This window comes from Micromonospora sp. RP3T (assembly GCF_003027925.1).
In the GTDB taxonomy this organism is placed as follows: domain Bacteria; phylum Actinomycetota; class Actinomycetes; order Mycobacteriales; family Micromonosporaceae; genus Micromonospora.
Genome location: NZ_PYPS01000003.1, coordinates 1 through 57,671, shown reverse-complemented (window position 1 = coordinate 57,671; position 57,671 = coordinate 1). Strand labels below are relative to the sequence as shown.

38 protein-coding genes and 2 pseudogenes (1 of these 40 running past the window's edge) are annotated in these 57,671 nt (G+C 69.3%); 12 read left to right on the top strand and 28 right to left on the bottom strand.

Translation table 11 applies throughout. The features are described from left to right. Together C8054_RS03730 and C8054_RS03725 are read right to left on the bottom strand one after the other, a co-directional pair. Positions 1 to 614, bottom strand: partial view of an alpha-amylase family glycosyl hydrolase gene (locus tag C8054_RS03730; RefSeq protein WP_107155290.1) — the start only. The gene continues 1,015 nt to the left of window position 1, outside the view; the window shows 614 of its 1,629 coding nt (coding positions 1-614); it begins with the start codon at positions 612 to 614; the stop codon falls past the left edge of the window. Positions 615 to 653: 39 nt separating this feature from the next. Next, positions 654 to 1,529: a phytanoyl-CoA dioxygenase family protein gene (locus C8054_RS03725; RefSeq protein WP_107155289.1), complete on the bottom strand. Its 876-nt coding sequence runs from the start codon at positions 1,527 to 1,529 to the stop codon at positions 654 to 656. On the opposite strand from C8054_RS03725, the gene C8054_RS03720 reads away from it, so the two are divergent. Then, entirely contained in the window at positions 1,528 to 2,466 is a 939-nt protein-coding gene (locus tag C8054_RS03720) for an AraC family transcriptional regulator (protein ID WP_107155288.1), read from the top strand. The two genes, C8054_RS03725 and C8054_RS03720, sit on opposite strands and share 2 nt — an antisense overlap. A gap of 30 nt (positions 2,467 to 2,496) precedes the next feature. Here C8054_RS03720 and C8054_RS03715 read toward each other — a convergent pair whose 3' ends face one another. Next, positions 2,497 to 3,342 carry an AraC family transcriptional regulator gene (locus C8054_RS03715; protein ID WP_146179852.1) on the bottom strand — a complete coding sequence of 282 codons (846 nt, stop codon included), beginning with the start codon at positions 3,340 to 3,342 and terminating at the stop codon, positions 2,497 to 2,499. A 112-nt stretch (positions 3,343 to 3,454) separates the two neighbouring features. On the opposite strand from C8054_RS03715, the gene C8054_RS03710 reads away from it, so the two are divergent. Continuing rightward, positions 3,455 to 4,273, top strand: a complete 819-nt coding sequence (locus tag C8054_RS03710; protein ID WP_107155286.1) for a phytanoyl-CoA dioxygenase family protein — start codon at positions 3,455 to 3,457, stop codon at positions 4,271 to 4,273. 48 nt (positions 4,274 to 4,321) lie between these two features. On the opposite strand, the gene C8054_RS03705 is transcribed toward C8054_RS03710, so the two are convergent. From C8054_RS03705 to C8054_RS03675, 7 genes are all read right to left on the bottom strand, one after another. Next, positions 4,322 to 5,179 carry a carbohydrate ABC transporter permease gene (locus C8054_RS03705; RefSeq protein ID WP_107155285.1) on the bottom strand — a complete coding sequence of 286 codons (858 nt, stop codon included), beginning with the start codon at positions 5,177 to 5,179 and terminating at the stop codon, positions 4,322 to 4,324. Beyond that, positions 5,176 to 6,138: a carbohydrate ABC transporter permease gene (locus tag C8054_RS03700; RefSeq protein WP_107155284.1), complete on the bottom strand. Its 963-nt coding sequence runs from the start codon at positions 6,136 to 6,138 to the stop codon at positions 5,176 to 5,178. The genes C8054_RS03705 and C8054_RS03700 overlap by 4 nt, the downstream gene beginning before the upstream one ends. A gap of 50 nt (positions 6,139 to 6,188) precedes the next feature. Continuing rightward, entirely contained in the window at positions 6,189 to 7,436 is a 1,248-nt protein-coding gene (locus tag C8054_RS03695; RefSeq protein WP_146179851.1) for an extracellular solute-binding protein, read from the bottom strand. Between the two features lie 66 nt (positions 7,437 to 7,502). Beyond that, the gene (locus tag C8054_RS03690) at positions 7,503 to 9,953 is read right to left on the bottom strand and encodes a glycoside hydrolase family 31 protein (protein WP_107155282.1); all 2,451 of its coding nucleotides are present in this window, start codon (positions 9,951 to 9,953) and stop codon (positions 7,503 to 7,505) included. A gap of 155 nt (positions 9,954 to 10,108) precedes the next feature. Next, a complete protein-coding gene (locus tag C8054_RS03685; RefSeq protein WP_107155281.1) occupies positions 10,109 to 10,807 on the bottom strand; it encodes a GntR family transcriptional regulator in 699 nt (232 codons plus the stop codon). 119 nt (positions 10,808 to 10,926) lie between these two features. Beyond that, positions 10,927 to 12,162, bottom strand: a complete 1,236-nt coding sequence (locus C8054_RS03680) for a M20 family metallopeptidase (RefSeq protein ID WP_107155280.1) — start codon at positions 12,160 to 12,162, stop codon at positions 10,927 to 10,929. Continuing rightward, positions 12,162 to 13,625, bottom strand: coding sequence for a gamma-glutamyltransferase (locus tag C8054_RS03675; RefSeq protein WP_107155279.1), 1,464 nt, complete (start codon positions 13,623 to 13,625; stop codon positions 12,162 to 12,164). The genes C8054_RS03680 and C8054_RS03675 overlap by 1 nt, the downstream gene beginning before the upstream one ends. Before the next feature lie 125 nt (positions 13,626 to 13,750). On the opposite strand from C8054_RS03675, the gene C8054_RS03670 reads away from it, so the two are divergent. The 8 genes from C8054_RS03670 (at position 13,751) to C8054_RS03635 (ending at position 21,192) form a co-directional block, all read left to right on the top strand. Further along, positions 13,751 to 14,185: a heme-binding protein gene (locus C8054_RS03670; RefSeq protein ID WP_107155278.1), complete on the top strand. Its 435-nt coding sequence runs from the start codon at positions 13,751 to 13,753 to the stop codon at positions 14,183 to 14,185. After that, positions 14,182 to 14,928, top strand: coding sequence for an SDR family NAD(P)-dependent oxidoreductase (locus tag C8054_RS03665; protein WP_107155277.1), 747 nt, complete (start codon positions 14,182 to 14,184; stop codon positions 14,926 to 14,928). Before C8054_RS03670 ends, C8054_RS03665 begins: the two co-directional genes overlap by 4 nt. Positions 14,929 to 14,942: 14 nt before the next feature. Continuing rightward, positions 14,943 to 16,139 carry a diaminopropionate ammonia-lyase gene (locus C8054_RS03660; RefSeq protein WP_107155276.1) on the top strand — a complete coding sequence of 399 codons (1,197 nt, stop codon included), beginning with the start codon at positions 14,943 to 14,945 and terminating at the stop codon, positions 16,137 to 16,139. Next, positions 16,136 to 16,966 carry a sulfite exporter TauE/SafE family protein gene (locus tag C8054_RS03655; RefSeq protein WP_107155275.1) on the top strand — a complete coding sequence of 277 codons (831 nt, stop codon included), beginning with the start codon at positions 16,136 to 16,138 and terminating at the stop codon, positions 16,964 to 16,966. Before C8054_RS03660 ends, C8054_RS03655 begins: the two co-directional genes overlap by 4 nt. Before the next feature lie 90 nt (positions 16,967 to 17,056). After that, on the top strand, positions 17,057 to 17,905 hold the full coding sequence (locus C8054_RS03650) for an N-acyl homoserine lactonase family protein (protein ID WP_107155274.1): 849 nt from the start codon (positions 17,057 to 17,059) through the stop codon (positions 17,903 to 17,905). Continuing rightward, a complete protein-coding gene (locus tag C8054_RS03645; protein ID WP_107155273.1) occupies positions 17,902 to 18,711 on the top strand; it encodes an SDR family NAD(P)-dependent oxidoreductase in 810 nt (269 codons plus the stop codon). Before C8054_RS03650 ends, C8054_RS03645 begins: the two co-directional genes overlap by 4 nt. 37 nt (positions 18,712 to 18,748) lie before the next feature. After that, positions 18,749 to 19,711, top strand: a complete 963-nt coding sequence (locus tag C8054_RS03640; RefSeq protein ID WP_158273797.1) for an alpha/beta hydrolase — start codon at positions 18,749 to 18,751, stop codon at positions 19,709 to 19,711. Then, positions 19,705 to 21,192 (top strand): NAD(P)/FAD-dependent oxidoreductase, encoded by a 1,488-nt coding sequence (locus C8054_RS03635; RefSeq protein WP_158273796.1) that lies wholly within the window; start codon positions 19,705 to 19,707, stop codon positions 21,190 to 21,192. The genes C8054_RS03640 and C8054_RS03635 overlap by 7 nt, the downstream gene beginning before the upstream one ends. A 129-nt stretch (positions 21,193 to 21,321) precedes the next feature. Here C8054_RS03635 and C8054_RS03630 read toward each other — a convergent pair whose 3' ends face one another. Continuing rightward, positions 21,322 to 22,236, bottom strand: a complete 915-nt coding sequence (locus tag C8054_RS03630) for an SDR family oxidoreductase (RefSeq protein WP_107155270.1) — start codon at positions 22,234 to 22,236, stop codon at positions 21,322 to 21,324. 56 nt (positions 22,237 to 22,292) lie between these two features. Here C8054_RS03630 and C8054_RS03625 point away from each other — a divergent pair, with 56 nt between their 5' ends. Next, positions 22,293 to 22,631 (top strand): helix-turn-helix domain-containing protein, encoded by a 339-nt coding sequence (locus C8054_RS03625; RefSeq protein ID WP_107155269.1) that lies wholly within the window; start codon positions 22,293 to 22,295, stop codon positions 22,629 to 22,631. A 557-nt stretch (positions 22,632 to 23,188) separates the two neighbouring features. On the opposite strand, the pseudogene C8054_RS03615 reads toward C8054_RS03625, so the two are convergent. The 15 genes and pseudogenes from C8054_RS03615 to C8054_RS03550 form a co-directional block, all read right to left on the bottom strand. Beyond that, positions 23,189 to 23,672, bottom strand: a pseudogene (locus tag C8054_RS03615) (transposase family protein); the annotation flags it as partial. A gap of 51 nt (positions 23,673 to 23,723) precedes the next feature. After that, the gene (locus tag C8054_RS03610) at positions 23,724 to 24,167 is read right to left on the bottom strand and encodes a hypothetical protein (RefSeq protein WP_146179850.1); all 444 of its coding nucleotides are present in this window, start codon (positions 24,165 to 24,167) and stop codon (positions 23,724 to 23,726) included. A 99-nt stretch (positions 24,168 to 24,266) separates the two neighbouring features. Next, positions 24,267 to 24,668, bottom strand: coding sequence for a hypothetical protein (locus C8054_RS03605; protein ID WP_146179849.1), 402 nt, complete (start codon positions 24,666 to 24,668; stop codon positions 24,267 to 24,269). 146 nt (positions 24,669 to 24,814) lie between these two features. Further along, complete coding sequence (locus C8054_RS33165; protein ID WP_146179848.1) at positions 24,815 to 31,093, bottom strand: RHS repeat domain-containing protein; 6,279 nt, start codon at positions 31,091 to 31,093, stop codon at positions 24,815 to 24,817. A gap of 1,426 nt (positions 31,094 to 32,519) precedes the next feature. Beyond that, positions 32,520 to 33,083, bottom strand: coding sequence for a hypothetical protein (locus tag C8054_RS31650; protein ID WP_146179847.1), 564 nt, complete (start codon positions 33,081 to 33,083; stop codon positions 32,520 to 32,522). Positions 33,084 to 33,090: 7 nt separating this feature from the next. Further along, positions 33,091 to 42,174: an RHS repeat-associated core domain-containing protein gene (locus C8054_RS33160; RefSeq protein WP_146179846.1), complete on the bottom strand. Its 9,084-nt coding sequence runs from the start codon at positions 42,172 to 42,174 to the stop codon at positions 33,091 to 33,093. 1,112 nt (positions 42,175 to 43,286) lie between these two features. Further along, entirely contained in the window at positions 43,287 to 43,739 is a 453-nt protein-coding gene (locus C8054_RS03590; protein ID WP_107155263.1) for a Pycsar system effector family protein, read from the bottom strand. Then, a complete protein-coding gene (locus tag C8054_RS03585) occupies positions 43,736 to 44,410 on the bottom strand; it encodes a hypothetical protein (RefSeq protein WP_107155262.1) in 675 nt (224 codons plus the stop codon). The genes C8054_RS03590 and C8054_RS03585 overlap by 4 nt, the downstream gene beginning before the upstream one ends. Further along, positions 44,407 to 46,455 carry a hypothetical protein gene (locus tag C8054_RS03580; protein WP_146179845.1) on the bottom strand — a complete coding sequence of 683 codons (2,049 nt, stop codon included), beginning with the start codon at positions 46,453 to 46,455 and terminating at the stop codon, positions 44,407 to 44,409. The genes C8054_RS03585 and C8054_RS03580 overlap by 4 nt, the downstream gene beginning before the upstream one ends. Beyond that, positions 46,452 to 47,234 carry a hypothetical protein gene (locus tag C8054_RS03575; protein WP_107155260.1) on the bottom strand — a complete coding sequence of 261 codons (783 nt, stop codon included), beginning with the start codon at positions 47,232 to 47,234 and terminating at the stop codon, positions 46,452 to 46,454. Before C8054_RS03575 ends, C8054_RS03580 begins: the two co-directional genes overlap by 4 nt. Before the next feature lie 29 nt (positions 47,235 to 47,263). Continuing rightward, positions 47,264 to 47,971 carry a Crp/Fnr family transcriptional regulator gene (locus C8054_RS03570; protein ID WP_107155259.1) on the bottom strand — a complete coding sequence of 236 codons (708 nt, stop codon included), beginning with the start codon at positions 47,969 to 47,971 and terminating at the stop codon, positions 47,264 to 47,266. Between the two features lie 396 nt (positions 47,972 to 48,367). After that, a complete protein-coding gene (locus tag C8054_RS03565; protein ID WP_107155258.1) occupies positions 48,368 to 51,250 on the bottom strand; it encodes a tetratricopeptide repeat protein in 2,883 nt (960 codons plus the stop codon). 17 nt (positions 51,251 to 51,267) lie between these two features. Then, positions 51,268 to 51,642 (bottom strand): hypothetical protein, encoded by a 375-nt coding sequence (locus C8054_RS03560; protein ID WP_199199517.1) that lies wholly within the window; start codon positions 51,640 to 51,642, stop codon positions 51,268 to 51,270. A 175-nt stretch (positions 51,643 to 51,817) separates the two neighbouring features. Further along, on the bottom strand, positions 51,818 to 52,132 hold the full coding sequence (locus C8054_RS03555) for a hypothetical protein (protein WP_107155257.1): 315 nt from the start codon (positions 52,130 to 52,132) through the stop codon (positions 51,818 to 51,820). 649 nt (positions 52,133 to 52,781) lie between these two features. Next, entirely contained in the window at positions 52,782 to 53,024 is a 243-nt protein-coding gene (locus C8054_RS03550; protein ID WP_146179844.1) for a hypothetical protein, read from the bottom strand. A gap of 680 nt (positions 53,025 to 53,704) precedes the next feature. On the opposite strand from C8054_RS03550, the gene C8054_RS03545 reads away from it, so the two are divergent. After that, positions 53,705 to 54,778 carry an alkene reductase gene (locus C8054_RS03545; protein ID WP_107155255.1) on the top strand — a complete coding sequence of 358 codons (1,074 nt, stop codon included), beginning with the start codon at positions 53,705 to 53,707 and terminating at the stop codon, positions 54,776 to 54,778. Between the two features lie 25 nt (positions 54,779 to 54,803). Here C8054_RS03545 and C8054_RS33330 read toward each other — a convergent pair. Both C8054_RS33330 and C8054_RS32505 read right to left on the bottom strand, forming a co-directional pair. Further along, a pseudogene (locus tag C8054_RS33330) lies at positions 54,804 to 54,965 on the bottom strand (transposase); the annotation flags it as partial. Positions 54,966 to 55,013: 48 nt separating this feature from the next. Further along, complete coding sequence (locus tag C8054_RS32505) at positions 55,014 to 55,994, bottom strand: hypothetical protein (protein WP_233219478.1); 981 nt, start codon at positions 55,992 to 55,994, stop codon at positions 55,014 to 55,016. Positions 55,995 to 57,671: the final 1,677 nt, after the last annotated feature.

Below are 57,671 nucleotides of genomic sequence, written 5' to 3'. Positions count from 1 at the left end.
TCGTCGAACTCGTCGGCCACCTCGGGGCAGGACCAGTCGAAGTCCGGTTGTTCCGGGGCGAACAGGTGCAGGTACCACTCCCCCGGGCGGCCGTCCGGCCCGATGGTGCGGGTCCAGGCCGGACCGCCGAAGTCGCTCTGCCAGTTGTTCGGGGGCAGCTCGCCGTCGGGCCCCCGGCCGGGCCGGAAGACGAAGCGGCGGCGGGCCGGCGAGCCGGGCGGCGCGGCGAGTGCCTCGACGAACCACTGATGGGCGCTGGAGCAGTGGTTCGGCACCACGTCGACCATCACCCGCAGGCCCAGCCGGTGCGCCCGGTCCACGAAGGCGTCGAAGTCCGCGAGGTCGCCGAAGAGCGGGTCGACGCCACGGTAGTCGGCGACGTCGTAGCCGCCGTCGGCCATCGGGGACGGATAGAACGGGGTGAGCCAGACCGCGTCCACGCCGAGCGACGCCAGGTGGGGCAGGTGCGCGGCGGCGCCGGGCAGGTCGCCGACGCCGTCGCCGGTGCCGTCGGCGAAGCTGCGGACGTAGATCTGGTAGCAGACGGCGTCACGCCACCAGGGGCGGTCGGTCGGCGGGGTGGGCACGGAGCCGGGCGACTGCTGACTGATCATTTATAAAAGATACTAGGATGCCGGGGTATGCGGAAGCCCTCACGTCCCGACCGTCGGCCAGAGCAGCGGAGAGATCCGCGGGTCCGCGTAGTCCGGGTGGCCGTCGACGACGCGGACCAGCTCGTCGTTGCGGTGGTACGCCGGCTCCCCGGCCGGGTCCGTCGCCGCGACCCAGTGGTTGTCGGCCGGCTGGAGGTGGACGGCCATCGACCGGCGGGGCTCGGCGGCCAGGTTCGGCCCGCTGCCGTGCACCGTGCGACAGTGGTGGAACGTCACGTCCCCCCGGCGCAGCACGGGCACCACCTTGCGGGTCGGCTCGCCGGCCGGACGGAAGGACGCCTCCTGCGCGGCCAGGTCGCCGGCGAAGAAGTCCAGCCCGCGCTGCTGCGGCCAGCGGTGGCTGCCGGCCACGAACGAGACCCCGCCGACGCGCTCGTCGCAGTCGTGGAACGGCACCCAGCAGGTGAGCATCTCCACGCTGGCACAGGAGAGCCAGTACTGCCGGTCGGTGTGCCAGCCCACGTTTCCTCGCGCGTCGTCCAGCCCCGCCGGCTTGTAGAGAAGCTGGTCGTGCCAGAGCCGGATGCCGTCCGCGCCGGCCAGCGCGGCGGCGTACGCCCCGATGCCGGGAAACTCCACCAGGGCGGCCAGCTCGGACACCATCCGCGAGGTGTAGTCGTTCTTGCGCAGGCCACCGCCGTGCGCGGGCGTCCAGTCGTAGTCGTCGTAGCGGGTCCGGCCGGGGAAGGGCGCGTCCAGGTCACCGGCGTAGAAGCGGGCCATCCCGCGTTCGGCGGCGTCCAGCACACCGGACGGGATCAGGCCGCGCACCACCAGGAAGCCGTCGCGGCGGTAGGCGGCGAGGTCGTCGGCCGAGGGCAGTACCGGCGCCGGCGCGGGAGAGGAGTTCGTCATGGCTGAGACGCTAGGTCGGCGGCGGCCGGCGCAGGAGGCGGATCGTCCGGGCCTCGCGGCGGATCCGCCGCCTGGCTGGCGGCTCTGGCAACCCCCCGGCGTGGAGTCCGGCGTGCACGCCGAGACCCCCGGCGACCCGAGCGGCCTGCTGCACGTCGGGGAGAACTGGGCCACCCCGCAGCACCGGGTCGCCGAGCACCGGCACCCGGGTTGGGAGTTCTATCTGCAACTGCACGGCGGCTCGTCCTGGCGGTTCGCCGGACGCACGCTGCGGCTGGCCCCCGGCTGGCTGGTCGCCGTACCGCCCGGACTGCCGCACCGCAGCGTGCCGCGTCCGCAGGGCGGCGTCCGGCACCACTACGCGTACGCCGCGGTGGACCTTCGGGTGGTCACCGCCCGCCGGCCGGAGCTCACCGCCGCCTGGGCCGACACCGGGGTACGGGTCTGCGTCGACGCCCGCGCGGTCGCGCCCGCGCTGCGCGCGGTGGTCCGTGAGGTGGTCGAGGAGATGCCGTTCGGGGCGGCCGCCCGCGCCGCCGCCGTGGAACTGCTGGTCATCGAGGTGGCCCGGCTGCTCGGCGCTCCCGCCGAGACCCGCCCCCGGACGCCGCGCCATCCCGCGGTCGCCCGCGCCCGGCGGTTGCTCGACGAGCAGTACGCCGGCGCCTGGCGGCTGGCCGACCTGGCGGCGGCGTGCGCGGTGTCCCGGACCCGGCTGGCCCAGCTCTTCACCGACGAGGTGGGCCAACCGCCGTACGCGTACCTATTGGAGCGCCGGGTGGACCGGGCGGCGGAGCTGCTGGCCACCACCGGGCAGAGCGTGGCCCGGATCGCCGCCGAGGTGGGCTTCTCCTCGCACACCCAACTGGCCCGGGCGTTCCGCCGACAGCACGGCTGCTCCCCCACCCGGTGGCGACGCGACACCTGCCGACGCTGACCGGCGACGTCACGCCGAACGTGGCGCGGCTCAGCCGAGCCCGCGCCGGAACTCGCCGGTGCCCAGGCCGGTGACCCGCCGGAACTGCTTGGCCAGGTGGTGCTCGTCGGTGAAGCCGAGGCTCGCCGCGATGTCCCGGTTGGTCAGCGAGGTACGGCGCAGCAGCTCGCCGGCCGCCTCGACCCGCCGCCGCTGGCGGTAACGGGCCGGCGGCTCCCCGGTCGCGGCCTGGAACCGCTTGCGCCACGTCTCGTAGGACATGCCCACGGACTGCGCCACCGCCCGCAGGTCCAGCGGGTCGGCCAGGTCGTGGCCGAGGCGTACCCGGGACTCGACCAGCCACTGCGGCGGGCCGGCCGGCGCGCGGTCGGTGGGACCGGGCCCGGTGTCCCGGGCGGCTATCTCCACCAGCAGCCGCAGCACCTCGCAGGCCTCGTCGTCGGCCCCGGCCGGGCTGCGCGGCGGGCGGGCGGTGCGGAACCGGTCGAGCCGCTCGCGCCAGTGGTCGACCGGGGTCAGCCGCCGCACCGGCCGGGCCGGGTCGACCAGCCCTTGCCGGACGACCAGGTCGAACGCCGGGCCGGAGAAGACCAGGTGCACCTCGTTCCAGGTGCCGGCGCCGGTGACGCCGTACCAGTGCGCGTGCCCGGGCAGCACGTGCACCAGGTCCCCCGGACCGAGCGGCACGTCGTGCCGGGCGTCGCGGTAGCGCCCGTGGCCGCCCCAGACGTACATGAGGGCGTGGCTGTGGAACCGGCGCGGCGGCCCGGTCGGCACGCCGCGCCCGCCCTGCACCCGGCCCGCCGAGTGCACCCGGCCCAGCCGCCCGGACGGTCCGTTCCGGTAGGCCACCAGGGCCGGCGGAGATGTGCTCACCCGAGCGATTCAACCAGCGGATACCCGAACGGCCAACGGATACCCCGGGCCGACCCCTGTTCGCGCCTACCGTCGGCGCAGTCCACGTCCCAACCGGTACCAGGAGGACCGCATGACGACCACCACGCAGACGCCCACGCTCGATTCCCCGTACCCGCTCGACGACGCCCTGGTCGACGCCTACCGCGCCACCGGTCACGTGGTGGTACCCGGCCTCGCCGGCGCGGCGGAGGTCGCCGCCTACCGGCCGGTGATCTCCGCCGCCACCATGCGGTACACCACGGAGAAGCGGGCGCTGGCCGACCGGGACACCTACGGGCGGGCCTTCCTCCAGGTCACCAACCTGTGGCGGCGTGACCCGGAGGTGGCCCGGTTCGTGCTGGCCCGACGGTTCGCCGGGGTGGCCGCCCGACTGCTCGGGGTCGAGCGGGTGCGGCTCTACCACGACCAGGCGCTCTACAAGGAGGCCGGCGGCGGCCGGACGCCGTGGCACCAGGACTCGCTCTACTGGCCGTTCGACACCGACCTGACCGTCACCATGTGGATGCCGCTGGTGGACGTCACGCCGGAGACGGGTGGGTTGGAGTTCGCCGACGGGTCGCACACGGGTCGGGCGTTGAGTGACGTGGCGATCTCCGACGCCGCCGACGAGCACTTCGGCCGGGTGATCGCCGAGCGCGGGTTCCGGGTCACCGGGACCGGGCCGCTGACCGCCGGGGACGCCAGCTTCCACGCCGGCTGGACGGTGCACCGGGCGCTGCCCAACCGGAGTGCGGCGGTCCGCGAGGTGATGACGGTGATCTGGGTGGCCGACGGCGTGCCGGTGGCCGAGCCGCGCAACGCCGACCAGGCCGCCGACCTGGCCTGCTGGCTGCCCGGGCACGCCCCCGGCGACCCGGTCGACGGCGAGTTCAACCCGCTGCTGCCCTGAGGCGCGTGGCGCCGGGCCGACCCGCGGGCCGGCCCGGCGCCACGGGCGCTACTTCACCGCGCCGAGGGTCACCCCGTCGCGGAGCCGGCGCTGGGCGGCCAGCACCACCAGCAGCACCGGCAGGCTCGCCAGCACCGCCACGCTCATCAGCAGGTTCCACGTGTTGTTGAACCGGCCGACGGACTGGGCGATGTAGACGCTGAGCGGGTACTTGTCCTGCTCCAGCAGGAAGGTCAGCGAGTAGACCAGCTCACCCCAGGAGGAGACCAGCACGATCGCGGCGGTCACCAGCACCGTGTTGCGCAGCAGGGGCAGCGCGATGCGCACCAGGAACCGCAGTCGGCCGGCCCCGTCGATGCTGGCCGCCTCCTCCAGCGCCGGCGGCAGCGAGTTGAAGGCGGGTCGCAGGATCAGCACCGCGAACGGCACGAAGAGGGTGGCCTGCGCCAACGAGACCCCGAACTGGCTGTTCACCAGGCCGAGCTGGGCGAGCAGCCGGAACAGCGGGATGAAGGTCGCCGAGGTCGGGATGAGCTGCACCACCAGCAGCAGCACCAGCCCCGGCACGATCAGCCGGGACCGGACGCGGGACAGCCCGTAGGCCGCCGGCACCGCCAGGGCCAGCGACAGCAGCGTGGTGGTGCCGCTGATCACCACCGAGTTACGCAGCGCCGGCAGGAAGTCGGTGGCGAAGAAGGACCGGTACGCGGCCATCGTCGGGTGCGACGGCAGCCAGCCGTCGGTGGCCAGGTCACCGGCCTGCTTGAGCGAGGTGCCCACCATCCACAGCAGCGGCAGCCCGTAGGCGAGCGTGATCAGCACCAGGAACACCAGCCCCAGCCGGCGCCAGCCGCGCCCCTCGGAGTGGATGCCGCGGCCGGGCGGGGCGGATTCGGCGACGCTCACGACTGTTCCTCCTTGCGCACCTGGAGCAGGTAGGGGACGGCGAAGACCAGCGCCGTGAGTACGGAGACCACCCCGACGGCGGAGCCGAGCCCGAAGTCGAACTGGGCGAACGAGTACAGGTATGCCAGGTAGGGCACCGTGCTGGTGGAGGTGCCCGGGCCGCCCTGGGTGAGCACGAAGATGTAGTCGAACGCCTTGAAGCTGTAGATCAGCAGCAGCGTGCCGAGGATGCTCAGGGTCGGGGCGATCGACGGCAACGTCACCCACCGGAACCGGTGCCACGGGCTGCACCCGTCGACCCGGGCGGCCTCGTAGAGCTCACCGGGCACGTCCTTGAGCGCGGCGGTCAGCACGATGGCCACGAACGGCACCCCGGCCCAGGCGGTCACCATCGTGATGGCCGCCAACGCCACCCCCGGCCGGGTCAGGAACAGCACCGGCGAGTCGACCAGGCCGAGAGCGAGCAGGGCGTCGTTGACCGCGCCCTGCTCGGTGCCGTCCAGGGCGTACTTCCAGACCGCGCCGCTGACCACCGGGGGCAGCAGCCAGACGAAGTAGATCAGGAACCGGGGTACGGCGATGCCGCGGAACCGCTCGTTGAGCACCAGGGCGACGCAGAGTCCCAGAACCAGTTGCAGCGCCACGGACCCGACCAGGAAGATCAGGGTCCGCGGCACCGCCTCGCGGAAGGCCGCCTCGGCCAGCACGGTCCGGTAGTTCTCCGCGCCGACCACCGGGTTGCCGGGGTTGGCGGCACTGCCGAGCGAGACCTCCCGGACCGAGGTGTCGATCAGCAGCCCCAGTGGATAGACGAAGAAGACGATCAGGAACGCGAACGCGGGCAGGGCGAAGAGCAGCCGGCCGGACGGGACCCGCCGCCGCGCGGCGGGGCGGCCGGTGACGCGTCGCGCGTCGCCGGCCGCCAGCGGCCCGCTCCTTTCCGCGAGGGGGACGGTCATGTCCGTTGCCTCCAGAGATTTTCAGTGCCGGACGAGCGCGGACGGCGGGGTCAGTCGGCGAGCAGCGGGGGAACCTGCTTGGCGATCCGGTCGGCCGCCGCGTCGGCGTCGATCCGGCCGGCGATCAGCTCGTTCCAGGCGCCGCCGATGACGTCGGAGACCTTGCCGGTGTTCGGCACCGTCGGGGCGGCGATCGAGGCGGCGGCGATCTTCGTGAAGGCGGTGAGGTTCACGTCCTTGGTGACCACGTCCTGGCTGGCGACGTCGCTGCGCAGCGGGACGGAGCCGGCCTCGGCGGCGTCGATGCCACCCTGCGCGGACAGGAAGGTGTCCTGGATGAACTTCCAGGCCAGCGCCGGCTTCTCCGTCTTCCCGCCGATGGTCAGCGACTCGCCGCCGATGAGCGCCTTGTCGTGTCCGGCGAGCGGGGCCACGCCCCACTCGAACTTCAGGTCCTTCTTGAACGCGCCGAGCATCCAGTTGCCCTCCTGGGCGAAGGCGTACCGGCCGGTGGTGAAGTTCTTGCCGGCGTTGAAGCCGCTGGCGTCATTCGGCGAGAGCCACTTGCGGTCGCGCCAGGTCTGGATCCGCTCAAGCGTCTGCTTGCCGCTGGCCGCGTCGGCGTCGGTGTAGCTCCACCCGGCGCTGACCAGCCACGGTACGGCACTGAACTCGCCGCCGGCCCCGGTGGGCGCGGCGGTGGTGAACGGCGTGTAGCCCGCCGCGGCCGCCTTGGCCATGGCGGCTTCCAGCTCGTCGAGGTTGGTCGGCACGGAGGCGCCGATCTTGTCCAGGATGGTCTTGTTGTAGTAGACGCCCTCGATGTTGGCGAACGACTGGACGGCGTAGCGCTTGCCCTGAAGGATGCCGCCCTCCTCCACCTTCTCCGGGAAGAGTCCCTTCTCCGGAAACGCGTCCCACTTGTCACCGATCTGCTGCACCGCGCCGGCCTTGACCATCTCGGGCACCCAGGGGGCGGCGGTCATGATGACGTCGGCGGTCTTGCCGGCGGCGGCGGCGGAGATGACCTTGCTGGCCATCTGGTCGTAGGGCACGTACTCGAACTTGACGTCCACCTCGGGGTTCGCCTTCTCGAAGCGCTCCTCCCAGGTCTTGACGAAGGGCTGGAGCCCGCCGGAGCCCTCGTCGTAGTAGTGCCAGACGACGAGCTCACCGGTCATCGCGCCACCGTCCGCGCCGGCCTGCGTCGTACCGCCGCCGCCACAGCCGGTCAGGGCGAGGGACAGGGAGACAGCGGCGGCGAGTGTCGCGGCGCGGGCTGTGCGAGGGCGGAGCATGGGACCTCCCGGGAGGGAAAAAATGATTTTATATACAAGATATCTTCTACAGTGATCCGGGCCACGTCAATGACCTGGCTGAATCGTGATGTCGGTGAAATCTCCGGCCGCCACCACCAGACCACCGGGCACCCGGTCCACCGGCAGCTCCTCGTCACCGGCGACCGCCCGGGGCGCGGGACCGAGCCCGACCGCGAGCAGGACGACCTCCAGACGCACCGGCGCGCCCGCGCGGCGCAGCCGGACCACGCCGTCCCCCACCGACCAGCGCAGCTCCACCGACGAGCCGTCGGAGAGCCGGACCTCGTACTCGCCGTCCCGCTCGACCGCGGCGAGGACCACCGTCAGCCGGTCCGTCGGCACCGCCCCGACGTGCTGGGCGGCCGGGGCGAGCGGCAGCGCCGTACCGCCGCGCAGGAACAGCGGAATCCGCTCCAGCGGAGCGTCGGCCACCACCCACCGCTCCCCCTCGTGGCGCTGCCCGGTCCACCAGTCGATCCAACAGCCGGCCGGCAGGTAGACCCGGCGCGACACCGCCCCCGACTCCAGCACCGGCGCCACCAGCAGCCGGTCGCCGAGGAGGTAGGCGTCGTCCACCCGGTGCGCCACCGGGTCGTCGGGCCACTCCACGACCAGCGCCCGCACCATCGGCAGGCTGGTGCGCCCGCACCGCTCGGCCTCGGTCCACAGGTACGGCAGCAGCCGGTACCGCAGCTCCAGCAGGTCCCGGACGATCTCCTCGGCGCGCTCGCCGAACTCCCACGGCTCCCGGGGTGGCACGCCGTGCGCCCGGGCGTGCGAGGAGAAGAGCCCGAGCTGGGCCCACCGGACGTAGAGCTCGGCGTCGGGCAGGCCGGAGAAACCCCCGATGTCGTGCGAGTAGAACGGGAAGCCGGAGAGCCCGATGGACAGCGCCGCCCGCAGCACGCAGGCCAGGTCCTCGAAGCGGGCCACCCCGTCGCCCGACCAGTGGATCGGGTAGCGCTGCGAACCGGCCCAGCCGGCCCGGGCCCAGAGCACCGCCTCGCCCCGCGCGCGCTCGGTCGCCTCCCACACCGCCTTCTGGTAGAGCAGCGGGTAGAGGTTGTGCATGGCCGCGCTGGGCACCGAGGCGTAGACCGCGTCCGGCGGCGCGCCCTCCCCGTAGTCCACCTTGATCGCCGCGACGCCGAGGTCGAACAGGGCGGCGAGTTTCTCCTGGTACCAGCGCACGGCCTCGGGGTTGGAGAAGTCGACGAAGCCGGCGTCCTCGCCGTAGCCGCCCGGGTAGGTGAAGGTGTGCCCGCTGGGCCGGCGGGCCAGATAGCCGCCGGCCACCCCCTCGTCGAACAGCGGGGAGGCCACGTTGTAGTTGGGCCACTGCCACAGCGACACCCGGAAACCCAGCTCCGCGAGGCGGGCGCACATGCCCGCCGGGTCCGGGAACCGCTCGGCGGAGAAGGTCAGGTCACAGGTGTAGTCCCGGGCGAACCAGCCGGTGTCGATGTGCAGCACGTCGCAGGGGATCCGGTGCGCGCGCAGGTCGGCCGCGACCCGCTCCACCTCGTCCTGGCTGGAGTAGCTGATCCGGGACATCCAGAGGCCGAACGTCCACCGGGGCGGCACCGCCGGGCGCCCGGTGAGGGCCGTGTAACGGGGCAGGATCTCCTTGGGGCCGTGGCCGGCGATGACGAAGAGGTCCAGACTGTCGGTCTCCTCGACGGTGACCGACAGCGCCGAGTGCTCCAGGTCGCCGACGTGGTAGCCGGTGGCGTTCGCGGTGTGCACGAACATGCCGTAGCCGCGGCTGCTCAGGTGCCACGGCACCTGCTTGTACGCGGCCGGGCTGGCGTTGGAGAACGCCTCCTGCAGCCACATCCGCTGGAAGGTCCCGGCCTTGTCCAGCCGCCCGAAGCTCTCGCCGAACCCGTAGATGTGCTCGTCGTGGCGCAGCGAGAAGGAGCCGAAGGCGGCCCGCCGGTGCCCGCCGACCGTGCTGCCGAGCGGGTAGGCGTAGCGGTGCAGGAAGATCCAGCGTTGTTCCGCCGGGTTCCACTGCCGCTCGGGTCGACGGAACGAGGGCAGGTCGACCGGCGTGGTCGCCCAGAGCACCCGCCCCGACCAGTCGCGCAGCACCAGCCGCCACGGCTCGGCCACGATCTCCAGCTCCACCTCGGCGGTGCGGGCCAGGTGGCCGTGCGCGGTGCGGAGCAGCTCGACCTCGACGTCCGGGTCGGGGGCACCGACCAGCATCTCCCCCGGGGTGTCCGCCGCTTCGCCGGTCGGTTGGTATCGCATCCGCATGACGCCCGGCTGCCAGAAGTCGAGCCGGACGGTGACGTCCCGCCCGGCCGCGGGTGCGCCGAAGACGGTTTCCACGACGGTGCCGTAGTAGTCCTGCGGCATCGGCTCGTAGCGGTCGGTGCCGCAGGTGAGGACGAGGGAGGCGCCGTCGCGACGCACCCCGTGCACCCGCGCGACGATCTCCACGGGCAGTGATTCACCCAGGAAGGGTGCGAGTTCGTAGGTGCGTGGCATGCTGCCTCCGCCGGGCCGGTCCGCGCGACTCGCGGAGTTGGATAAGATATACACGACTCCCGCGTGGTCGGCCAGAGCCCGGAAGGCTACCCCGACACCGGCTCTCCGCCCAGCTCAGGGCAGCAGGCGACCCCGCGCCGGGATGCCCGCCGCGATCAGGCCGGCTCGGTGTGGGCGAGCAGGCGGGCGACGGCTTCGCCGGTCTCCACGATGTGCCGCCGGGACTCGGCCGCAGCGCCCGCGACGTCCTGCGCGGCCACCAGCGCGGCCAGCTTCTCCTGCTTCGACGCCCAGTCACCGCCCAGGTCGGCGGCGACCATGGAGAAGTAGAACCGGGCCCGCTTCTCCAGCTCCGCCGAGACCCCGGCCATCACCTCGTTGTGGGCGGCCTGGCGCAACGCCGCGTAGAACTCCGAACTGAGCGCCAGGAGCCGGGTGGGTTCCTGGCCGCCGGCCGCCCGCCGTCCCTCCTCGATGACCCGGTCCAGGCGGGCGAGGTCGTCGGTGGACCGACGCTCGGCGGCCCAGCCGGCGATCGAGGACTCGATCACGGCCCGTGTCTCGAAGAGCTCCCGCAGCTCGCGCTCGGAGCGGTCCCGGACGTAGACGCCGTAGCGGGGACGGATGTCGACCCAGCCGGCCTCGTGCAGCGACCGCAGCGCCTCCCGGACCGGAATCCGGCTGACGCCGTACTGGGCGGCGAGTTTGTCCGCGTGCATCCGGGTGCCGGGGGCGAAGACGCCCTCGATGATGGCCTGCTCCAGCAGCTCGTGGATGCGGGCCGGCAGCGAGCCGCCGAAGCCGTCCGGCAACCCGTTCTCAGCGGCGCCGGTCCTCGGCTGCACTGCGGCCATGAGCTTCCCTCCGACGGACGAGCACGGCGAGCGACGGATCGACGCCTCCCGAACCACACGATAGTTGATATCTTATTCGGCAGCATCCCCCCGCGTACACCGGGTCGTGTTTCCGGCACTCAGCGCGCGGCCCCGCCCAGGAAGCGCAGCGCCGCCAGCGCGTACAGCGACACGCAACGCACCACCTCGTCCTCCTCGGCGTGGTCGTCGATCCCGGCCGACAGGGTGGGCTGCGGTCCGTAGCAGAGCGCTGGCACCCCTTCCCGACGCCACCGGCTCGCGTCGCTGGCCGGCAGCCGGATGGCGTACCGGGGCGCCCCGGCGCCGACCTCGTGCGAGGCGGCCCGCCAGGCGCGGACCAGGTCGGTGTCCGGCCCGGTCCAGTTCGCGTCCCAGCCCTTGAGCCGGCGCACCTCGACCGTCGGGATGTCGGCCACCGCGCGGCGGACCGCCTCCTCCGCCTCGGCCAGCCCGATCCCCGGCGGCAGCCGCAGGTCGACCTCGGCCCGGGCGGTGGTGGCGATCTGACCGACGAAGGTGCCGGCGGTCATGGTGCCGACGTTCGCGCTCAGCTCCAGACCGCTGTCCAGCCCGTCCGTGCCCGCCAGCCCGGCGAGTTCCGCCGGCAGCCGGCCCACCGACCCGGTGAGCGCGTCGATGCGCCGCACCGCCTCGGCCAGCCGGGCCGAGGCCGAGGCGCCGGCCCGGACCGCCGAGGAGTGCCCGGCCTCGCCGGTCGCGGTGACCGCCAGCCAGAGCACGCCCTTCTCCCCCAGCGCCAACCGCCGGAAGCCCGGCCCCTCCCCGCACAGCAGCCCGTCGGCGACCAGCTCGGGATGGGTACGCAGCAGGAACGCCGCCCCGTTGTCACCGAAGACGACCTCGTCGCTGACCGCCGTGAAGGTGACCCGCCCGGACCAGCGCGCCCGCTCCTCGGCCAGCAGCCGGACGGCGTGCACCATGGCGGCGACCGCACCCTTCATGTTGCCCATGCCGAGCCCGTACAGGCGGCCGTCCCGCCGGGTCAGCTCCCACACCGGCACGGACCAGGCCGACTCGTCGCCCGGCGGCATGGTGTCCAGGTGCACGTTGAGCACCAGGTGCCGGCCCGGGCGGCCGGAGTCGAGCTCGGCCAGCACCGACGGCATGGCGTCGACGCACCGCTCCAGCCGGGGCGTCAGCCCGGCCGCCCGCAGCGCCCCGGCGACCACCCCGGCGACCGCGCGGGTGTCCCCGGGCGGGTTGACGCTCGGCGCGGCGACCAGATCGGCGCAGAGGTCGACCAGCTCAGCGCGTCGCCGCTGCGCCCGGACGCGCAGCGCGGCAGCCTCGTCGGGACTCGGGAATCCTGTCATCACACCACTCCTGACCAGACGAGACGCCGCCAGTCGGCGGCCGCGAAGGGGCCGGTCGCGCCGGTGCCGGCGGCCACCGCGGCGCCGAACACCTCGTCACCGGCGGACACGTCCCGCACGACGTGTCCCCGGCCGGCCAACCCGGCCCGCCCGGGGTGGTCGTCCTCGACCAGCAGTTCGCCGCCCTGACTGCGCCACCGGGGCGCGGCCACGGCCGAGGCGAGGTCGGCGCCGGCGTACCGCATCCGGGCCAGGATCTGCAGCAGCGTCTGCACCTGCCCGTCGGCGCCCGGGGTGGCCAGCGCGAGCGCCGCGCCGGGCAGCTCGACCACCGCCGGGGCGAGAGTGTGCACCGGCAACGCCCCGGGCGCGGCCGCGTTCGCGCCGCCGGTGAAGCCGCCGGCGCGGTTGTTGAGCACCAGCCCGGCCTCCGGGACGTACACCCCGGAGCCGAAGTCGTCGAAGACGCTGACCAGGGAGGAGACGACCTGGCCGGCGGCGTCGGCGGTGGCCACCCCGGCGGTGTGCAGGTAGGCCCGGGGCCCGCCCAGCCGGCGGGCCCGCTGCCGGTCCACGCTCAGCGGCTCGGCCAGCAGCGCCGCGCCGCGGGCGCAGTCGTCGCGGTGCCGGAAGGCCGCCTCGGTCACCTCGACCAGCAGGTGGTCCAGGTCCTCGCCGGGCGCGGGCGGGTGCCGGTGCAGCCAGCGGGCTGCCATCGCCAGCAGGACGCCCTGGGACGAGGGGGGCTGCACGTGCAGCCGGCCGCCGGCCCAGTCCACGGCCACCGCCGGGCCGACGGCGGTCTGGTGCCCGGCCAGGTCGGCCTCGCTCAGCTCGCCGCCGTACCGCCGGGCGGCGGCCACGACGGCGGCGGCGGTCGGCCCGGCGTGCAACGCCTCCCGGCCCCGGTCGGCGACGTCGCACAGCAGGGCCGCCAGTTCCGGTTGCCGCCACCGGTCGCCGGCGGCGAGGTCGAGCAACGGCCAGCCGGCCGCCCCGCCCCGCTCCAGGCGGTGCCGGTGCGTCGCGACCGCCCGGGCCAGTGCGGCGTCGACCGGCACCCCGTGCTCGGCGAGTTCCACGGCCGGACGCAGCACCCGGGACAGCGGCAGCCGGCCCCAGCGCCGATGCGCCCGCGCCCAGCCGTCGACCAGGCCGGGCACGGTCACCGACGCCCCGCCGTCCGCGCCGGCGCGCCGCAGGGCGCGGGGGGCCCGGCCGGCGCCGTTGACCGCGACGACCACGCCGTCTGGCTGCCGGACCAGCGCCATGAGGTCACCGCCGAGACCGCCGGCCTGCGGCATCAGCACGCAGATCACGGCCTGGGCGGCGACCGCGGCGTCGAGGGCCGAGCCGCCGTCGGCGAGCGCCCCGGTGCCGGCGGAGACCGCGAGCGGGTGGGCCGCGCTCACCGCGCCCCGCGCCCCGGTGACGACCCGGCTGTGCGCCTGTCCTGCCGTCATCGACCGCCTCCTTCGGGAGATGAACCGGGGTCGGCTCTTGACCCCGACCGTATTATGTATGAAGTATAAGGAATATCAAGGCCGCATGATCCGCCGCTCGACCGCACCGACCCCTGGAGCTGACCGTGACCCTCATCCAGCAACCCGACATGTCCTGCGAGCTGGCCCGCCGGCTCGTCGACGAGGTGCACGCCGAAGCCACCCGGCAGGGCGTCCGGCTGGCCGCCGCCGTGGTCGACCGGGGCGGCAACCTGGTCGCCGCGGCCCGAATGGACGGTGCCCAGCTCGGCGCCGTCTCCCTCGGCCTCGACAAGGCCTTCACCGCGGCCAGCTTCGGGCACCCCACCTCCGCGTGGATCGCCAGCTCCGCCCCGGGCGGCAGCGACTGGGGCCTCGCCGGCACCCTCGGCGGGCGCGCGGTCGTGTTCCCCGGCGGCGTCCCCCTCTACGTCGACGGTCAGCTCGTCGGCGGGCTCGGGGTCAGCGGCGCCGCCTCCACCGTCGACGAGGCCTGCGCGGAGAAGGCCGCCGGCAACTGCGCGCTGGAGACCCGACCGTGAGCGTGGTGCTCGTCGCCGGTGGCGCCACCGGGATCGGCGCCGCCGCGCTGCGGGCCTGGCGGGACCGCGGCCACACCGTCCTGCTCGCCGACCGCGACGCCGACCGCGGCCGGGCGCTGGTGGCCGAGGACCGGCCCGGGCCGGCCGCGTTCCACGAATGCGACCTGGGCACCGTCGACGGCCCCGCCGAGGCGGTGGCCGCCGCCGCCGACCTCGGGGACGGGAAGCTCGACGTGGTGTTCTACAACGCCGCCGTGCTCGAGGCGTACCCGCTGTCGCGCTGGACCAGCCGGGACTGGGACCGGGCCAGCGCGGTCAACCTGCGCGGACCCTTCCTCACCGTGCAGGCAGCCGAGCCCCACCTGCGGCGCTCCCCCGCCGGGCGGGTGGTGGTCACCTCCTCCACCGGGGCGCTGCGCGGCCACGCCGGCATGCCCGCCTACCACGCCACCAAGGCTGGGCTGCTCGGGTTGGTCCGGGCCCTCGCCGACGAGCTGGGGCCCGCCGGGGTCACCGTCAACGCCCTCTGCCCCGGCTGGGTGGACACCCCGTTCAACGACGGGTTCTGGGCGCACCAGAGCGACCCCGACGCGGCCCTCGCCGCGCTCACCGCCAGCATCCCGCTGCGCCGCCAAGCCCTCCCCGAGGACCTGGTCGGCACCATCCTCTTCCTGTCCTCCCCCGCCTCCGCGTACCTGACCGGCCAGGCGCTGGTGGTCGACGGCGGCTACACCGCGGTCTGAGAGGCGACCCACCGATGCGCTACGACCTGCACGTCAACCCGGCGACCGGGCCGCTCCCGGCACTGCCCACCGGCACGTCCCCGGACCACGCCGGTCCCGGCGCCTTCCACCGCAGCCTGCCCGGCTACCACCCCACCCCGCTGCGCGAGAGCGCCGAGCTGGCCCGGCTCCTGGGCGTGCGAACCGTGCTGGTCAAGGACGAGGCGGTCCGGCTGGGGCTGCCCTCCTTCAAGATCCTCGGCGCCTCCTGGGCCACCGTCACCGCGGTGCTGCGGCACTGGGTCACCGCGCCGGTCACCCCGCTCACCCTCGACCGGGTCGCCGCCGCGATCCCCCGCCCCCGGACCCGCCGGCTGGTCGCGGCCACCGACGGCAACCACGGGCGCGGCGTGGCCCGGATGGCCCGCCTGCTCGGCGTCGCCGCCACCATCCTGGTGCCCGCCGGCACCGCCGAGGCCCGCACCGCCGCCATCGCCGGCGAGGGCGCCGAGGTGGTGGTCGTCGACGGCAGCTACGACGACGCGATCGCCGCGTCGGCCGCTCTCGCCGGACCCGACACCCTGGTCGTCTCCGACACCTCCTGGCCCGGGTACGAACACACCCCGGCCGCCGTGATCGCCGGCTACGCGACCCTCTTCGCCGAGATCGACGCCGAGACCGCCCGACGTGGGCTCCCCGCCCCCACGGTGGTGGCCCTGCAGGCCGGCGTCGGAGCGTTCGCCGCCGCCGGCGTACGCCACTTCCGCGCCCCGGACCGGCCCGGCCCTCCGCCGCGCACCGTCGTGGTGGAACCCACCAGCGCGAACTGCCTGATGGCCTCGGCCCGCGCCGGCCGGCTGGCCGAGGTCCCCGGCCCGCACCGCTCCACCATGGCCGGCCTCAACTGCGGCCTGCCCTCGGTGCTGGCCTGGCCGACGGTCCGGGCCGGCACCGACGTCTTCCTGGCCGTCGACGACGACGCCGCGCACCGGGCGATGGCGGAACTCGCCCGCGCCTCGGTGGTCGCCGGCGAGTCAGGCGCGGCCGGGCTCGGCGGGCTCCTCGCGGTCGCCCTGACCGGCGACCCGGCCGACCGGGCCCGCGCCGGCCTCACCCCCGAGGCCTGCGTCCTGGTGGTCAACACCGAAGGCGCCACCGACCCGGTGAACTACCACCGCGTCGTCGGCCACCACGCCGCCACCGCCGACGACGTCCCGGCGGGTGTGGCGTGACCGCGCCGGCCGCCACCCGCGCCCCGGCCGTCCGACCCGCGCCGCCGCTGTGGAAGCTCGCCCTCATCGGCCTGGTCGCCGGGCTGCTCTCCGGCGCCTTCGGCGTCGGCGGCGGGGTGCTCATCGTCCCGGCGATCGTGCTCCTGCTCGGCTTCGACCAGCGGCTGGCACACGGCACCTCCCTCGCCGCCGTGGTGCCGATCTCCGTCTCCGGCGTGGTCGGCTACCTCCTCTTCGACGCCGTGGACCTACCGGTGGCCGGGCTGCTCGTCGCGGGCGCGGCCGGCGGCGCTGTCGTCGGCGCCCGACTGCTCGCCCGGATCCCGCAGCCGCCGCTGAGGTGGCTGTTCATCGGCTTCATGCTGCTCGCCGCGGCCCGGCTGGTGGTGGAGATCCCCGACCGGACGGCGACCCTCGACCTCACCGTCGGGGTGGCGCTCGCCCTGGTGGCCCTCGGCGTGGTCACCGGCGTGCTCTCCGGCCTGCTCGGCGTCGGCGGTGGGATCTTCATGGTCCCCGTCATGATCCTGTTCCTGGAGATGAGCGACGTGGTGGCCAAGGGCACCTCACTGCTCGCCGTCATCCCCACCGGCATCCTCGCCACCTGGACGAACCACCGTCGCGGCAACGCCGACCTGCGCGCCGCCGCCACCATGGGGCTGGCCGGGACGGCCACCTCGATCCTGGGCGCGGCGGTGGCCGTCTGGCTGCCACCGCGTACGGCCGCGGTGCTCTTCGCCGCCTTCCTCACCCTGGTCGCGCTCCGGATGGCCCTCCACGCCGTCGCCCAACGCCGTGCCGCGCGGCGGGAGCAGGCCGATGGCTGACCGCGCCCGCCGCCACCCCGCCTACGCTTGCCGGATGAATTCCCTGGTCAGCGAGCCGCAGCGACAGTCGCGCAGAGATCGGCGACCGAGATGAGCGCGGACCGGCTCTACCTGCTCCAGTACGGCGCGGAGCGGGTCAGCAAGGCGCTGTCCCTGCGCGGCGGCCCGGTCGAGCGGCTCTACTGGGAGCCGTTCGTCGGAGTGCTGGTCCGCAGCGGCGACGAGTGGATCCTCTTCGACACCGGGATGTCCCGGGCCGCGCTGGACTCCCCCGCCGTGCAGGCCGCCTACGCCGCCGCGGACACCGGTGACGACGACGCACGCTGGCACCTGACCCCCACCCCGCCGGCCGACCGCCGCTGGACGTGGGGGCTCGACGGGGATCCGCTGGCCGCGGCGCTGGCCACCGTCGGGCTGACCCCGGGTGAGCTGTCCCGGGCGGTCGTGAGCCACCTGCACGTCGACCACTCCGGCGGCATCCCCACCCTGGCCGGGCACGGGGTGCCGGTCGCCCTGCACCGCGATGAGCTGGCGTTCGTCCGCAGCGGCGCGGTCGGCGTGGACGCCGGTTTCCACCCGCCGGACTGGTCCCACCCGGACACCCGCTGGGAACTGCTCGACCGCGACACCGACCTGGCCCCCGGCGTGCGCGTGCTCAGCACCCCCGGGCACACCCCCGGCCACCTGTCGCTCCGCGTCGACCTGCCCGAGACCGGCACCTGGATCTTCGCCGCCGACGCCGCCGACCTGGGCCAGAACTTCCTCGACCGCACCCCCTGCGGCTCCTGCGCCGCCGAGCGCCCCGGCGACGAGGAGCTGGCCGAACGCTCCCTGCACCGGCTGCTGCGCGAGGCGGCCGACTCCGACGCCCGCATCGTCCCCGGGCACGACCAGATCGTGCTCAACGCCGTCCGCCACCCCCCTGGAGGCCACCGATGACCGTCCCCCACCCCGCCGGCGGCGCGCTGCTCGCCGGCCGCCGCGCCGTCGTCACCGGCGCGGTCGGCGCGATCGGCCGCAGCATCGCCGACCGGTTCGCCGCGCACGGCGCCGCGGTGGTCGTCGCCGACCTCGACGGCGCGGCCTGCACGGAGGTCGCCGCCTCGATCGCCGCCCGCCACGGCGTGCCCAGCCACGGCGTCGACGTCGACGTCACCGACCCGGACAGCGTCCGCCGGTGCGCCGCCCGGACCGCCGAGTCGATCGGCGAGTGCGACCTGCTCGTGGTCAACGCCGGTGTGCTGGTGCTCAAGTCGGTGCTGGAGATCAGCCAGGCGGAGTGGCGTCGGGTGATCGAGGTGAACCTGACCGGGGCGTTCCACACCGCGTCGGTCTTCGCCGGGCGGATGGCCGCCGCCGGCGCACCCGCCGGGATCATCTTCTCCTCGTCGCTGTTCGGCGTGCGCGGCGGCGCCGGCAACGCCGCCTACTCGGCGTCGAAGTTCGGGCTGCTCGGGTTGGCCGAGAGCATGGCCGCCGACCTGGCCCCGCACGGCATCCGGGTCAACTCGGTCTGCCCCGGCCAGGTCGGCTCGCCGATGATGGAGGAGCTGTTCCGGCGCCGGGCCGACGACAACGGCACCGACGCGGCGGCCGAACGGGCCGCGTTCACCCGCCGGATCCCGCTGGGCCACCTGGCCGACACCGACGAGATCGCCGACACCTACGTCTATCTCGCCAGCGACCTGAGCCGCTACCTGACCGGACAGCGGCTGATCGTGGATGGCGGCTGGCAGGTCGGCTGACCACCCCGTTCCGCACCCATCCCTGCCGAGGAGCGCCATGACCGCCCCCGTCGAACCCCCGTCGACCCCACCCGACCCGCTGCACCCCGACGCACGGCGCCTGATGTCGGCCCTGCTCGCCGAGCGGGCGGCTCCGCTGCGGCACACCGGGGTCGCGGCGGCCCGGGCCCGCGCCGCCACCCTCGGCCGGGTCGACGACGAGGTGCTCGCCGGCACCGTGCAGCGCCAGGTGTCCCTCTCCGGCGGGGCCCCGGCCCTGCTGACCGGTCCCGCCGGTCGGGGCGGCGCCGGCGTGCTGCTGCACCTGCACGGCGGCGGCTGGTGTCTCGGCTCGCCCGGGGAGTCCGCCCCGCTGCAACGACTGCTGGCGCACCGCTCGGGCCTGGACGTGCTGGCCGTGGCGTACCCGCTCGCGCCGGAGGCGCCCTACCCGGCCGCCGTGCGGGCGTGCGACGACCTGCTCGACCGGGTGTACGCGGAGGTCGCCGGCGAGCGGCCGGTGCTGCTGAGCGGGGACAGCGCCGGTGGGAACCTGGCGATCGTCACCGCCCTGCGGCACGCCCGCCGGGGCGGCCCGCCGCTCGCCGGCCTGGCCCTGCTCTACCCGGTCACCGACCACGACCTGGACCGACCGTCGTACCGGCGGTTCGGCACCGACGACTACTGGGTGACCACCGACGACATGCGCTTCTTCTGGGAGCAGTACGTCCCCGACGAACCGCGCCGCGCCGACCCGGACGCCGCGCCCCTGCGCGCCCCGGACCTCGCCCTGCTCCCGCCGACCCTGCTCGACCTGGCCGGCTGCGACGTCCTGCGCGACGAGGGCCTGCTCTTCGCCGACCGACTGCGCGCCGCCGGCGTGCCGGTCACCTGCCGCGTGCACGACGGCCAGGTGCACGGCTTCGCCACCAACGTCGGTGTCCCCTCCACCGACGCCGTGATCACCCGTCTCGCGCACGACCTGCGCGAGCTCGTCCGAGCCTGGAGACCGACGTGCTGACATCCCCCTCACGCCCGGCTGAGCTGCGGGTCGCCGTGATCGGCGCGGGATTCGGCGGCATCGCCGCCGCGATCGAACTGCGCCGGCGCGGCTTCTCCGACGTCACCATCTTCGAACGCTCCGACGGCCCCGGCGGCACCTGGTGGGACAACCGGTACCCGGGCGCCGAGACCGACGCCGCCTCCCACCTGTACAGCTACTCCTTCGCGCCCTACGACTGGAGCCGCACCCACGTGCGGCAGGCCGAACTCCAGCGCTACCTGGAGCACGTCGTCGACCGGTTCGGCCTGCGACCGCTGATCCGGTTCGGCACGGCGGTGCAGAACCTCACCTGGGACGCGGAACGCGCGCAGTGGCGGCTGCGCACCGCCGACGGAACGGAGCGGGACTTCCACGTGGTGGTGTCGGCGTTGGGCATGTTCGGCAAGCCGCGCTGGCCGGACTGGCCGGGGCTGGCGGAGTTCCAGGGACCGGTGCTGCACACCGCGGTCTGGGACGACCGGCACGACCTGACCGGCCGGAACGTCGCGGTGGTCGGCACCGGCTCCAGCGCCTCCCAGGTGGTGCCCACCCTGGCGCCCAGCGTGGCCCGGCTGACCCTGTTCCAGCGGCAGCCCGGCTGGTTGCTGCCCAAGAGCGACCGGGACTTCACCGCCCGGGAACGCCGGCTCTACCGCAGTCACACCCTGCAACGACTCAACCGGTTGCGGCTCTACCTGCTCCAGGAGCGCCGCGAGTGGCGCGGCGCGCTCTTCCGGCCCGGACACCGGATCAACACCCGGGCCCGGGAGCGGGCCCTGGCGTACCTGGAAAAGGTGTTCGCGGGCCGCCCGGACCTGAAGGCGGCCCTGACCCCGGACTATCCCTTCGCCGGCAAGCGCGCGGTCGTCAGCAGCGAGTTCTATCCGGCCCTGCTGCGCGACAACGTCACCGTGGTGCCGCGGGCCGTGCTGAGCTGCACCCCGGACGGCCTCGTCGACACCGCCGGGGTCCGGCACCGGTTCGACGCGATCGTGCTGGCCACCGGTTTCGAGGCGACCGAGTACCTGTCCAGCGTCGAGGTCGTCGGCCGCGACGGGCGCACACTGCGCGAGACGTGGGCCGGCGAGCCGCACGCCTACCTGGGCATGATGACCCCCAACTTCCCGAACTTCTTCATGCTGTACGGCCCGAACACCAACGGCGGCCTGATCGTCACCAACCTGGAACGCCAGTCCCGCTTCATCAGCCGGGAGCTGAGCCGGCTGGTGCGCACCCGGCGGCCGTCCGTGGAGGTGAGCGAGGCCGCGAACCAGCGGTACAACGACTGGCTGCAACGGAAGATCAACGCCACCGCGTTCGTGCAGGGCAACAACTACTTCGCGGTCAAGTCGGGGCGGGTGGTCACCCAGTGGCCGGACAACGCCACCGTCTACGGGGCCCTGCTGGTGGCGCTGCGCTGGTGGGGGCGCTGGCGGGTGCCGCAGCAGCACCGGTCCTGACGTCCCGCCGACCCGGACGGCCGGCCGTCACCTGCGGGTGGGGCCGGCCGTTCCGGTCGCCGGCGGTCAGCCCGGCAGCGCAGGCGCGAGCCGACGCCAACCGCCCCCGGGACCCGGCGGTGGCCACGATCAGTCGCCGGTGGCGACCGGCGCGGGCCAGGACTGCCGGCTCGCCCACTCGCGCAGGGTGGTGCGCCCGGTGGTGACCGCGCCGGGGTCCGGGGCGGGCCGGGCCGGCGCTCCGGACGGCGGGGCGTAGAAACCGGCGATGCCCGCCGCCGCCTCCGCGCCGATGTGCGGGGCGAGCATGCGCTCGTACTCGTGGGTCCCGATGGTCCGCCACCGCACCGGCCGGTCGAGGGCGGCCGCCAGTTCGGCCGCCGCCGCGTCGCCGGTGAGGGGCTGCGGACCCGCGATCACCCGCCGCGCCGGCGGGGCCGGCGCGGTGAGGCTCTCGGCGATGACCTCGGCGAGGTCGTCCAGGGCGACCCAGGGCATCGGGACCTCGGCGGGCAGCGGATAGACCAGTTCCCCTGCGACCACCCGCGGCGCGGACCAGGCCGCCGACAGGTTCTCCAGGTAACCCCCGGCGGGCCCGACGACGGCAGCGACGGGAACGACGTCGCCGAGCCGGGCGGCGAGGACCGCGCGGGCGTCGAGGTAGGGCACCCCGACCGGGCCCGGCAGCAACGGGCCGCCCGCGTTGAACACGGCGCGCGGCACTCCGGCGCCGCCCAGCGCGGCGAGCACCGCCTCCGCCTGCGGCACGGCCCGCTGCGGGGCGAAGACCAGCGGCAGGTGGACGACGACGGCGTCCGCGCCGGTGTAGGCCCGCCGCAACGAGTCCGGGTCGAGCAGGTCGGCCGCCACCGGCTCGACGTCGGCGGGGAACACGGCGGCGAGCCGCTGCGGGTCGCGGACGGCGGCGCGGACCCGATGCCCGGCGGCGACGAGCCGGCGTACGACGGGGGCGCCCTGGGTGCCGGTGGCGCCGTGCACCACCACGGTGAGCGGGCCGGCGGTGTCGTTCTCGCGTGAAGTCATGCGCGAACGTTAGATCCGCGTTGGCACCAGTACCCAGAACCGCGCATAGTATCCGTATGGAAACCAAGGCCCGAACAGCGGATCTGTCGACGGTGCCGGCGATCGGCTGTGGTGTGGAACGCACCCTGCGGGTCCTCGACGGCAAGTGGACCACCCTGATCGTGCGCGAGCTGCTCACCGGGCCGAAGCGCTTCGGGGAACTGCGCACCGCGCTGGGCGGACCGAGCGCCAAGACCATCACCGACCGGCTGCGCGTCCTCGAACACCAGGGCATCCTCACCCGGACCGTCCACGCGGAGGTGCCGCCGCGCGTGGTCTACGCCCTGACCGACCGGGGCCGCAGCCTGCGCAGCGTGCTGGACGCCATGCTGGTGTGGGGCGAGCGACAGGGCTGAGGGGCGACGCCGCCCCGCCCGGAGCGTCCATGGTCCGCCAGTCGGGGGATGCTCCTCCAGCGCTGCGGCGATGGCGGCGGGAACACGCCACGGTCCTCGTTCGGTCGTCGACGCGATACCTACCGTGATGGCCCTGGGGATCACCGACCTGCTCCCGGGCCACACGACGTCGTCACCGGCGGCGGCAGTGGCATCGGTAACGGCATCGCCCGGCTCTTCGCCGAGCAGGGAGCGCGGGTCAGCGTCACGGAGGTGGTGGCCGCGCGGTGGCCGGATCAGCACTTTCGTCCTGCTGCACTTCACCCGCTTCCCGACCCCGCACGGCGACGTGACCGTGTCGCTGACCGCCGTCGAGACGGACCGCGCGTTGGACGGCTCACAGCTCGACGACAGCGGGGTCTCCATTCCTCCCGCATCGTGACCAGGCCCGCACGTCAGCCGCGTACGTCGCGCGCGGCGCTCAGCGGGCGAGCACGCCGAAGCCGATTCCATGGGGACATCAACCCGTCGTTGCACGACCTGCCGAAGTCGTCGCCTTCTGGTCGATGCTCCGAGGTGCGGTAGACGATGGTGTCGTTGCGGTTGCCGGGTTGCGGATCGCCGAGGGGAGACGCGAGGCGGGTGTGGGCGTCGATGGCGACCTGCAGATTCGTGGAGTAGCGGTAGTTCTTGCTCGGGGCGGCCAGGCGGTGATCCCGGGTCGGAATGAGGGTGCCGTCGACGATGGTGATCTGGTCGACCCGACGCTGGCGTCCCGGTGCCAGTACGAGCAGGGGGCCGACGGTGTCGATGACCCGATGGGCGGAGGAGTGCGACACCCGAACAGCGAACCGATCTGGCGCGTCGTCAGGTTGGTGCGCCAGTACGCGGCGACCAGCAGCACTCGATCGGCGAGGTCGAGAGACCACTGCCGGCCTGGCCGGTCGCCGGCGATCGACCGCCACGCTCGGCGACCAGCCGGACCAGCCTGCGGAACTGGGCGGGCTGCAGCCCGGTAAATGGAAAGACCCACTCCGGGCGGGCCGCTGAGATCACCTGCACGCCGACGTGATCCACGATGGACCGCCAACCGAGTTACGAGACGTCCCTTAGTTAGGCTAGCTCTGGCTGATGTCCTCGCTCGAACGCTCGTTGCTCTGCCTCTCGCACGAGATGTGTTGCCTTGACCTCATCGCGTTGCTGGAAGTCTGCCCACGCCATCAGCGTGAAGATCATTGCCGCCGTCTTGGTTCTCACCGACAGATCGTTGATCGCAGTGTCTTCGCCTAACATATGCCGGATCAAAGCCTCCGTTTCAAGGAAGGGAACATCCGAGCCGAAGCCACGGCGCATATCCGAAACGAAAATGCCGATCTCTTCGAGATCAACACCAGGCTTGAACATCTGGCCAACCGCAATCTCAAATGACGCAATCATGACGTGCGCCGATGCAAGAGAACCGAACTCGTTGAACTCTGCCGCGAGCCGATCGCTTTCCTGTTTGTGGCGAAGCATGCTTGCCAACAGAAAGCGGCCCATCAGCGTTCGGGGTCCCACCTCAAGACCTTCCGAGTCAGCCCTATTTCGATAACGATTACGCCGGCTCCGCGCCATGTCACTTACCAACCGATCCTTCCTTTTTCCTACGCAAGGACTCTAGGATGCATTGAGGGGCCGCCAGCGCATTGCATCCCCTTTCAAGAAATTCTCCAAGTCGAGCGTTGGCTCGCCGTCACTCTCCGACACGGACACCGCCCTGTCGGACAATTCATCTGCAGCGACCACGAGGTCGTCTAGCTGCTCTTCGGAAAGGCCGAGTTCATGCGCCAGCCAGAACAGCATCGAGTACATGATCAGGGCGGTTGCTTTCTCGTCGACCAGGTCGAGCAGGTACGCCTCTCCTAGGGTGCCACGGAGCACTGCTTCCGCCTCTCGAGCTGGAATCCGGTGCTCTGGCGGCGCTGCCGAGTTGTACCGGGCGACGCAGCGGGTGACCTCACGCCGGTCCTTAACAACTGAAAACCACCGATGCAAGGCGAGAGCGAAGGCGGCGGGCATCACCCCGAACCTCCCGCCCGCCTGCCTGTTCAGGACCAGGAGTCGACGCCACTCCCGCTCATCACCGCGCAACTCAGCTCGCAGGAGCTGCGCTTGGAGACTCCAGCCCACCCCGTCCGCGCGTCGGGAGTCTGTCGGGTGCGACGTCATCGTCTCAGTATGCCAATCATCCTGCGAACCACTGCGATCAAGGCGGCAGGACCGAGCAACCACTCGACACCGAAGGCCGGCCCACCAGCGTCAGGACTGTTCCACACCGGATAGTTTCTCGGCACCCTGCTGGAACTCGAGCTGATGGTCGCAGCTTCGCCCAGGGTCTTGCCATATGTGGCCATGTCGCCCATGTCCTGCAGCCCAGTTCCGAAACCCTCCGCTACGCGATCGGCGCGTTCCGTCCCCTCGCGGGCAGCCGCCTCCGCCTCAGGCCGTTGCCTGTCGCCATCCCGGTCCTTACCCGTACGGCCGGGAGGAGTCCCTTTGCCCCTAGATGACCCCTTGCCACCCTTTCCCTTGCTGGAGCCGCCCTTGCTTTTGCCGTTACTGGAGCCGCCCTTGCCCCTGCCCTTGTTGGAGCCGCCCTTACTCCGGCTATTCTTGGTGCCCTTGCTCGTGCCTCCACCCTTACGAGAGGTCTTACCCTTGCTATTGCCCTTCGGGCCATTATGGCCACCCGATGGCTTCCGCTTGGGGGTTGACTTCGAAAGACGGTTCTTGTTCGGGTTGGCGCGAATGTGATCCTTCATCGCCCGCATTTCGCGGGCTTCTTGACGAGGGTTCATACGCGGAGTCCTGCTATAGCGAGCAGCAGCTCGTGCGCTGGTGGCGCCACCGTTGGGCCCGCGATAGGTCGGGGTGCTGGCACCTCCACGGCCTCCGCCGCCGACGGAGCCGCCTCCTCCGACATCCCGAGCAGTCCTCATCAACCCGTCCGGGTCTGAGTAGGTGATGGGGCTGTTGTTGCTGTAGGCGTACCCGTGAAGAGTCTGCGGATCGCCGTACTCGACAAGGGGATCGACCGAGAGAAATCGTCCCGTGGTCGGGTCGTACTCGCGCGCACCGAGATGGGTGTAACCGGTGGGGTCGCTGGTTCCCCCGACAAAGCCCTTGTTGTCCGGCCAAGTGCTGGGGGGCGCTCCGCGGTCCTCGCCGAACGGGGTGAGGCGTCGGCGCGTGACGGTGAGGGTGGAGCTGTCGATGGCGAGCTGATTGGTGCCGTGGTGGTTGGCGGCGGTCCAGGTGAGCCCGGCGGGGGTGCGGACGGCGTTGGGGTAGTAGCGGGTGCCGATGACCTGCCCGGTGTTGTGGTTGAGGCGGTATTCGGTGTCGTCGAGGTAGAGGGTCTTGTCTGCACCCGGGTTGTCAGCGATCAGTCGGTTGCCGTCGGCGTCGTAGAGATAGGTGTGGTTGACAGCACCGTCGGTAAGGTGGGTGAGGCTCCCTTCGGCATCGAAGGTGAGTGTCTGGTTGGGCTTACCGGTGGAGATGCGGGTCTTGAGGTAGCCGCCATTGTCGTACGTGTAGGTCGTCGTCGGTCCACCGCCATTGGTGGTGATGCTGTCCAAGCCGTGGGGGCGGCTGCTTGCCGGTGTGGGGTAGCTGTAGGTGCGGGTGGTGTCACCGCTGGCGGTGTGGCGGGTGTCGGTGGTGCGGTTTCCGGTCTTGTCGTAGGTGTAGCTGTGCCAGTAGGAGTCGGCGCCGCCGACGATGGCTTGGCCCGGGACGTTTTGGCAGGCGATTGCCGTGGTGGTCCAGGCTTCGGTGAGGCGTTGGAGGTAGTCGTAGCCGAAGCACTGATTGGCTACGACAGAGCCGGCGTTGGTCTCAGCGATGCTGGTGATGTTTCCGCCGGGATCGTAGGCGTATTGCTCGGTGAGTTTCTCGTCCCAGTTGCCGGGCGTGGTCTGGTTCTCGGTCTCGGCTAGCAGAGCGTTGAGTCGACCGGTGGCATCGTCAATGGTGCTGGTGAAGCGGGCGCGTTTGGCACCGGAACCGAGGAGTTGTTGTTTGACAGCGCCGTGCCAGTAGTACTGGGCGCTGGCGAGGTATGTGGCCAGTCCGGTGACGCTGGTGAGGTAGCCCTGGTCGGTGTAGGTGTTACTGACGGTCTCAGCTGGCAGGCCGCCCTTGGCGGGCAGATCGGTGCTGGCCAGTGATCCGTCGGTGTGGTAGCTGAAGCCGGTGGTGTATGTCCCGGCGAGGTTTCCCTGACTGGCGGGGACGACGGTGCTTTGACCGGTGGGCTGGTAGAGATCGCTGTAGCCGGTGAACTGCTGGATGTACGCACCGGATGTGTCATGGCGGGTAGCTGAGGTGAGGTATCCCTTGGCGAGGGTGTCGTAGGTCCAGCTGGCGCGGAGGTTGCCGGTGGCGGTGTCGTCGCGTAGCTCCGTGGGGCGGCCGAGTGCGTCGTAGGCGCGGTAGAGGACGTCGCCGCGGCCGTCGGTGGTGGTGGTGAGTTGGTCGGCGTCGTCGTAGGTGTAGGACGAGTTGCCGGCGTCGGGGTCGGTGCTGGCCACGAGCCGGTCGAGCCGGTCGTAGGTATGGGTCCAGGTGTTGCCGACGGCGTCGGTGATGGAGGTGAGCCGGTCGAGGCGGTCGTAGCCGTAGCTGGTTTCGTCGAAGGCGCCGGTGGGGGTGGCGCCCTGGTATTGGCGCTTGGCGGTGGTGTTGCCCTGGGCGTCCTTGATCAGGGTTACCGGGGTGCCACCGGATGGTGGGGTGACGGCCACGCTGTTGCCGTCGTAGGCGGCGAGTGTCTCCCACTTTTTGACGTTCTGCGCCCAGAGGGCATCGACGGTGGGGCGTTCGAGGCCGTCGTAGGTGTAGCGGCGTTGGGTGCTGACGTCGGTGTCGGCGAAGGTGTGCAGCGTGCCGGTGGGTGCGGAGGCGTTGTTGTAGAACGCCGACTCGGCCGCTTCGAGGCCACGCGTGTCGTAGCGGGTGTCGCTGATGACGCGTTTGCCGTCGGGCGCGGTGGTCTGGGTCTGCCGTGGGCGCAGGTGGCCGTCGTAGATTTCGTAGGAGCTGATCTGGTTGCCGTTGGGTCCGAGCGTCTTGGTCTGCACGGTGGTGGGTGCGGTCTTGGTGACGCTGTAGGCGTATTCGGTGTTCGGCGTCTGTGAGGTGGTGCGACCGGGCCGCCAGATTTTGGTGAGGCGTCCGAGGGGGTCGTACTTGGCGGTGGTGGTCTTGGTGTTCGCGTCGACCGACGAGGTGGGTTGTCCTCGAAGGTCGAGGGTGTCGGTGGTGGTGTGCCCGGCCGGGTTGGTTTCGGTCACGGCGGTCACCGGGCTGCCGGTGGCGGGCACGTAGTCGAAGGAGGTCGTGCGGTTGACGCCGTCCTTGCTGGTCTTCACCCGGCCGTGCGCGTCGTAGGTGGTGGTGTCGGTGGTGATCCAGTTCGGGGTGGTGCCGGTGTAGGTGGCCAGCTCGTCGACGCGGGTTTCCAGGCCCTTGGTGGGGGTGGCTCCGACTGTCGTGGTGCCGTCGTAGTAGGTGCGGGTTCCGGCGAGGATGTTCGCCGGGGCCGGGTTGGCGGTGCAGTCGGTGGTGGTTTCCTCAGCGGGCAGTTCGGTCAGCCAGAAGCCGGGCGTGACGTTGCGGGCGTAGGTGTAGGTGGTGCAGGTTTCGTCGCCCGTTGCTGAGGTGTCGCCGTTGTCGGTGGTGCTCAGGGTGGTGCCGTAGGTGGTGTCGAACTGGTGGAACACCTCCGAGCGGCGCCAGGTACTGGTGGCGGCGATCCACTCGTAGGTGTGGAAGACCCGCGGCTGGGCGTAGAACGCTTCGAAGGTGGTCGGCTGCGCGTATGCCGGCAGTTCGACGCGCTTGGCGGTCAGGCCGCGCCACGGTCCGTAAATCTGCCGCAGCAAGGGCTGCCCGCCGGGGCTGGCGTAGTCGATGCGCTCACGCAGCATGCCGGCGTAGGCGTTGAAGTCGGTGACCGGGAAGTTGTCCGAGGCCAGAACGGTGGCTGCCCGGGTGTTCTCCCCGGCGTCCGTGCGGTCGCCGTACATGCCGCGGAAGTACACGTACATGGACTGAGAACGAGTTTCGGTGCTGGCGCCCTTGGTCACGGTGACGATGGGCCAGCCCCGGAAGTCCGACCAGCTGCGCTTCTCCAACGGTGAGGCCCAGGCGTTGTCGTTGTGATGCCACAGCACAGTGGTCGCCGATCCCACAGTCACCGAGCCGACGGTCGCGGTGGTGGCGTAGGCATAGGAGGTGGTGACGTTCGGTGATCCGCCGACGTTGTCCCGCTCGGTCACCTCTTTGACGCGGTACTTGTTCCACCACGACCAGCCACCGACGTTGTCCGGCGGGCTGTAGTACTGCGGGAAGCACCGCTTGGTGTTCTGAGCCGGGTCCGCGGGCAGGGCAGTGATCGTGCAGTCGGAACCCTCGTAGGTCACGAGGATTTCGCCGCCGGTCTCGTCGCCGACCGCGGTGACCCGGTACTTGTTCGTGGCTGGGGCTCCGGCAGCGACGTTGAAGTCGGTGCGGTTGGCATACCGGGTACCACCGAACGTGACATCCGGCAGCGTCTCAGTGGCAGTGCCGTCCCCGCCGGTGCGGCGGATCCGCGCCAGCCACAGCGCAGGCGAGGTCAACGCCGCGTCTTCGCCCGTGGCGGGAAACTGGTGCAGTAGCTCCCACTTGTCCACGTCGACGTAGCTGGTGCCGCGTCGGACCTGCGCGGTGATGAACTGCAGCCGTCGGGCGGTCCAGAACGTCGGGCCGGAGACGGTGCACGGGGCGGTGGAACAGGTGAGGTCCCACGGGGTCTCCGGCCAGTTCGCGACCGTGGGGCTCGCCTCGGTGCCGCAGGTTCCCAGGCAGCGCGGGGCGGTGGAGAACACGACCTGCATCGGTGCCGTCGTGGGTTGCGGGAAGCCGCGCGAGCCGTACTCGATCCGCGACAATGTCGCGGCCCGGTCATAGGTGGTCAAGGCGCTGGCGTTACCCGCGCGGGTGGTGCGGTTGTACTCCTTGGAGTAGAAGTACGACATGACGTTGCCGCTGGTGTCCTCAACCAGGTCGAGGTTCCACCGGTAGCCCATCCCGCACCATGAGCCGGCGAATCCGCCGGTCTTGTAGCAGGGGTCACTAGCGTGGTTGGAGAACACGGGCACGCCTTGAACGGAGAAGGTCTCCCGGCTGTCGATCCAGTTCGCGCCGAACGTGTAGCGGGTGCCGTCCGGGGTGGTCAGCCGCCACCGCTCGTTGTTCCAGTTCCGGGTGTCGCTGGTCCCCCCCGTCAAATACTCGATCTTGGAGCCGTCGTCGTCAGCCAACCGCCACTGCTGGGTCGTGTCGTCTCGGACCAGCTCGGTCGATTTGCCGTTCAACACCAGCGTCGCGTTGTAGTCACGCCAACACAGGTCACCCGTGGCGTTGGTATAGGCCGGGGAGTTCGCCAGGTCGTCCTTGCACGTCCGGTAGGACCGCTCGATGTAACCGGGGTGGTAGTCCCAGCCCTCACCGATCCACGACGTCTGCGTGTTCTCCCCGTTGGTCTGCCCATCGACCCGGCCCGAGGAGTAGTCCAGACCGATCTCCGGATCCAACCCGCCCGCCGACTCCGGTACCTCCATGTCGTACGACCAGAAGAAATCTCCCGCCTGGCTGCCAGCGGACCAGCTCGCCGAGGCGTTCAACGGCGTCTTCAAGAACGTGCCGGTCTGCCCTGCGGGTCCCGCCACCAGAGCGACCATCGCTCCGTCCAACGGCTGAGCCTGCGGTGACTCCGGGGTCAGTGCGCTACGCGCCGGCACGTCAACCGCCGCCGACACCACCTGCGCCGCCCGATCGTGGCGCGTCGGCAACGGCGCCGCCTGCCGGCACGACAACTCACCGGCCGCACCCGTCGTACAGCCCTGCAACGACACCAGGCGTAAACCTCGTGAAGCCCACGCCGCGCCGAACAGCCCCGTCAACCCCGAGTAGTCGATCTCTACCCGGGCCCGACCGGTCACCGTGTCACGGGCTGCGACCCGCACCACCGCCGCCGCCCCCGCCTCACGCGCCTGCCCCTGATCGAAGACCTGCACGTGCACGCCGTCCGGAGCAGGCGCCGACCCATCCGCCATCACAGAAACCGGCAGGCCCCCAACCGCAGCCCGACGCTTGCCCGCAGCAGACGCCGCAGACGCAACCTCCAGGTCCGCCGAACCACCGGACGCGACACGCCCCGGCGACGGCTTCCACTGCTGCCTGGTGGACTGCGCCACCACCGGCTTGCGCGTAGCCACCCGTGAGACCGGAACCGAGCGATCCTTCGCCGCCGCACCGCCGCGAGAAGGCCCAGCGTAAGCCGGCACGAACGGCAACAGCGTCACCGCCAACAACACCGACACGGCCAACGCGCCCCGACGCAGCAACCACCGGGTTGCCGCAATAACCCGCGACGAACGAACCTCTTGGTCCACGACCGCCCCCGTCCCCACACGATCAAGAGGAGCGAAACGTAGCCACCCCACCAACCGTCAGTCAATAGAAGATCACAGATGGTTAGCGCGAAAGCGAATCCATCCCTACTAAACGGACTCCTACGGCACGTAGCGTGGTGCGTGCGCAAAGCAGCAGGCCACCTCCTGACACCTACGGACGAGCGCAGGAAGCCGCGCCGACTCTGACCTGCGAGAACATGAACTTGCAGGTCGTGGTGCGTGCAGTTGAGTGCCGTTCGATGCCGTTGGGCGGTGTTCAACTCCGTTCAGCGCACCCGCCTGCTCCCATACCGCCCGCCCCCCCAATCTCGGGCTTCGGGACCGGCGGTAGCTGATCGGCGGCGCGCTCTCGTCCGCCCCGCCTCTGGGACATCCGCGGCCTACCAGCCTTCCGCCATCCATGAGTTGACGACTACGCGCAGACCTGCCGCCCCGGTGTCCTGGTGATCATGTCGTCGTAGCGGCGGGCCGCGACCACATGACCTACAAGAGCGGCACAGGAAAGCACGCCCCTTCTGTCCGAAATCGCCTGCCGTTTAGTGATCCAGCAGCGACTAGGCCATGCCCATGCAACGCGCCTACCAGCCGGTGTACAGAGAGACAGCCCAAATGCGCTCGCCGAACTACCCGAGTCAAGGGTTCCAGCAGCGCCTTGAACGGCGTCGGATTGCGCCAGGCCAATGAAAAGAGGGCTCCCACAAGTCACTGACCTGCGGAAACCCTCTTACTGTCGGGACGGCCGGATTCGAACCGACGACCCCTTGTAACGGAAAGTAGCCGGAGTGAGCTTGTCACTGCTTGCCTGAGGTGGTGGTTGAGCTGCAAGAACGTCGCTAAGGCCTCACGGGCTCTTGTCACTCTTCGCCAACATTTGGCTTGGGTTTTCGGGGGGTAAACGGGGGGGCCATGGTTGAACGTTCGCCACGTCTGACCGTCTATCCACCGGTCCTGCCAGCTCTATAGATCCTGTACCGACCGGACTTGCGGCAGCCCGTCCTCGGTCAGCACGATCGTCACCGGGACCTCACGCGGTGGCGGCCTGTCTGTGGTCTCGCGCAACCCGCGGTGCGCGGGATTCGCAGGATGGCTGCAAGCGGGTCCGGGCACCCGACGAGGGCAAATTTCAGCTGCTGGACCTCGGCGGCGTCGACCGGCCACGACCAGTCCACGTCCCACGGCTCCTCCCAGGGCGGGTGGAAGCAATCGTGATCAAAGAGCACCAGAAGTCCAGCACCACACCCCGGCAGGCCACCACGCTGCTCCAACGGTAGTTGACCTCGTGTCCGCCATCGGCGACTACACCCACGTCGAAACCAACGAGCCCGACCAAATCCGGATTCGCCGCCGATCCCAAGATTCGCCACCCGGATTACACGTTTAAGGCTGCATGACGGAGCACTAGCGATTACAGATCGTAAGGCTGAAACCGAATCGGTAAAAGATCTTCAAAGTAGTCGAGGGAAGCGATCTCGCTACTTCCATTCAGGACCGATAACAGCAAGTCAACCATCCCGCCACCGTAAAGTTCCCAGGTTTCGGTCCGGACATCGACCACTGCACATTTCCAACTATCGCTATTCCCTAGGCCCAACTGCCAACAAAGCTCATATTCGCCATTCACCGTTCCCCACGGGAGCAGCTCACCAACGCCCAATCCGAACCTGTAGGGAGCATCGAGTGCATTCGCCGCTTCGTTCCTACGGAGCACCTGCTCACGGTAGGCTACAGGATCATTGTTGAATTGAGGTTCACACGGATGAAAGACTGCAATAAGCTCAAAAACTCCGGGCGGAAAGATCTCGGCGTACTTTCGGAAATCGCCTGGTAGCCGGAGCCCGAAAGCGTGATCGAAACTTTCCCAGTCGATTTGGCAGCCGGATACACCTTCCCATCCGGCTAGGCGAGCGAGCTCACGCGCAGCAGCCTCGCTCGCGGAAGGAGGCCCGGTTGGATCGTGATCGGGTTCCACACTCTACTCACTTTCGGGGAGGCAGGGGCAGGTAAGCGTCAGGTGAGTTTTGGATAAGGAAAGTCTCACTCGCGAATCGGTCGCCCGCGACGTACACCTTCAGGGCCGACGGAACAGGGTTACTCCCATCGTAGATCGGGGAGACCTGGAAGTAGAGCCTTTCACCGGTGGCCACCCGCTGACTCACGTAGTGCTCGATCGACCAGTACATGGCGGGATAGTTCGCATTCCTATACAACGGAACGAGGTTTTTCGGTGCATTCGGGTCGCTTTTCGCGCCCGCCCCTCCCAAGCTCTTGCCAATGAGGTGGCCTGAGTTCATGCCCTTACGGGCATCATATCCAGGAGGATAGTACGTCGCCGACGTGCCTCGCCCTGTGGACCCCTGATAACAGGCCTCGGCACCTGTAGCCCGGCCCCGCCGATCACTGATGCTGGCGTCTCCCTGATAGTAGGAGGAATCGAGTTCATAGTAGTTGACTTCTGATGCTTCTGACCCATTCAGACAGGCACTCTCAGCGGCGTATCGACGAGTGTCGTTAGGGCCGCGGTAGGCCTCGGCGAGCGGTCCGTGAACTACACCATAGTGGTCGGCCTGATCAGTCGGGAAGGTTGGGACACCATTGGGCGCTGATTCCGCACCTTGGTCACCTCGCACCTGTGGCGCCGCCTGGCCGTTCGGGTTGTTTGAGATTGAGCTGCCCGGCGGGAGCATGGGTTCCCAGCCCGGCCGGGCGCTACCCCCCGGTGCAGGGCGTTCGTCTACATCTACCAGCCAAGGAGTACGGCACAGTTCGCCACTGCCCAGCCCTGCAGCCCTTGAGGCCATTACGCAGGGAGGCACAGTCGGCGGAGCCGTGCAGTTGCGACTACACGGACCACGCCCACCTGCACCCGGCCGAGGACCGAACCCAGCAACAGATGGCGCAGGCTCGTAGTAGGAACGACACGACGCCGAGTGGCGATTCCTTTCGCAATAGTGCAGGCTGGGGAGACTGATCGACGCACCGGCGTTTCCTCGACACCATGCCGGAGCATCCGGACGGGCTCCGTTACGTCCGTAGCACGGGTCGCCTGCAGGGTCGCCCTCCCAGAATTCGTAGATCAACTCTTCGAGAAGGAGGATGCTCTCCATGGTGCAATAGATGGGATCGGGTTCTGCGCAGTGCCCATTCGGGTCAGAATTGCTGACGGGATCGCCGCCACCATATATATAGCGGTTGACAACGGATGGAGAAGTGGGAGCTAAAGTCCAGGTATCACGGCTGGAGAAGGCTCCACTTGCTGGGTCGTACCAGCGGGCATGGGCGTTGGTCTGGGTGGTTTCGGCGTCTGTCCAGCCGCCTTGATAGCCGAGTGGCAGGGTGCCGGTTGCTGCGCTGAGTTGGCCGTAAGGCTGGTAGGTGCGAGACGCGGCGAGGTCGCCGGTGGTGGGATTGGTGGCGGCGGTGAGGTCGTCGTGTACGCCGTCAGCTATCAGGTTCCGTGCAGCGACGATGCTGCCCTTATCGGACAGTGGCTGCCCGAAGGGGTCGCGGAAGATCGCGGAGTTTTGGCCGGGCGTGTCAGGGGCGCGGACGGGCTGGTTGGTCAGGTCGTTGTACAGGAAGGGCAGGGTGTTGCGTTGGGCGAGGCGGTCGAGGGAGTCGTAGGTGTAGTTGACGGTGTATCCGGTGCTGCTGGCTTGGGTGAGACGTTCGAAGGCGTCGAACATGTTGGTGTCGATAATGGCGCCGGTGGTGTGGGTGGAGAGAGTGCCCCGGGCGGTCCAGGTCCAAGATTCGGCGGCTTGGCCGGCGCCGTTGGCGGTGGAGGCGCGGTTGCGCGAGTCGTATGCGGTGGTCCGAGTGCCTGCGGGATTGGTGACGGTGGTGCGGTTGGAGGCGTTGTCGTAGCCGTAGGTGGTCTGTTGGTTGGTTGGTGATTTCCAGCTGGTGAGTCGGGCGAGGCCGTCGTAGCCGTAGGTGTTGGTGCCGGCGCCGGCGACGCCGGTGGTGGTCTTCGTGAGGACTAGGTCGTCTTTGTCGTAGGTGTAGGTGGTGGAGGCGGTGGTCGTGCCGTTGGGCCTTTTGTAGGTGTCGGTGGCGAGACGGCCGAGGCTGTCGTAGGTGTAGGCGCGGGTCGGTCCGCCAGTGCCGTAGGTGGTTTGGCCGAGTTGGCCACTGTTCTTGTAGACGTTGGTGGCGGTGACTCCGGTGAGGGGGTCCGCGACGGTGGCGAGGGCACCGGCGGTGTTGTAGGTGAAGGTCGCAGTGCCGGCGGCGTCCGTGCGGTTGGTGAGGTTGCCTTCGCCGTCGTAGGTGTAGGTGGCGTCGCCCGCAGGGCCTGTTGCGCCGGTGAGTTGGTCGCGGTCGTTCCAGGTGTAGTTGGTGGTGCCGTTGGGCCCGCCGACGCTAGTGATGCGGCCGCTCTGGTCGTAGCCGAGTTGGCGGGTGGCGGTGGTGGCTTCGGCTCCGGTTCCGGTTTCCTGGGTGAGGTTGCCGAGTTTGTCGTAGGTGAGGATTCGGCTGACGTTCCCGGGGAGTCGGTAGGTGACAGGTTGCCCGGCGGCGTCGTAGGTGGTGGTCCAGGTGCGGTCGGCGGGGTCGGGGTGTGCGGTGGTGGCGGGTTCGATGACTGAGGCGGTCTGGCCCCATGGGGTGTAGGTGTAGGTGGTGGCGTTGGTGTTGCCGTCGACCATGCGGGTGCGTTGGCCGACGAGGTCGTAGCCGAGCTCGACGGTCACGGCCGTGGCCGGATCCGTGGGGTTCACGCGTTGGGTGATGGCGGTGAGTTGACCGGCCGTGTCGTAGCCGTACTGGTTGATGCGTCCCTCGCCGCTGGTGACGGTGACCGGCTGGCTGGCGCCGTTGTACGAGGCGGTCGCATTGCGAAGGGTGGTGGCGCAGGCGCCGATCGTGGTGGTGGTGCAGTCAGTGGTGGCGGTCAGGCGGCCGGCAAGGTCGTAGGTCTGGGTGGTGACCGGGTCGACGTAGGTGGTGTCCTTGCCCTTCACCGAGGTGAGCGGCCGGCCGGTCATGTCGTAGGTGTACTGGGTGAACCGGCCGGTGGGGTCAGTGACTTTGAGTGGCTCGCCGGCAGCGTTGTATGCGGTCGTAGTGACGTAGGTGAGCGGGGTGGTGACGGTGGTGAGGTTTCCGGCGGGGTCGTAGCCGAGGTTGGTGGTCAGGTAGAGCGGGTTGCCGGTGGTGCGGTCGCTGATTGTGGAGGTGATCTGTTGGCCGAGATCGTTGTAGGTGGCCGAGGTCGATCCGCCAGTGGGGTCGGCCGCAGACAGGAGTTCGCCGACGCGGTCGTAGGTGTAGGTCCAGACGGGTGTGGTTTTGGGCCCGTCGTCGTCGGGGTCGGGCAGGGTGCGGGTGAGCGGCTGGCCGTAGGGGTTGTAGGTGTAGGCGGTGATCCGGCCGAGGGGGTCGGTGGTGTGGTCGACCAGGCCTTGGTTGTTGTAGGCGGTGTGGTGTGTGCCGGTGAGAGCGACGCCGCCTGGTGTGGTGTAGGTGGGCAGGCTGACGGTGGTGGGGCGGCCCGCCGGGTCGACGCTGGTGGTGGTGATGTTGCCGTTGGCGTCGCGGGTGTGGGTGGTGTCGCCGAAGGTGTTGTAGCCGATGGTGGTGACGGGTGCGGCGTTGGTGCTGGCACCGTTGTTCCAGACGGCGCGGGTGGCACCGGTGGTGGTGACGGGCTTGCCGAGTGGATCGTAGGTAATGGTGGTGGTGATGCCGGCCGGGTCGGTGGTCTGGGTGACGAGGCCGCGGGTGTCGCGTTGGTAGGCGGTGGTGAGGGTGGCGGGGGTGCCGCCGGTGTTGGCGACGGTTTCGGTCAGGATCCGGCCGATGTCGTCGTAGGTGTAGCTGGTGGATTCGGCTCGACCTGGTGAGGCGGCGCCGGTGCGGGTGAGGGTGGCGATGGTGCCGTCGAGGTTGCGGCTGTAGGCGACCGCGCGGTTCAGACCGGTGGGGTCGAGGTGTTCTTCCTTGATGTAGCCGGCCTTGTCATAGATCGTCGTGGTGCTGATGCCGCCCATGGCGATCTGCAGGTTGGGTTGTCCGGCGGCGTTGTAGTCGCTCTTGCTGAGCTGGGTTTCGCTGGTGATGTCGCCGCTCGCGTTGCGGCGGACTCTGCTGCTGGTGGCGGGCAGGTTGTCGCCGTAGTAGGTGTAGGCGGTTTCGCGGCCCATGGCGTCGATGACGGAGGCGAGGCGGCCGCCGGGGTCGTAGGCGCGGGAGTCGGTGACGAGGCGGGTGGCGTTGGGGTCCATCGGGTCGACACCGGCGCCGACGGCGGCAGTTTCGGTGCGGCGGTGCGCTTCGTCGTAGGTGTACTCGTAGGCCAGGCCGCTGGGTTGGGTGACCTTGGTCAGGTCTCCCCTGCTGTCGTAGTCCTGGTTGACGGTTTTGGCGTCGGGGGTGGTGGTGAGGTCGGGGCGGCCGGCGGGGTCGTAGGTCCAGGTCCAGGTGCGGTCGGGGTCGTCGCCGGTGATGTCGTCGATGACCTGTCGGGTGCGTAGGCCGAGGTCGTTGTAGGTGTAGGTCGTCTTGGCCTGGTGGATGTCACCGGTGACCGCGTTGGTGACGGGTGGGCCGGTGGTGGTGGCGACCTGGGACAGCGGGTTGTAGGTGTAGCTGGTGGTGCCGAAGGCGTTCCCGGCGGCGGGGCCGATGGTCATGGTGGTGATGCGGCCGAGTGCGTCGCGGGTGTAGGTGGTGGTCAGTCCGACCGGGTCGACGGTGCGGACCAGGTCGCCGGCGGAGTTGTAGTAGTTGTTGGTGGTCTTGCCGTTGCGGGCGGTCGCGGTCAGTTGCAGCCCGGCCGGGATGGTGCCGGTGCCGGCGGGTTCGGCGGCCTCGGTGCCGGTGGAGTAGGTGTAGGACTCCGTGGGCGGGGTGGAGTAGCCGGCGGGCGCGGGGTAGCTGACGGCGGTGATGTGTCCGATGGCGTCGAGGGTGTGGGTGACCCGGTAGGTGGTGTCGGTGGCGGAGGCGGAGCGGGCGTCTGCTGTCCAGGTCCGCACGTCGTTTCGCGGGTCGAGTGGGTTTGTGGCGTTGAGGTAGTAGCCGGCGTAGCTGGTGTTGCATTCGGTGCTGGTTCTGCAGGTGGTGCGGCCGATGACGTTGCCGCGGGTGTCGGTGTCGTAGGTGGTGGTGTTGTTGTTGGCATCGGTGTATTTGAAGACGAATCCGCGGGCGTTGTAGGTCCACTTCTGTTCGCCGAACGTGTCCTCGCGGCTGACGAGGCGACCGCCGTGGTCGATGTCGTGGCGGTAAGTGATGGGTTCGGCGTTGTCCGGTGCGAGGACGACGACGCGGTTGCCGTTGTCCGGGGTGGGATTGCCGAGGTCCCAGGTGGCGCCGTTGCGGTCGGTCAAGGTGGTGACGCGGCCGCTCGGCCCGTCGTAGCCGACGGTGAGGGCCGTGTGGCCGCCGGGATCGGTGACGGCGGTGAGCCGTTGGGTCGAGGTGCGTGCGGCCCAGTGCGCGGAGACCTGGCTGGCGCCGAGGGGGTGCTTGTAGTAGGCGGCTTCATCGATGAGGCCGGTGAAGGGGAAGTTCCCGGTGGGGGTGCCGGTCCAGCCACTGCCGCCGCGGCCGTTGCCGATGGAGGCGTGGGCCATGTCGCGGTAGTCGATCAGTTGGCCGGTCAGTTGGCCGATCTTGACGCCGTCGAGGTAGAGCTGCTGGGCGTCAACGGCGCCGGAGAGCACGACGTGGTGCCATTGTCCGTCGTCCACGCGGGCCGCGGACGTCATCTGGGTTTGGCTTTGGGTGGTGGTCCAGATCTTGGCTCGCAGGACGCCGTTGGTGTCGACGTACAGCATGGGCAGTGTCTGCGAGGGGGTGTGGCTGAGGTCGGTGTTCTGCATGCCGAACAGCACGCCGTTCTCGCCGGTGCCGGCCTTGAACCACAGTTCCACGGCCACACCCATGGAGGTGTTCGTCAGGTTTTTGGGCAATTCGACGGCGGTGGTGCTGGTGGCGCCGAAGTCGGCGGCGGTGTCCGGTGAGCCTGCCAGTGCCCCGGCCGCGCCGAGGGTGACGTCCTGGTAGGAGCCGTCGCGGTCGCCGGCTTTGGTGGCGACGACGTTGGTGGCGTCGGGGGTGTCGGTGGGCTCTCCGAGGGGCCAGTAGGCGGCCGGGTTGTCGTCGGTGACGACGGAGCGGTAGTGCGACGACGTGGTGTAGGTGTAGGTGGTGCACGCTTGTGCCGACAGGGGGGTGCAGGCCTGGGTCAGGCTGTCGCCGGTGTAGGTGTAGGTCCACGTCGGGGCCGGCTGGCCGTCGGCAGGGGCGTCGGTCGCGACGGAGGTGACGTGCCCTGCGGTCCAGGTCAGGTGCAGCGCACGGTTGCTGCCGTTGTCGGTGATCGTGGTCAACTCGTTGTTGCTGTTGTAGGTGTAGGTCTGGGTACGGCCGTCGGCGTCCGCGACGGAGGTGAGCCTGCCGCCGGCGTCGAAGATCCTCCGGGTCCCGGTGGAGTCGCGCAGGGTCCAGACGGTCGGGCTGCCGGCGGCGACCAGGGTCAGGGTTGATCCCTGCGGCGAGGCGTAGGTGCCGTCGGAGTTGCGGCCGAAGCGCAGCTGTCCGCCGGAGGCGAGCGTCACCAGGACGTTGTTCGAGCCGTCGGAGTCGGTGCTCAGCCGCTGGTCGATCGGGCTGCTCCAACCCGCGCCGAACGCCCCGGATGCCCGGAGGTCCTGCGAGTTGTAGGTCCTGGTCATGGCCAACTCAGGTCCGGCAACCGCCACGGCGGTGTCAGTCACGCTGGTCGAGTAGTTACCGACGTACGGGTTGAGTCCCGCCACTTCCGGGTCGTTGCCGGCGGAGGCGAGATGGCTCGACACCTCCGGCTGCGCCACCGTCGGTGTGAACACATACGGCCCGAGCTCCGGGGTGGACGCCTGCGTGTCGGACAGCGTGACGTACCAGTGGGCGGGCTGCTGCCATGTCAGCATGCCCGTGGGCACCGCCCACGACGTCGATGACCGCCACGCCGTGCTCTGGCAGCCGGATGGGGCGGCGGGGGTGCCCTTGCAGATGCGGAACTTCACCTGCCGGCCTCCGGCCGGGGTGTTGTCGGGGTCGAGGTAGTCCACCCACAGGCTCGGGGTGAGGGAGTCGGTGAAGCCGTTGTGCGGGGGGAACACTCCGCCGTCGCCGATGGTCGGTGCGCCGTTGCTGACGGTGAAGGCGCTCTGGCCGAACGGGATGCCGTAGGTGCTGTTGAACGACGCGCCGGACGGGTTCACCATGTCGAGGCGGAGGGTGTAGGTGCCCAACCCGAGCGCCTCGACCTGAATGGGCACGTCGGCGTACTGGTGCGAGCCGACGTTCTTCGGCATCGTGTAGAGCGGCCCGTTACGCAGGACGGTCCCACCGGCGTTGAGGATCTTGTACGTCAGCCGGTAGCCGTTGGTCGGCGTCCAGGTCGTCGTGCCCCAGTTCGTCACCCGTGCGGTGATCTTTCCGGCCGACGCGGCAGTGACCGGCGGGTTGAAGCTCGGTGAGGGCAGGGAGTACTTGGCGCCCTGGTCGGAGTAGTTCAGGTCGATGTACGGGCGGGCCGTGGAGTTCGTGAAGTTCGCCGACGCGAACCGCTTCCAGGCGTAGCTGTCGGTCTCCGACGCCCGCACCGTCAGCCCGTAGAACGACTCGGTGCCGTGCAGCCACTTCATTACCCGGTCCGGCGGGAGTGAGAAGCCCGCCCAGTTGCCGCTCGGGCAGTCGTAGTAGCCGTAGGCGAACGAGCCGGTACCGACCCGGCTCGCCGAGTCGTACGACGGACCAGCCCACGTCTTGGTCGTCGATCCCGACCAGGACTTGGTCACCGCGTACACGTTGACGCTGCGAGCCTTGCAGGAGTAGGACCAGAAGTTCCACAGCTGCAACGTCGCGCCCAGGACATACCGGTTCGGCCGTGACGCCTTCAGATCGTTGAAGTGCAGGTACGACGCGGCCCGCTCGGTGCCACCGTTGTAGGTACCCACCAACAGGTCACCCTCGGCGGAGTTGTTGCGGTTCGCGTGATCACGCTTCGACACGTACGTGTCGTCGGTCTCCGCGTTGTCGGTGAACGACGGATCGACGATGACCGGAAACACCCGCGCCGGATCCCGCAACCACTGGGCATCCAGGTCGACCTGCAACGTCCACCCGGAGACCTGACGCTGCAGCGAGTATCGAACGTTGTCCGTCCGCTCCCCCGTACCCCGACGCGGGTGAACGTTCGAATCAACCATGAACCCGGGAGGAATGACACCCCGCACCGCGCCGCTGGCGTCGGTGAACTCCACCTCACCGGTGACGTCGTTAAGCGCCGGAGTGACGCCGTTGACGGTCAGGGGGAAGGTCCACGTCGTGGGTGCGTCAGCGGAGTGCAGGACGATTTCTTCCTTGAGACCCCACTCCATCGGCGTCAGCTTCACGTCCGACGCCGCACGCACACCAACGAACGTGGCTGTCGACTCCTCGACGGAGGACGACACCCGGGTCGCATCGGCGAGCGCGAAGGACACCGAAGCGTCATCGCCGAACGACAACGTCGCCACCTGCGGATCGTCGCTATGCGATGCGACAGTCACATCCGCGGCGGACGCGGGCGCGTAGCGCCCATCGGCCCGTCGAGACAACCGGTTGTCGATGGGCTTCCATGCTCCAGCCCGGTCTCGGATGAACGCCGGACCGTCATACACCCGCAGCGTCTTCGTACCGTCCGGATTGGCGAACTCGGTCGTACGCTCCGTACGGGCATCCGCACGTTCCACCGACCGGCCCGCGACGACGCCACCGCTGGCGCCCCCCACCTCCCGCAGAGAGGACGCCTGCTGCCCAGACTCACCCTGCCCAGGCACCTTCACCGCAGGAAACGTCTTCTCGGCACCGACCGCGCCCGGTACCGGCGGCCGAGCTGCACTGTCCCCGGCCGACCCGGCAAACGACGTCCGCGCGGTCGTCGCCTCATGCGATGGCAACGCCGCCGATCCGGCGCGCTGAAAAGGCTTCACCGCACTGGCACCCGCCGGCGCCGCCGGCGATGCCATCACCGGCTGCGGGGGCACCGCCGACAGCAACGACGCCACCATGCTGAACGTCAACACGCCTGCGAGGGAGGACCTGCGCCGAGCCCAACGGCCCACAGCCGCAATACCCATGGCGAATCCACGAAACGCACCGGCCACCGCAGTCTCCTCAAGGTCAGCAGAGTGCGCTGACAGTAAAGATCGCTAACGGACCAGAGCAAGAGACAGCACAAACTGCAAGGACGAGCCAGCCAAGATCAGCCAAACCCGGCACGTCGATCTACACAGCGTCACTCGCAGACAGCCGTTCAACCACCAGAAAGCTGATGCATTGCTAGTCAAACCACATCAATCAGACGGTTCGTGATAGGAACTCCTGGGTGGCTGAGAGCGTCGATGGTCATCTGACGCTGCGAGCGGCAGGACGGATCCGACTCGGACAGCGGGCGCCGCGCGGACGGGTAGTCTCGAGGCCGACCGGAAGGCGGACTCAGTCGGCGGGCGGGCATGACCAACGAGTGCGTGCATGACTGCCCCTCAACCCAACGGCGCACTCCGTCGCGAACAAGCCCTGCCGCTCGCCGCGCCTCGCTCCGGCAGTATGATCCCGGGTCGCCCGACTCATCACCCGAGCCTCGGAGGAACAAGGGTCTTGAACCCAAAAGAACCTCTTGTCGAGTCCCCTCAGGACTTGTCATTGGCTGTCAAAACCCCCTTGTTACGGTCCGTAGCCATCCTGCCTTTGTCGTCGACTATCAGAAGTAGGCGTTGAGCTGCGCAGATGTGGTCAGGCGATGATCGCTATCTGTCACTGGTTGTCAACCATTCGCGGGGGTTTTCGGGGGGTAAACGGGGGGCCGACAGGGGCGTCGCCGTCCACCGCATCCCGCTTCCCCATCACCAGAACACCATCACCAGGGGAACGCCGCGCCCCTACCCATTCGCTACACGCTCACCGCAGGCATAAGGGTTCGTGTCGGTTGATCGACACGAACCGATACCCAACTCCGGTTGCGCGTCGTCGGCGCCATCCCTGTCGGCTGATTATCGGCCTGTGGGCCTGGTAGGGCCCAGGCTACCACCGGGCCCTACCAGTTCCAGGAGCTCCATCACGGACACCCTCGTAGACGGCTACAACGCAAGCTGCTCGGCGACCTCTGGATAGCTGCCGCACGCATCGCCCCCGTGCATCACAAGACGACAGCCACCAAGGCCACGACGCCGACCACTAGGATGCGGATTGACCACGTGATTTGGGTGAACTTGCGGTGCGCGACCATGTTCGCCGCCCAGATCTGTCCGATGATCTCTCGTTTGAACGCGTCCTCGTCGGCCGCCTGCTCCGTCCAGGCGTCGATGAAGGCTTTCCGATCGTCGCCGTACCGACGGGCGACGTGGTCGAAGTAGTGCAGTGACCATGCGGTCGTCGCCCGCCGCGGTGCCAGCGTATAGAGCGCCAGTAGCGCGCTGAGCGCGATACAGACGCTGGCGACGAGCAGGACGCCTTTGGCCCAGGAGCGGTGCTCCGACGGCAACTGCCCCGCCAGTACCCCGGCGGCTGCCAGGACGGCGGCTGCCTTCACATCGGCGAAGCGGATCATCTCGTTGGCCTGTTGCAGGACGGCTCGTTCCGCTTCCGTCATGGGACCTCTAACCGTTCCGCCAGGTCAGGGCGGTTGTATGAGGAGAAGACTTGCCCCAGCTGCGTGAGAAGATATCGGCGTTCACCCTCTCCAATCTGCCCGAGGAATTCGTCGATTACCTTGGCTATCACCAGGGACCGGGACTCGCCAACGTCCCCAAACTTTTCGGCGATTTCTTCGAATCTGATGGTGAGTAGCTCGTCCGGACGGTCGGGATGGTGGTAGAGCCAGTAGCTGCGGGCGACGTCGGGGCGGGAGTAGATGTTCTCTCTTAGGTGATGGATCCGCTCCAACTCGGCCCGCTGCTTCAGGCGTTCGAGGGCGGTCTCCCGTGCGATTTTCAGGATAGCTTCTGCGGCGATGCGCGCTTGCGGGCTGACTGTCAGTTGGATGCGGGCACCGTAGGGGTTCCGGGTGTTGATCTCGTTTTCGGCGTTGCCGGCCTGGGTGACGCAGTATTTGGCTGTCACCTGGTCGGCCCACTCTGTGATCCTTTGCCGCGTCGTCCAGGTTGCGGCTTCGTCGTTGTCCTGCCGCCAGAGCCGGAGGGTCGCGTCGAATGCGATGTACGGGTGGCGGCTGCGCAGCTCGGCGGTGAAGGTGACCGACTGGGAGTGCTCTTTGGGTCTGGCCCAGAGTCGCGATAGGTAGTGACGCCAGAACTCACTCATGCGGCGCCCAGCGGGTTCGCTCGGTGGAACCGCTCGTTGAGCCGGTCACGTAGGTCCCTGGCAGCCGGCGCCTGGGCGTCGCGGGCGGTCGGCTGCCAGTCGTATAGCAGGTCGGACATCCGGGCAAAACGGCTGCTGGCGCCTTGACCAGTCCCGCCGGCGGAGACCATCAGCTCGGTGATCAGGCCTTCGTAGAGGGGTTGCTCGGTCGCCGCGGTCAGCCAGCGGAAGAGCGCTTCACGGATTTCGCCCTGCGGCCCTTGGTCGGTGAACAGGAGCGATAGGGCGTGTACCAGTCGGGTCTGCCGCTCCGTGTCGCCTGCCAGCTCGCTGAGGAGGAATTCGGCCTGGTCCGAGGTTTTTGAGATTGCTGCCAGGGCGCGCAGTCCCGCGTGATGTCGTTGGTCCTGCGCGGCCGCCCAGTCGACGACCTGGCGGAGCGTCGCCTGCCGGTGCTGCGGTCGGTTCCAAAGCGATCGCACGGCCTTCACAACCTCGCCCGTGACGACATCGATCCCCCGCGCGGCCAGGTTGTTCAGCCGGGTCAGCACCGCCTGCGGATACGCGTCTGCCAGGGTGCCGCCGCAGACCTCGGCGACCGCGGAGAGTAGCGGGACGCTTCCCGATTGGCCGGCCCACTGGTTGAGCCGGCGGCGCATCGCCGCCCCGGCTTCGGGGCTCATCGCTACTGCCGTCATCAGTTCGACGACCAGCGGCCTCAGAGTCTGGTAATCCCACCACCGCCCGATTAGCGTGCGCACTTCGGGGGCGTCGGCGCCGGGAAGCGACAGGGTCAGGGCGAGCATGGCCGAGGCCACCTGTTCCGCGATGCGAGCGTTCGGGGCACCGCCGCGGCGTATCGGTAGGTCGGACGCCCAGCTCCAGAGGTTCGTTCGGAATGCCTTGGACTGGTCGCCGTGCACGTAGCGCAGGATCGCGACGTCGTAGGACGGCAGGGTGAAGAAGATCCGATGCTCGTCGTCGATTCGGGCGTTGACGTTTTTGGCGAGCTGGCGGATCCCTGGGGCGCCGATGCCGCCGCAGACGTTCGCCGGTTCCTCCAGCTTCTTGGCGAGCTTCTCCATGGCGTGGAGAACGTTGGTGGCTTGTCCTCCCTGCAGGAAGGCCAGGGTGATGAGGAAGAGCCGGGTCCGCGGATCCGGGTGGGTCTCGAACCAGGTGACCAGTTCATCGTCCCAGTTCTGGTAGGCCTGGACCGCTCGGTGGGCGATCTCAGCCGGCGATTCCTGCGGGTCAGCCGCAGCGGCCATGATGCGTCGGGACAGCCTTGCGATCTGGGCTGGGGTAGCGCCCTCGAGCATCGCCGGCAGCGGTGGTGTCTTGAGCAGCGTGTCCACGTCCAGCTGGGCACGCTGGTCGTGCAGGAGCCGGCTCAGCAGTTCGTCGGGTGCGGGAGCGGTGACGGTGAGGACGGTGAAGCCAGGAACGTCCTCGGGCCGTTCGAGGCCCTTGTGATCGACCAGGACAACGAGGTACGAGTCCCGCTTGTCCACGGCCTCTCGATAGGCGCTGAGCAGCTCCCGCAAACGTCCGTTCCGGCTTCCGGGCGGCACCGTGAGTAGGTAGGCCGAGCGGTCATACGACGACCACGGCACTTCGTCAACGGGCAGGAGCCGCTGCTCGTCGTCGTTGATCGGGATTTCCCGCCGCGGCAAAGAAACGCCGCCGAGCAATCCCACTGCGGCGGTTCGCCGTCCAGACCCAGGATCGGCCACCAGCAGGACGTGCCGCCGCTCCCGCAGGATTCCGGCCGCCGCCTCTCTGGACAGCCCGCCCGGGCCGTAGATGCGCTTCACGAAGGTCGAGATCGTCTGGTGCACAAAGTCGTCGGAGAGTTCTCGGGCAGCCTGGTAGCGCCCGAGCCAGTTGTGGACGTTCTGCACCATGTCGCGGCCGACTCTGGAGGCGACTTGGCCGCTGTTCTCCTCAACGTAAGGGCCCTCGTCGATGTCGTCGGCGTAAGAGTCGTCAGCGTAGGAGTCGTTGATGTCCGAGGCCGCGGGCTCCATCGGATCGGTCGTCATCGGTCACCACCCCGGTGCTGGGTCATGCTCTCGACCGTGGTGGCGACCTGACCGTCGTTCCGCTTCACACGCGGACCGGAAATCTTGGGCTGTGCTGGCCTCGCGGCTACCGACGGAGACGTCGGCGTGCTCGGTAGCACGCCGAGGAGGTTTCCAGAAACCTCCGGAAGGTAGAGCCAGGCTTGGCGGCTGAAAGCCTTGCCGTCGACCGTCGCCGTGACCGGGAGACAGTGATCGGGCTGCATGCCGGCGTACCCAGCGACAATGACGTCTTCGAAGACGCGGTCGGAGAAGATGCAGGCCACGAATGTCACGCGGGGGCTGGCCGCGGCGAGCACGGCCTTGACCGGCGCGGAATCAAGCAGGCGGTGAGTGTCGTTGCGCGAGTCCCCGTTGCCAGTCCAGTGGGGATTCTCTGGGTCGGCTGGCAGCGGCCCGACGTGCAGGCTGACCCGCAGCTGGAGCCGGGCCCGGGCCTGCCGGTTGTGCTCGGCGAGGCGCTGTTGGAGCAGGCGCGGAAACGGGTCCACCAGGTAGGGCAGGACGCGTGTCGAAAGCCCAACGGCGAAGCCGTCGCCGGTCGGGCCGAGGAACGCTGGGCGTTCCCACTCAGCATGCAGGCCGGCGCCGTTCAGCGCGTCGCCAACCAGATCCAGCAGGCTCTTGCTGATCGCCTCATGGGTGCTGCCTGGTTCGGCGGTGAAACCCTTGGCATCCACTGCCAGGATCGCGCGGTACGGCGGCAAGTCGACGGATCTTTCGAACGGAACGTGTTCCACGGGAGGCCCTTCTCGAGGACTGGACCCCCTCAGCGTCGGCCTGAAGTGCGCGGCTCTCTGCCCAGTTCTGGGCGGAAACCGTGTGACCGGCCGCTCAGTGCTGCCGGTTCCACGATGGTGACTTCACGCCGTCCGGTTACAACAATGCCGGCCTGGCGCAGGGCGGTCAGCTCGGCGACGACCGCGTTACGCGAAGCGCCGACCAGTTCGGCGATCTCCGCCTGCGACAGCCGGATCACGGGCTGCCCGTCAGCCCGCCGGCTCTCCCTTTCGAGCTGGAGCAGCGCCCGCGCCAGCCGCTCCCGCACGGGCAACACGGCCAGCGCTGAACGCTGGGCGTCCGAGCTGCGCAATCGGCTCACCGTGTAGGTAGCGAAGCCGGCAGCGAACGCAGGCCGGGTCAGAAAGCGCCGAAATTGCGGACCGGTCAGCAGCCGGGTCACCGTAGTGGTGAGGGCGGTGACCGTGGCCGACCGGGGTTGCAGGTCGACGGCGGCCAAGTCGCCGACGACGTCGCCAGCGGAACGCAACGTGAGCATCGCGCTGCTACCGTCACGCTCCGATCGCACGATCTTTACGCAGCCAGCCAGGACCACGTGCACGTGCTGGGTGGTATCGCCTTGGCGCAGCAGCACGGCACGGGGCTCGAAGCGTACGGGGATTCCGGTGTCCTGCACCCGGTGCCACTCGTCTTGCGGCAGATGTGCGACGAGTCCGCATTCACCGTAGTCATGCATGCACAGAATGTATCGCCGAGGGCTTCAACCGGCACGGGCAGCGCCTGTTGGGGTTCGAGCACCTCGGCGGCTTTGGCCTCGAAACCGGCCTTGACCTGGAGTGTTTGGGCATGAGTTTGTGTCGGGATCGACACAAACCGATGCCCAACCTGGGATGCGCCTTACCGGCGCTATCCCGCTCGGCTGAAGATCAGCCTTTCTTGACGGGTCCGGAGCCCGGGCGTTCCGGACCCGTCTCTGCGCGCGACCACTCCCAGCCGAACGCGCCTCCACGACCCGACGCGGTGCGCTCATGCTGACGTCAGGGCCGTTCGCGGCTTTTGCCGACCTGCACGGCTGATGCGGTTTGAGTAGTCTTGGACTCCGCCAATTTTCCTTGAGCAGTGCCCGGAATCCTCATCGCGATGAGCGCGGCGACTCGGTCCCCGCCCTTCTTCGCCGATTAGCAAGGTGACCACGAGTGCGCAGGGCGTCGGGATGCCTGGGGCCGATCACACGCAGTTGATCAGCGAGTAGGGCTTCCGTTTCGGCGACTGCGCCGGCCCAGTCTCCCGCCCTTCCCCGGCGGTCAGCGAGCGCGCCACGGGTGGCAAAGGTGTCGCGATGGTTGGGGCCCAACCGACGTAGCTGGTCGGCGAGCAGAGCTTCCGTTTCGGCGACTGCGCCGGCCCAGTCTCCTGCCCTTCCGCGCCAACCGGCGAGGGCGCGGCGGGTGGCGAAGGTGTCGCGATGGTAGGGACCTAATACCTGCACCCGGGAAATAAGCACTTCCTCCAACGCGGCGAGCGCTCCCTCAACATCCCCTGCCCTGCCTCGTCGATCGGCAAGGAAGGCGCGGGCAGCCAACGTGTCGCGACGGTCGGGCCCCGACACACGCAACTGGACAGTAAGAAGGACCTCCAACGCGGCGACCGCGCCAGCCCAGTCACCCGTGTCTGCTCGCCAAGCAGCGATACTGCGGTGGGTGAGCAGGATGTCGGGATGGTCGGGGTCCAACGCACGTTGCTGATCGGCGAGCAACTCTTCCAAAGCCGTGACCGCGCCAACCGCATCGCCTGCCTTGGCCCGCCATTCGGCGATGCGGTGTCGGGTGGCCAGAGTGTCGGAGTCATCGGGGCCCGACAGCCGCAGGCGGTCAGCGAGCAAGTCCTCGAACGCGGCGACTGCGCCCACCCAGTCTCCTGCCTCTCCCCGCCACTCAGCGATGCGGTGGCGGGTTCGTAGGGTTTCACGATGATCGCGGCCGACTGCCTGCAGTAGCGCGGCGAGGAAGTCCTCAAGCGCTGCGACTGCGCCCTCCGCATCGTCCGCTTTGAGCCGCCATTCTGCGATGAGGTGGCAGGTTGTTGCGGCTTCACGGTGGTCCGGGCCCAACAGACGGATTTGATCAGCGAATAGTTGTTGAGCTTCGGCGATCGCGCCCTCCAGGTCTCCTGCCTTTGCGCGCCGTTCGGCGAGATGGCGGCGAGTGGCTAGGGTTTCGCGGTGGTCGTGGCCCAACGCCCGCAACCGAGCATCAAGGAGTTCTTCCGTCGCGGCGACCGCGCCCTCCTGATCCCCCCGAACTCCTCGCCACGTGGCAATCTCGTGGCGGGTAGCCAGGGTGTCGGGATGATCGGGACCTAACACACGTAGCCGATCAGCGAGCAGCGCCTCGAAGGTCGCTACCGCACCCAGCCGATCCCCTCGCAATGCCTGCCGCTCGGCGATGCGTTGGCGGGTCGCCAGGGTGTCGGGGTGATCGGGGCCCACCACACGTAGCCGATCAGCGAGCAACATCTCCAAGGTCATGACTGCGCCCAACAGATCTCCGGCTCTTCCCTGCCAGTCCGCAACTCGACTACGAGCGGTAAAGGTGTCCGGATGGTCAGGACCCAAATGCCGTTTGGTCATGGCGTACAAGTCCTGCCAGTGGTTGCCAGCAGAGACGATCAACCCTGCCTGATCGAGGCTGAGGCCTACACGGAACAGCACGCGGTAGACCCCCGTCGCCCACGACCGAGGACCGGCGTGCACATGCAAAGCATCTGCGTTCGCGCAAAGAATGCCTGCCCCCCCGGTCATCTCAGCCTTCGACCAAACCTCAAGCAGTCCGTCGGCAGCTGCGCTCACTGTGCGATCGAACTCGTCGGCTGCTAGTTGATCTCGGGTAGCGCGTTGGATCAGGCTGTGGACGTAAAGAGTGGCGCTGTCCTGGGTAATGCTGGCCAAGCCGAGCCGGTGCAGTGTGCGGATCGCGTCGTGGGTGTCGTCGGCATCGACAGGCCGACCGAGATGCTTCTCGCAATACGCGGCGACCGCCGGCGTGTCGAACAGGTTGAGTGGGATGCCGTTAGGGTCGAGCATGGAGGCGATCTGTAGCAGGATTCGGGCGGTGCCGCCGGTGGCGGCGCCGGCTAAATCGACTGAGAGTCGCCATGTGTCGGCGACCGATCTGGCTTGATCGTCCGGTAGGAGGTGGGGGTGCAGTGTGGCTAGCCGGCGTCCGGCTAGCCTCTGTCGGTAGCGGGCGCAGGTTAGATCCTGGTCCAGTATGTAGGTGACGGCCTGCGCCAGTGCCAGGGGCAGCCAGCCGAGATCCTCGACTAGTTGCGCGGCTTCATCGAGCCGGTGCGCCGCATCGCCCAGTTTTCCTTCGAGGTAGGCCAGCGCCTCGTCGCAGGTGAACGGATCCACCTCAATTAGGTTGCGGCCGTTAAGGAGCGCGGCGTCGCGCCGGCGGCTAGTGACCACCGTGCTGCCAGTGGCGGCGGCCGGCGGCCACAGACCACGCATATCGGCTGGGTCGGCGAGGTCGTCCAGAACGATCAACCACCGCTTGTCGGTGCTGGCCAGCCAGGCCAGCAAACGGGCAGCTGCCTGCTCGGGGTCGCTGTCCTCGAAGCTGGTGATCTCAGCGGCGGCCTGGGCGTAGCTGATGACAACACTGGAGCGCGAGGTCGCCGCTACCCAAACCAGCAGGTCGATATCGCGATCGCGTTGCAGTTGGTGGGCGAAGTTCGCGGCTACTTGGGTTTTGCCGACCCCGCCCATCCCGGCCAAGACCTGACACATGACCGTTCCACCCGCGACCCCTGCTGTCAGCGCCTTGTCAGCCTGGCGCCGCTGTCGGCGGTCCGCCAGCGGGGGCACGACCCCGACTTGATGCGGCCACGACACCTCACGGCGCCCGCGAAAGTAGAAAGTGTTGTTCTGGGTGTTGCCTTCACCGATTTGTAGGCCTTGGGCATGAGAGGCGTCGACCCGGTCACCGGCCAGGCCGTCACCCTGATCGTTCATCGACCTGGTCCGGCTTCTCAGTTAAACGTGTTGGTCTGAGTGTTGTAGTCGCCGATCTGGACACCTTTGGCCTGACTCGCGTCAACGTCGTACTTACCGGCCCTTGCCCCGCCCGGGTCCACGAGTTCTAGCAGCCGACGCGCTGCAGCGAGCGCCTGCAGATCGTTGTCCGCGCCACTGGCTGTCAGACCACCACGCAGTACTGCCCACCGGCCGGGCTTCGTTTCACTCGCGTCGAGGGCCTCCTGCGCCTCGCGACGACCTGCCAGATGGCTACGCAGCACATCCTTTAGCCCAGTGAAGGTGTCAGTAATCATGGACTTGGCCACGTCCGTCGAACCTGCCGTCGCTCCTGCCACGAGGGCCGCGATGATTATCTCCACACCAGTCACGATGATCACTTCCCGTGAGGGGTCGCTCGATTATGTCATGAAGAGACAAGCGAATGCCGCGCGGACTTGGCTTCGGTCAGGCCGGCCAGCTCGAGGCCATATCGACTGCCCGCGGGTATCCGATTTCCGGGCGTGAGCGATGAAGTCGTCGACCTGGCCGAGTCCACTCGCCCCATTAGCGCGGGATGAGCATCAACACCGCTCCGTCGTCGGAGACAGCAGTGACGTCGTCGTTGGGCTCGCGCCTCGCGGCATCACGCTCCTGCGCTCGCCGCCCGACTACTCGCCTCTGGGCCTCAAACACCCTGTCCGCGTCGCGGTCGCCAAGCGCTTCGTCCACCTCCACGGCCAAGCCAAACACCACCTCCAGCTCTCCACCCGGCAGCGTGATCAGATTGCGGACGCCCACGACCTCCAAGCCGCTGCGGGTCTGGCGCTCGACCCTCGGTGGTCGCGCCTGCACATCTCGATCCAGGTTGGCCCGGAACACCGGAGGCGCCCCACCTCTGGAAGGCATATCCGTTGCCGGCGAAATCGGCGAGGCTAGCCCACGATGCTTGCGTCCCCGCCTGCACCAAGTTCTCCGCCGACAGCGACGCTTCCTCGTCGATGTCGACGTGAACGGTCCGCTCGAACGTCTCGCGCTCGACGTGCACCTCCGCCGTGTCCTCGAACGGTTCCGGCAGTTCCACCCCGCTTGTTGCCGGCTCGTGGCGCCTGCGGTATTCAGGGGACAGCTCGAGCGCCCGGCAATAGACCCAGTCGTCCGCCAGGACCGTACCGACGGCGAGACCGGGAGGTTGGCGACTCGCGACAGCCACACCGCGCAACTGCACACAAGCCGACGCCATTTGATCCAGGCCGTACCTCCAGGCCTTGGTGCCTTTGCACTCGACCACCGCGTAGTGGAAGCCGTCGCCGCTGCCCGGGCTCTCCGCGATCAGCAGGTAGTCCGGGCGCCGGCCTCCGCGCTGGATGACGGATGAAGTGACACCGCCGGCCCTGATGACGCCGCTGGACAACGCAACGTCGATGTCGATGACACCGGTGACCGTGGCGCCGGGCCAACGCGCGGCCATCCATTCCTGTGCCCGGTGCACGGCGAAGCCGATGCCCAGTTCCTCCGAGGTGACCCTCCGCTAGCTCCCGACGATCCGCCGGCCCGCGGACGACAGGCACAACTGTCCGTCCGAGCCCGCATCGAACAGGCCCAGGTACCGCAGCAGCGACCAGTGACGGTGCGCCTCGTACAGGTCCGTCTGGTACTGCGGCTTCGTCGCCACTGCCAGCCGAAGCAGCACGTCCAACGGCCGCACCGTCGCCTGGCCATCAAGTGCGGGCACGTCCCGTACGCCAAGGTCATCAGTGGTGTACGCCTGCACGTCAGCGCAGAGTTGGGCATCGCTTACGCCGAAGTACGTCCAAGGCTGGGCAACGATGTCGAGCGCTTGCCGTAGATCTACCCCTGGCATTCTGCCCATCCCCGACAACCCGCGGTGTCCCCCGCCCTCCCGACCGCCCTGCGGATGTCCCACCGCCCCCTCGGCTTCTCCGCATGGAGACGATGTGGGCAGCGTTGGGGTTCGAGTGGACTCGAAGGCCAACGCCTCGAACTTGGCCCTGACCTGGAGTGTTGGGCTTGGGCTTGTGTCGGGATCGACACGAACCGATGCCCACCTCGGGTTGCGCGTTGTCGGCGCCATCCCGATCGGTTGACGATCACCCTACCCGGATGTACGGGTCGCCGAGCAGCCAACGAGGCCCGTCCGTTACACCGTCGATGGCTGGCCTGAGATTTGTGCCGGCCCTCGCGCCTCCGGCGGAACCGGAACCCGGCGAACGCCGACTTCGACGGCAGCCACGGGGCGGGCCGGCTCGATGACCTCACTGCTCAAGTCTGCCTCGATCTCGCCAACGCTCAACGCAACAGAGCCCCGACGGGGCCAGGGTCCGAGACGTGCGTCACGGCGCGTCCGGGAATCGTCGGCCGAGCTATCCAGTTGATCAATGCCGGGACGCCAGCGTACCCAAGACGTCCGTTCGACGACGAAGCGGAGACACGATGACAGCCCTGTTCAGCCCGTTCAGCCTGGGCAAGCTGGAACTGACCAACCGGATCGTGATGGCACCGTTGACGCGTAACCGCGCGGGCGAGGGTCAGGTGCCGCAGGAGATCTCCGCGACCTACTACGGCCAACGCGCCTCGGCCGGCCTGATCATCACCGAGGGCACCCAGCCCAGTGCCGTCGGCCAGGGCTACGCGGACACGCCGGGCATCCACTCTGCCGAGCAGGTCGAGGGCTGGCGGGCCGTCGCCGACGCCGTGCACGCGGGCGGCGGAAAGATCGTCATGCAGCTGATGCACGTGGGTCGGATCGGCCACCCCGACAACAAGGGCGGCCTGGAGTCGGTGGCGCCCAGTGCCATCGCCGCCCCGGGCGAGATCTTCACCCGCGACGGGATGAAGGCGTACCCGGTGCCGCGGGAGTTGCGCGGCGACGAGCTGCCGGGGATCGTCGAGGAGTTCGTCCGGGCGGCGCGCAACGCCGTCGATGCCGGCCTGGACGGGGTGGAGCTGCACGCCGCCAACGGCTACCTGCTGCACCAGTTCCTGGCGCCGTCGAGCAACCTGCGGACCGACGGGTACGGCGGCTCCCCGGAGGCCCGCGCCCGGCTGGTGATCGAGGCGACCCGGGCCGTCGTCGAGGCGGTCGGCGCCGACCGGGTCGGCATCCGGATCTCGCCCTCGCACAACATCCAGGGCGTGCTGGAGGAGGACGCGGCCGACGTGGCCGCCACCTATGGCGCGCTGGTCGACGCGATCGCGCCGCTCGGCCTGGCCTACCTGCACGCCCTGGCCGACCCGACGAGCGACCTGATCGTCGACCTGCGGCGCCGGTTCGGGGGTCCGTTCATCGCCAACGACGGCTTCGCCTCGGTAACCACCCGCGCGGACGCGGAGCGCATCGTCGACGGTGGCCTTGGCGACCTGGTCGCGGTCGGCCGGAACTTCCTAGCCAACCCGGACCTGCCCCGCCGGTGGGAGATCGGCGCGCCGCTGAACGAGCCGGACCAGAGCACCTTCTACACGCCGGGCCCGCGTGGCTACACCGACTACCCGACGCTGGAGCAGTAGGCCCGGCGGCGAACCGTCCGGGCCGGCCGCCGTCGCGATCCTGCCGCATCCGATCAGCCCAGTTGCGCAGCGTCTCATGGTTGACGCCCAACTCCCGGCCCACGTCACGGATCGTGCGACCAGAATCGAGCACCAACGCCGCGGCCTGGCGGCGGAACTCCTCGGGGTACTTGCTCTGTCGAGCCACAGCGTTTCCTCCTCCTCGGCAGGATGCCAAGTTAGGAGGTGTCCGGTCTCAGGGGGTCACTTCAGCGTCCCGATCGGCGAGGACTTTCGTGACGAAATAGTCGACGACAGGGCGGATCGCTTCCTCTGGCACGTCATCAATGCCGAGCCGAGCGATCAAGGCGTTGTACATCGCCCGCAGATGCCTCTCTCGGTCATCCGGCTCATCGTCGGGTCCACAACGGGACAGGTGCGCGCGCGTCTCCTCGGCCTCCTTCAAGGTGGTGATGAGGTCAGCAAGGCGCAGCTTCCGTGCCATCCCCTTGCTGACGGTCACCAGCAACGGGGGAAGTACCCGTTTGGCGTGGCCCTCGCTGTAGCGGACGAACAAGTCCGCCGGCTCCGCGGTATGGCTCGCGAGAGCCCCAGCCAGCAGGCCGACGCAGGCGTCGGTAAGCCGAACTGGCGCCCGGCGAGCCCACGACTTCGTGGGCTTGGTCGAGTATCGGTACTTGGCCGTGATATGCCGTAGCAGCGCCGAACCACTCGCGTGGGTGAAGTACTGCGAAGCTGGCCGGTACGCAGCGTCATACAAGTGAATCGCGAGCGTGGCGCCGGTCCGGGAGTCGATCTGCTCGGTCATCGACCGCACGTCGGGGAGTTTGCGGGACTCACCGAGAGCACATACCGCCTCTCGGATCACCGAGTCCGGAAGGATCCCGGCGCTCGACATGAAGGTCAGCAGCGACGGCGCGACCTTGATCTCGGACTCGCGGATCTTGCGGGCCGCGTCGGGGTCGTGCAGGCACCACAACCCGACGATGCAGGTCTCCATCGCGGTGCGCGCCAGCAGCGGCGCCGATTCACGCTGATGCGTCTGCACCGCCCGACGTGTCGCGCGTTGCAATGCCAGGAGCCTCAGCATCGCCAAGCGGGCGTACCCTTCACCGGTGACTTCCGTTTCGTTACGCGGCCAGGGCCTGCGGGTGGCGAGGCTGCGGGCGCGGTGTCGGACCTGCACCCGCCGGGGCAGGTCCGGGTAGGGCAGCACGCCACGAAGGACAATTCGAGCGAGCATGACCAAGGCGGCTCTCACGGTCCGGAATCATCGCAGGTGTTCTCACCTCGGACGCAGGATTTTCCGTGCCTTCAAACGCGTTCGACACGGACGGCCCGACAGGGATCGGCTCGTTCAGGCCGCGATTACGGCACATGCGGACTTGATGCCCCTCCTCACCAAGCCGGTCTCGCCAGCGATCACCTCACCGTCGCTGCAGCCGCGACGACGTCAACGGTCAGCCTCAACCACCACCCTCGGAGATTGCCCATCGAGATTGCTCCCTACGTCGGCGGTACAGCACCTGAACCGCCTCCCGGTGGCCCATCTAAGCTGGGCCGCGGCGTTCGCTCGCTGCAGTGCGCTGCGGCCAAGCTCGTCGCGTCGTGCCTTCCGCGGCGCCGACCCGGCATCAAGCGCTCAGGGAAACGAGTGACTTGAACCCAAGACAACCTCTTGTCGAGTCCCCTCAGGACTTGTCATTGGTTGTCAAAACCCCTTGTTACCGTCCGTAGCTATCTCGACCTTGCCATTGGTGGTCAGAAATAAGCACTGAGCTGCACAGACACGGTCAGAGACCGATCGCCTCTTGTCACTGGTTGTAAACTGCAGGTGGGGTTTTCGGGGGGTAAACGGGGGCAGACCAACAGGACATCGCCACGGTCCGACCGCGCCCGCCGCCCTACCATCGAGGTCTTCCGTCGCCAAGAGAACGACGAGCCCTCATCCATCGGGACCCGCCTGCCCCAGGCATGGGGGTACAAGTCGGTGGGGTGATCGATACCGTCGCCCCACCAGCGCCCGACGCAGACGATATTGTGATGATCGACCGCCGCCCATAGCTAACCCAGATGACGGCTGCCGCGCGGATCACCCCCGAGTTCGCGAGGAGCAGAAAGCTCCGAGGGCGCGGAGGGCGGTGCGTCCGGGATCACCCCCGCGTGCGCGGGGAGCAGCGGGAACGGGCCGGGGGTGTCGGCCGGCGCCAGGGATCACCCCCGTGTGCGCGGGGAGCAGACGTCGTAGAGGTACGGCCTCGCGGTGGTCCCGGAATCACCCCCGCGTGCGCAGGGAGCAGAGGTACACCGGGTTGCCGAGCAGCCTTTTCACGGGATCACCCCCCGCGTACGCGGGGAGCAGCGTGGCTGGCTCATCGAGCGCGACGCCGTCGGGGGATCACCCCGCGTGCGCGGGGAGCAGTCCTGGGCCAGTCGGGCAACACGTGACACGGATAGTTGGGTATCGAGACGAGGGCTGAGCAGCTTTCACAGCGAGGTGTCCCCTACGTGCGCCGTCCAATCTTGCCGCATCGTCGACGAGATCGACGAGAAATGTTTCGCCTCGAGCCTCACAAACTATGCTTTAGCCGGGAGCCTCCGCCCACTACGTCAACTGCCGCCCAAGGAGACGATCTTGCGGAACATAGTGAATGAAACCAAGAAGTCGATCTCTAGCGTTGCAGGTCAGCAAGTCTGCTCCCCGCGCACGCGGGGGTGATCCGCAGTCGTCGCAGCCGTTCAGGGCCACGCGGCTCTGCTCCCCGCTGTCAACGCCGCCTCAAACGGGACCACCGTGGTCCGGCTGAAACTGGACCACCTCGGTTTGGTTGATCTTTAGTCGTTGGTCTTGGTGGCCGCGGGGACGCGGCCGAGGTCGCGGTCTTTGAGTCGG

What these genes read in the sequence shown, in the direction of transcription:
- C8054_RS03720 (WP_107155288.1), top strand. Translation starts at nt 1,528, where the DNA reads ATGGCTGAGACGCTAGGTCGGCGGCGGCCGGCGCAGGAGGCGGATCGT.
- C8054_RS03725 (WP_107155289.1), bottom strand. Translation starts at nt 1,529, where the DNA reads ATGACGAACTCCTCTCCCGCGCCGGCGCCGGTACTGCCCTCGGCCGAC.
- C8054_RS03710 (WP_107155286.1), top strand. Translation starts at nt 3,455, where the DNA reads ATGACGACCACCACGCAGACGCCCACGCTCGATTCCCCGTACCCGCTC.
- C8054_RS03700 (WP_107155284.1), bottom strand. Translation starts at nt 6,138, where the DNA reads ATGACCGTCCCCCTCGCGGAAAGGAGCGGGCCGCTGGCGGCCGGCGAC.
- C8054_RS03695 (WP_146179851.1), bottom strand. Translation starts at nt 7,436, where the DNA reads ATGCTCCGCCCTCGCACAGCCCGCGCCGCGACACTCGCCGCCGCTGTC.
- C8054_RS03690 (WP_107155282.1), bottom strand. Translation starts at nt 9,953, where the DNA reads ATGCCACGCACCTACGAACTCGCACCCTTCCTGGGTGAATCACTGCCC.
- C8054_RS03685 (WP_107155281.1), bottom strand. Translation starts at nt 10,807, where the DNA reads ATGGCCGCAGTGCAGCCGAGGACCGGCGCCGCTGAGAACGGGTTGCCG.
- C8054_RS03680 (WP_107155280.1), bottom strand. Translation starts at nt 12,162, where the DNA reads ATGACAGGATTCCCGAGTCCCGACGAGGCTGCCGCGCTGCGCGTCCGG.
- C8054_RS03675 (WP_107155279.1), bottom strand. Translation starts at nt 13,625, where the DNA reads ATGACGGCAGGACAGGCGCACAGCCGGGTCGTCACCGGGGCGCGGGGC.
- C8054_RS03660 (WP_107155276.1), top strand. Translation starts at nt 14,943, where the DNA reads ATGCGCTACGACCTGCACGTCAACCCGGCGACCGGGCCGCTCCCGGCA.
- C8054_RS03650 (WP_107155274.1), top strand. Translation starts at nt 17,057, where the DNA reads ATGAGCGCGGACCGGCTCTACCTGCTCCAGTACGGCGCGGAGCGGGTC.
- C8054_RS03645 (WP_107155273.1), top strand. Translation starts at nt 17,902, where the DNA reads ATGACCGTCCCCCACCCCGCCGGCGGCGCGCTGCTCGCCGGCCGCCGC.
- C8054_RS03640 (WP_158273797.1), top strand. Translation starts at nt 18,749, where the DNA reads ATGACCGCCCCCGTCGAACCCCCGTCGACCCCACCCGACCCGCTGCAC.
- C8054_RS03630 (WP_107155270.1), bottom strand. Translation starts at nt 22,236, where the DNA reads ATGACTTCACGCGAGAACGACACCGCCGGCCCGCTCACCGTGGTGGTG.
- C8054_RS03625 (WP_107155269.1), top strand. Translation starts at nt 22,293, where the DNA reads ATGGAAACCAAGGCCCGAACAGCGGATCTGTCGACGGTGCCGGCGATC.
- C8054_RS03605 (WP_146179849.1), bottom strand. Translation starts at nt 24,668, where the DNA reads ATGCCCGCCGCCTTCGCTCTCGCCTTGCATCGGTGGTTTTCAGTTGTT.
- C8054_RS03590 (WP_107155263.1), bottom strand. Translation starts at nt 43,739, where the DNA reads ATGACGGAAGCGGAACGAGCCGTCCTGCAACAGGCCAACGAGATGATC.
- C8054_RS03585 (WP_107155262.1), bottom strand. Translation starts at nt 44,410, where the DNA reads ATGAGTGAGTTCTGGCGTCACTACCTATCGCGACTCTGGGCCAGACCC.
- C8054_RS03580 (WP_146179845.1), bottom strand. Translation starts at nt 46,455, where the DNA reads ATGACGACCGATCCGATGGAGCCCGCGGCCTCGGACATCAACGACTCC.
- C8054_RS03570 (WP_107155259.1), bottom strand. Translation starts at nt 47,971, where the DNA reads ATGCATGACTACGGTGAATGCGGACTCGTCGCACATCTGCCGCAAGAC.
- C8054_RS03565 (WP_107155258.1), bottom strand. Translation starts at nt 51,250, where the DNA reads ATGAACGATCAGGGTGACGGCCTGGCCGGTGACCGGGTCGACGCCTCT.
- C8054_RS03545 (WP_107155255.1), top strand. Translation starts at nt 53,705, where the DNA reads ATGACAGCCCTGTTCAGCCCGTTCAGCCTGGGCAAGCTGGAACTGACC.